The sequence below is a fragment of the Corynebacterium endometrii genome (genome assembly GCF_004795735.1).
Lineage (GTDB): Bacteria > Actinomycetota > Actinomycetes > Mycobacteriales > Mycobacteriaceae > Corynebacterium > Corynebacterium endometrii.
The window spans coordinates 1494148-1551818 of the sequence record NZ_CP039247.1; the positions used below are offsets into that span (position 1 = coordinate 1494148).

Here is a 57671-nt window from a genome sequence, read left to right on the forward strand (position 1 = left end):
CCCGGCCCTGATTGCGCAGATGGTCATCGCCTTGAAGGATTCCGCGCTGGGCTACCAGATTGGCTACGTCGAGTTGGTCCGCAACGGAACCAACATTGCATCCGTCAACCGCAACTACCTGGCATCCCTCATCGTGGTGGCAATTATCATGATCCTCATCAACTGGGGACTGACCCTCTTGGCCGAGCGAATCGAACGCCAACTGCGCGCTGGCCGCGCCCGCAAGAACATAGTCGCGGCGGTACCTCACGAAAAGGACCAGGGCTTGGACACCAAGGACAACGTCAACGTTGACTGGCATGCTGAGGGGTACACAGAAATCAAGAATCCCGCCCAATAACAGCGACAATGCTCCCGTAGTCTTCGCTTAAGTATTTGGCTAACTGGCCTCCCCGGTGAAGCATTCTGCATCCACCTTCCAGCCCCTTTCACCCACCGCACCGCGGTTCGGTGAGAGGGGCCTTTGCTTGCCCCCTGCCTGCTTTTCCACGCGCGAAGCATCGCCGGCCTACCCGGCCCTAATCCGTAAAAATCACCATGCGGCGCCGTGTCCGGTGCCCTCCCGTATATTTCTCCGGGGCTGAAAAATATGCCGAAGAGTACTTCTAACGCCACTAATTCAAGGAGGCCGGGTTTCCCGCTGCTTAAGGTCAACGGGGGAATTGACTCAGTAATAAACCGTCTCCTTCTACTTAGTCATTGAACTAAGGCAAAAAGCGGAGCCGGCCGCGGGCAAGCCATTGACGTCCATGAACCCGAAAACCTTTGTGGGGTTCAACCCCACCGCAGCACCACGCCGCCGACGAGAGCTATTAAGCGCAGTTGCGGCAACGAGGTGTTAAGCACCGGTAAGTATTCGCCTCAGATTCAAGCGTCCCCTTGCCCACCGCGCTTGATGCACAAAATCTTCCGCCTAGAACCAATCCGAGCCGCTAGTCGCTAGGGAGATGCCCCGTGCGAAATGGGGGTTGTTGGAACCGGTAGTCTGCGTTGTTGGTACCACTGTTGGGCGTAGTTGGTACTGAGGGGGTTCGTTTTGAAGATTGGAATCGGCGTCGCCGTAATCCTGCGGTGGCGTGTCTGGTTCTTTTCTTTGAAAAGGAGGCCGTGATGGCTGACCTTTATCGGATTGCGTCGATGCTGCTAGAGCGCAAGACGTATTCCGCAATCACAACCGCGGTGAGGTGTTCTCGTCGTGATGTCGCCCAAGTCAAAAAGCTCCTTGATGACCATGGCGTCACGCAACGTGGGGGCATTCCTCCTGGGTTGTTTGATGACCTTGTCCAGGACCACCGGGGTAATCGGAGTTTGGACTTCGACCAGCCGGACTACAAAGCCATTGCCGATAAGTTGGCGCGCGATTCGAATCAATCCAGGTATGCGCTGTGGTTGGACTACCAGGCTACTGGTGGTGCACCGGATTTGAAGAAGTATGAGTACTCCCAGTTCTGCCGAGGTTTGGCCGCATACGTCAAGGCATCAGGGCTTTCTGGGGTCATTGAGCATGATCCCGGGGCTGAGATGTATGTCGATTGGGCCGGCGACAAAATCCCTATCGTGGATCAAGCCACTGGCGAAATTGGATTCAACGCCAGCGTCTTTGTCGCGATCTTGCCGTATTCATCGTTGCTGTTTGTCAAGGCGTTTCGCGATCAGAAGATGGAACCATGGCTGCAAGCCCATGTCGATGCCCTGGAGTATTTCGGTGGGGTGCCTCAGATGGTCGTGCCAGATAACGCGTCCACGGCGACGTATCGGCCGACGAAGAGATCATCCAAGAGGGTCATTCACCCGCGCTATCAACAGCTCGGCGATTTCTATGACCTGATGATCGTGCCTGCTAGACCCCGCAAACCCAAGGATAAAGCTGGTGTCGAGCGTGCAGTGCAGGTTGCCTATAAGCGGATCTTCTCTTACTTCGCTGGCGAGACGTTCTATCACCTTGATGGCCTCAACGAGGCCATCGCTGAACGGTTAGCCGATATCAACATGGTGATGCGCCGGCCGGATGGGACCACGCGCACCGAACGGTTTGAAACCGATGAGGCACCCACGCTTCGACCACTACCAGCTGATTCATTCATGCAGGTGACATGGAAGAAAGTCAAGGTCGACCGGCACTGGCACATCATGTGCGACTACCAGTATTACTCGGTACCGTTTGGCCTGATTGGCCAGCAGCTGACAGTACGGATGACACCGAGGTTGGTCAGTATCTATAACGGTGAGCAGCTAGTAGCCGAGCATGACCGGATCCATGGCCTGCGCTATCGCTACAGCACAGATCCTGCCCATTCCCCTGATGGAGAGTGTCAGATGGTTTGTGTGTGGGAATCTATCCCGCATAAGGAGATGAGCCAGAATGACAACTATGGCACGACGAGATCCGGCTGATAAGGCCAAGATTGACGCGATTGAGAAAAAGCTTTTAGCCAACCCCGAGATCGCCAAGCTTATTGATCAGCTTGGAACCTCCACTACGGATGCCAATGACCTAGTCAGAGGCATGTTGCAAGCTTCTATCACGCGGGGGTTGGAAGCCGAGATGGACGCTCACCTGGGATACCAGGCTGGTGACCGGGATGGTAAAGCCGCTGCTGGTACGGACAATTACCGCAACGGCTCGTATCCAAAGACTGTTGATTCTAACTACGGGCCGGTCACCGTAGATATCCCCAGGGACAGGGCCGGGACCTATATCCCAACCATGGTCCCTAAAGGATCCAGGCGTTTAACAGACGTCGATGACATGATCGTTAGCCTGTATGCCGGCGGAATGACCATCCGCGATATCCAGCATCACCTGGCCACTGCGATGCGAGTCGATATTTCTCATGAAACCATCTCCGCAATCACCGACGCTGTGCTTGACGAGGTCATGATCTGGCAAAACCGCCAGCTTGACGAGTTCTACCCCGTCATCTTCCTCGATGCGCTACGCATTAAAGTCCGTGACGGCGGCCGAGTGGTCAACAAATCCGCCTACATGGCCATCGGGGTGGACATCGACGGTGTTAAGCATATTCTGGGCTTGTGGATTGCCAAAGAAGAAGGCGCATCGTTGTGGGCGCAGGTATGCTCCAACCTTGCTAACCGCGGCGTACGTGATGTGTTTATCGTCTGCTGTGACGGGCTTAAAGGCCTGCCTGAGGCTATTGAGGCAACCTGGCCAGGCTCAATGGTTCAAACCTGTGTAGTGCATCTGATTCGGGCTGCTAACCGCTGGGTGTCCTACGGTGACCGCAAAGCAGTATCAGCCGCGCTCAAAAAGGTCTACACTGCCCCAGATGAATCCAGTGCTGCTGCAGCCTTGGCAGATTTTGAGGCCTCTGAGCTTGGCGAGAAATACCCAAGGTCAGTCAAGGTCTGGCAGGACGCGTGGGAGCGGTTTGTGCCGTTTTTGCAGTTCCCGCCGGCAGCCAGGAAAGTCATCTATACGACTAATTCCATCGAATCGTTGAACAACGAGTTGCGTAAAGCCACCCGTAACAGGGTGCAGTTTACTAACGATGAATCAGCGCTGAAGACGCTGTGGTTGATGATCTGCAACATTGAAGACAAACGCGCTGCTCGTCGCGATAAAGAAGGAAAACGCGCCTCAGCAACCGCCGGCAGGCTCGTTGAAGGCGCACGAGTTGCTGGCTGGAAACAAGCCATCAACCAAATGGCTGTAGCCTACCCCGAGCGCTTCGACCTATATCTATAAGAAATCAACCCCACACACAAACAACTTGACACGCTCCCCTGATGGCTCCCATGACACCAAGGCGTTAAGCGTCGATGAGGTCGTCAATTGGGCTGGGTCTTTTGGCCCAGCCACCGTCACGGTCATCCGACAGATCATTGAGCTTAATGCTGCCTCACCCGCGCGAGGACTCATTCAGGCACGTAATGTGCTTGCGGCCTTAGGGCGCAAGCACAAATCCGCCACGTTAGAGCCTGCCTGCCAACTCGTCCTTGACCGGGGACTGCGCCCAAACATCAGCGTGCTCAAGCGACTGCAAACCCACGTGCACACCATTGGTGCAACACCACCCGTAGCACAGCCGGCAACAGCCTCGCACGGTGCTGGTGGCAATCACGCACCGGCAGCGATCAGTGAATCCGCAGCTGATACAGATGGGATGCTCATTCGCCCAGCAACCCACTATGAGAACTAGCCCCTTCGAAGAGAAAGGAAGACTTTCATGACCATCACTATTCCTGAAGACATCAGTGCTGACCTGCGGATGTTGCGTATGACCGGGTTTGCGGCGCATTTCTACAACGAAATTAACGCCGACACCGAAGCCCTGGCCACCCCAGAAGAACTCTTCTACAACGCGGTCAAAGCAGCCACCGCAGAACGTAAAGCCAATCGGGTGGCCAAAGCCATCAAAAATGCTGGCTTTCCATACCCCCAAGCCACCATCACGGATCTGATCGATGTCGAAGAGCGCAAACTCAACGTCAACAAGCTTCGCCGACTCACCCGTCAGAACTGGCGCCAAGACTCAGCCAACGTGCAACTTCGTGCCGTGTCCGGAACCGGAAAGACCTACCTTGCCTGCCTGATCGGAGTCGCAGCCTGCCAAAACGGACATAGCGTCACCTATGCCCGCTTCGACAAGCTGCTTGCACAACTGGCCCAACATGACGTCACAAGCCTCGAATACCAAACGATGATGTCAGAACTAGTCAATGTAGATTTGCTGATCCTTGATGATTTCATGACCACGCCGATCGATGCACGAGGTCAGTCGGACCTGTCCACGATTGTATTTGATCGCCACGAACGCCTACCGATGATCATCATCAGCCAATCCACCGCCTCATTCTGGCGCAAACGCATGCCTGATGCCGTCAACGGCGACTCCATCGTCAACCGCCTGGCAACTGGTTACACCGTCCAACTCAACGACTATGACGTTCGAAAGAAGGTCTCACAAGATGCCCTAGATGACGAGTTAGCCAACGGCTAAATCACCAAGCACAAGTCATCAATCATGACGCTGGCCCTGACTCCCCGCCACAGGATCAGGGCCAGCACCACCAGTACCAACAACGTAGAACACTCCAGTACCGACTACAACCAAAGTCAGTACCAACTACGCGGCTTCAACACCCCGGACTTACCCACCCATGGCACGGGGAGACAGCCCACGGCTGCCGTTTGAAATTTCAATACGTAAACGGACCGCGTATTCGGGGGAGCAGCCTGTTCCCCACCAAACGCCCCGTGACTAGGATTCCACGCTGGGGCCTAGTCCCTAAGCTCTTCAATCCTGTTATCCAAGGATTCAATGGCAATCCGCATTGACATGCCCTGATTGAAACCCCTACGGGCCAGCACTCCTACTATGCGCCGCAACGCCTTATCCCGCTCTTTACGGTCCTCGGGCACCTCTTTGACAGTTCGTGCCTTCTTCTCCGCGAGCTTGCGGGCCACCGATTCCTCATCAGCCTCGTCTATCTGGTCAAGCGCAGCCGCGCGATCGGCGGCCGAAACTCCCTTGCGCTTGAGCTCTTGGTCTAATACTCGTGAGGACTTCCCCCTGCGCTCATGACGCTGCCTAACCCACTCTCTGGCAAAGAACTCATCGTTGATGAGCCCCACTGAAGCCAGATCATCTAAGACCAGGTCAATGACTTCTTCATCGAACTCAGCATCAATCAACCGTTCGCGCAATTCATGCCTGGAACGCGCCCGCTGATCTAGAAGTCCCAGGGCGCGCTTGCGCACTTTGGATTTGGCTTGTTCCGCCTCGCGGTCAAACAACCCGCCCCCAGCTTCGCCGGATTCGTAAGCTTCTAGCGCTTGGCGAAGCTGCTCCAGTTTCTCAGGGGCGGGTTGCTGTGACACTTAGTTTCTAATCCTCATCATCGAAGTCAACGTTTGGCACCAAGTCCACGGACTCATCGGTTAGCGGATCATCGGAGCCCGGGACATCCATCGCTACGTCCTCATCGGTGGCTGCCTTCGGTCCAACTCCCAGCTTGGAGAAGATCTTCTTCTCAATCTCATCGGCAAGATCTGGATTATTCTTCAAGAAATTGCGGGCTTTCTCCTTGCCCTGTCCCAGCTGGTCGCCTTCGTAGGTAAACCAGGAGCCGGACTTCTTAATGAAACCATTTTCAACGCCGAGGTCGATGATGGAGGATTCGCGGGAAATGCCCTCCCCGTACATGATGTCAAATTCGGCAATCTTGAATGGAGGGGAAACCTTATTCTTTACAACCTTCAGTTTGGTGCGGTTGCCAATCGCGTCCTGACCATCCTTCAACGTTTGGATACGGCGGATATCGCAGCGCACGGATGCATAGAACTTCAGCGCCTTACCGCCGGTGGTGGTCTCTGGCGATCCGAACATCACGCCGATCTTTTCGCGGAGCTGGTTAATGAAGATCGCAGTGGTGCCCGAGTTGTACAGCGCGCCGGTCATTTTACGCAGCGCCTGAGACATAAGACGGGCCTGCAAACCAACGTGGCTATCGCCCATCTCACCCTCAATTTCAGCCTTCGGGGTAAGTGCCGCCACGGAGTCAATGACAATAATATCGATGGCGCCAGAACGGACGAGCATATCCGCGATTTCCAGTGCTTGCTCGCCGGTATCCGGCTGAGAGACTAGAAGGTTATCCGTGTCCACCCCCAGCAGGCGGGCATACTCTGGATCCAACGCGTGCTCAGCATCGATGAATGCGGCGATACCGCCGGCCTTCTGGGCCGAGGCAATAGCATGAAGCGCTACCGTGGTCTTACCGGATGATTCGGGTCCATAGATTTCAACAATGCGACCGCGCGGGAACCCGCCAATGCCCAAAGCGATGTCAATTGCGGTGTTGCCGGAGGAGATTGCCTGAATAGGCGGGCGTTCGTCATCCCCCAAGCGCATGATGGACCCCTTGCCGAAGTCCTTCTCGATCATTGCCATCGCGGCGTCGAGGGCCTTCTTCCGGTCATCGCCCGCATTAGCCTGGACGGCTTTCTTCTTAGCAGCCATTTGTTCTAATCCTTGATTCGTTGTGATTGTAATTCTGATAGACAGTAAGCGTTCGACCGAGTGAACGGCAGCGCCTTACTTACTTAGACTCCCCAAGCGTACGAAAAGATCCGAAAGCCTGGACAATTCTCCGAGCACGGCTAATACCTGCTCGAAAATCTGGACTCTACCCTAACTAGCATCTCTGACATCCCAGACTAGCCTACACGCACAGTTGTTCGAAATTCCACTCCGGCACGCCAGGGCCTCCGAGGCGAGACATATCAAATACCGCGGGCTGGGTTATCAACCGCAATTTACCGCGCTGACATATCAATCGTTGCACAGGCTTGTTATCTGGACGGCTTGTCGACACCCAACCTGCGCTCCAGCGGCACATCAAAATCCTCACACAACGCTTCCCACACTATGCGCGGATCGACCCCACGTTCGATGAGAGCATCACCGGTATCTCCTAGCATGGCCAGCACATGGGAATGGGAAATCCACTTTCCTTCACTGTCACCAAATTCGTTGGAGATCAGCTCGTGATACTCAGTCAGTCGCATGAGGCAATACTACCGATTCCCCACTCCCCCTTGCAGATGTCCCCCGCCATCACCCGCCATGCCTGCCAGAGGCGGCTTAATCGGCATGACTCAATGCAGAATCATTCCACGACTAGCCACAAAGTTTTTAATACGCGGTACCAAAGAGGGTTTGAAGGGCCTAAGTCAGAGGCTTTGCGTAGCAATCTTGATGGATTCTCGCTTATAAACTCCCCTTCGCCACGGGCGTTTAGATACGCTGCACGCCTAGATGGTGATACGGTACCGGTCATGACAAAGACCTCTGATAGGGCTCGAAGTTCACTTTCACGAACTACAGACGTGGCCTACATCGCCGTCTTTACAGCTGTTGTCATCATTTTAGGATTCGTAGCTATCCCAGTGGGCACCGCTGGAGTACCTATCGTGCTCCAGAATGCGGCAATCATCCTTGCCGGGCTAGTCCTTGGCGCCCGCCGTGGGCTTTTTGTCTCCATCCTGTTTTTACTTTTAGGCCTGATTGGTCTACCCGTGCTATCGGGCGGCCGCTCAGCCCTAGCGGCACTCGCGGGTCCTACCGCAGGTTATCTAGTGGGCTACGTCCTATCCTCTTGGATCGCGGGTCTCATTGCTTATCGTTCCCCGCGCGGCAAGGCCGGGATGACCGCAACGCTGACCCTAGCCGGGTTAGTGGCTACCATTGTCCAACTCATCTTTGGCGCTCTAGGACTCATGCTCCGTTCGGGACTCGACGCGGGGGCAGCCGCAGCAGCCCAGGTTCCATTCCTGCTTCCGGGGGCAGCCAAACTGTTTATCATCGTGGCGATTGCAGTGGCGGTCCATGCCGCTTTCCCGGAGCTCAAGGGGCGCCGTGCCGCACGTTAAATTTGAAAGCGTTTCCGTATGCTTCGATGAGACCACGGTGCTCAAGGACATCAATCTCGAATTAGCAGAGCACCGCATCGGAATTATCGGCGCGAATGGCAGTGGAAAATCCACGCTAACTCGGCTCATCAATGGGCTTAATTTCCCCACTTCGGGAGACGTCCTGGTCGACGGTCTAAACGTGGAACACCATGCGAGGGACATCCGCCGCCAGGTTGGGTTCATCTTCTCCGATGCTGAGAATCAGATAGTTATGCCGACGGTCCGCGAGGATGTAGCATTTTCGCTCCGCCGATTTGCCCTAAGCAAGCGGGAGATCCGCAGCCGCGTTGATGAGATGCTTCACCGCTTTGGCCTGGAGGAGTTCGCTGACACCTCCCCACATGTGCTCTCCGGCGGCCAGAAGCAGCTGCTAGCCCTAAGTTCCGTGCTCATCATGGAACCTTCGCTCATCATTGCCGATGAACCCACCACCCTGTTGGACCTGCGAAACAGGGACCGCTTGGCGCGGGAATTCGCAGCGCTGAAGCAACAACTGATTGTAGTGACGCATGATCTGGACTTCGTGCGAGATTTTGACCGGGTCATCGTAATAGACCGGGGACGCATCGTGGCCGACTCTGACGCCAGGGATGCAATCCAGTTTTATCTGCAGCTCATGCATGATTCTCCGGGGGATAGACTATGAACAATGTCCCGCTCGGCGTCTACGTACCAGGAAACAGCATCATTCACCGCTGCCCTCCGGTGATAAAGCTAGTGGTTTTGCTGATTTTTGTGCTGAGTACGGCCTCATTCATTCGGGATACCATACCGGCGTCTCTATCCTTGTCCATACCGTTGATCGGCATGGCCATAGCCCGTATACCTCCCAGGCTGCTCTTTGGTCAGGTGGGGCCGCCGCTACTCATCTTGATTCCGATCGCTCTGTTTCAATGGTGGGCAGCTGACGGCCAAGCCGCGGCCGTCATGCTCCTGACCGTGCTCGCCGCGATCGCCGCGGCGGTCCTGGTCACGCTTACTACCCGTGTTGAGGCGATGATGGACGCCTTCACCCAGATGCTTGGGCCATTGTCACGAATCGGGTTACCGGTCAACACTATCGTCTTGGCCATGACCCTAACCATCCGCCTGCTCCCGCTCATGATGTCTACTGTCCAAGAGGTACTCGAGGCCCGCAAAGCTCGCGGTGCCAGCTTCTCCTTAACAGCGTTTGGAACACCGGTTGTAATCCGTTCAATCCGCCGCGCCCAGGCCATTGGCGAGGCACTCGCAGCCCGTGGCGTGGGCGACTAACAACAGCAGCAAAAAGCCCGGTGACTAAACGGTAGTCACCAGGCTTCTTCGGTTTTAATTTCTAGGCGAATTAACGCTCGCCGCGCAGCTCACGCAGGCGGGCCTGCACAGCATCATCGGCAACGTAAGATTCATTGCCGGATTGTGGAGCCTCGATAGCCTCGGTCTTATTAGCCTCTACTGCCTTGTCAGAGTTCATCTCGGCACGAATCTGCTCGAGGCGGGAGTGACCAGCCATCTGAATACCCGCCTGCTCTACCTCGCGCATGCGTCCTTCGATGGAATTCTCTGCCAGCTCAGCCTGTCCCAGGGCATTCGCGTAGCGGCGCTCAATCTTGTCACGGACCGCATCAAGGGAAGGAGTTGAACCGCTAGACAGCTCGTTCATGGAGGACAAGGATTCAGATACCTTTTCCTGCATCTTGGCCTGCTCGAGCTGGGACAGCAGCTTGGAGCGCTCATTGACCTTCTGGCGAAGGTTAGCGGCGTTGCGTTCAACCGCCTGCTTAGCAGCGCCGGCCTGCTGCAGAGCCTGGTCGTGAAGCTTCTTGGTGTCTTCTACGGACTGTTCGGCGGTCACCAGCTGTGCCGCAAACGCCTCAGCCGCATTTTCATACTCAACGGCCTTACCCTCGTCACCCTTGGCACGAGCTTGGTCCGCAAGCTCCAAGGCCTGCTTGGTGTTGGCCTGCAGCTTCTCTACATCGCCAAGGCGCCGGTTAAGCTGCATTTCCAGCTGGCGCTGGTTGCCAATAACCGCGGCGGCCTGCTGGGACAGCTCTTGATGCTGACGCTGAGCTTCCTCAATAGCCTGTTCAATCTGGACCTTAGGGTCAGCGTTCTCTTCGATCTTAGAATCGAAGAGCGCCATCAGGTATTTCCATGCTTTGGTAAATGGATTAGCCATTGCTAGATAAGTCTCTTTCTGCTCAACACTGTAGTTAGTCGTTTTACGCCTTTTAATCCTAGTCAAAGTTACTTCGCCATGCCGTAACGCGGGGTTCACCCTCCGCCGTGAATGCAGGAGGTGGCACGTGGGCTAGTGACTAAAGACGACGGGCACCCGCACAGTACGCGGGTGCCCGTTTAAGTTCTAAGTTTTATGCCTCGGCCGCTGCTGGAGTAGTAGATGCCAGCTCCTCATCCACGCTAGGCATAGCCATGTACCCGGCGGCCTCGATGAGCACGTCCGAAACGCTGGCGCCGAGAGCGTGGCATACCGCCGCGAGCATCTCGGAGGAAACTTCCTTGCGGCCGCGCTCTAGCTCGGACAGGTAGCCCGGTGAGACATGCGCGGTGGCGGCGAGCTCACGCAAGGTCACACCCTTATCAGCACGAAAAGCACGTAGGGTAATTCCCAGGGCTTCGCGGAGCAAAGGCTCCATGCGACGCGAACGCGAAGCTGCCGCAGGGGGAGCCGAGACGGGCTTATCCAGAAGTACTGTTGTAGTGTTCATTACTCTTATCAACGGCGCTTGTCCCGATTTTGTTCCCATATTCGCAAAATATTTTTTCTGCGCGCTAGCAGGGCCCACGTTGCGTTTTATCCGTCTGTTGCCTGCGCTTCTTTGATGCTCAGTAGCAGCAGCCCAATAGCGTGGCTTACAGCTTGCTCCCTTATCTCATGCCTCGAGCCCTTGAGTCCCTCTTCCCCGCCGGCGCGTACGGCCCGAATCCCTTCGGGTCCTGCAAGACCGATGAACACAGTGCCAGCCGGATGCCCGTCTTGCGAATCGGGTCCAGCGACTCCGGATAAGGACAGCCCCCACGATGCGTCACAGCGCCTTTGAGCCCCACGCGCCATTTCCCGTACACACTGAGCGGAGACCACGCCATCGTCCTCCACCGTTGCTGTACTTACCCCAGCGAGTGACTCCTTTAGGTCCGTCGCGTAGGTGATGAATCCGCCGCGAAGGACCGCCGAGGCACCAGGAACGTCAGCAATCCGGGCCGCACACAATCCCGCGGTGAGAGACTCGCACACGGCGAGTGTTTCCCGCCGGGCGCTAAGGACGCTGACTAGTTCCCTGCAAAGCTCAAAGGTGCTTTTTTCGGCAATGCGGGCCGATTCATCCACTGTAGCCTCCTCTGTCTTTAGCTAAAGATTACTTTGACTTTAGTTAAAGATCAGTTGTGCTTCTTGGCGTCGAGGAGGTATTGGATGCCTGTAATGACGGTGACGGCAACAGCCAGCAGCATAATGGCCAGTTTGGGAATGTCCATCCAGCCGGGTAGTGGGAGCAGATATAGTGCAACGGCCAGCGTCTGCAAGACCGTCTTTAATTTGCCGCCCTTCGAAGCCGGCACCACTTTTCCGGCCCTGAGCATGAAGAAGCGCCAGATGGTAATGCCGAATTCGCGAACAAGGATGACCACCGTAATCCATACTGGGAGTTCGCCGATGATGTTTAAAGAAACGAATGCGGCGGTCATCAGGGCTTTATCGGCAATCGGATCCGCTATCTTGCCGAAATTGGTAATCAGGCCGCGCGCACGCGCGATATCACCGTCGAGCTTGTCGGTAATCATAAGCGCCGCGAATACCGCGAACGCCCACCACATTTTCTCATCGAGAACCAGCCACACAAATAGCGGGATAAAGAGGATTCTCAAGCTAGTGAGCACGTTGGGAAGATTCCAATTAGAAGGCGCGGTACTAGCCAAGGGTGTGGTGTGGTTCTCCGGTCGATTCACGGTAAACATACTACCTTCTTCGGGAAGCAACCGTGATTTCTTCATTCACCACGAAAGTCAGGGGGACAGCGAACTTAGGTTTTAAATCGACCGCCTGGTTCCACACCCTGTGCTTACAATGGTTAACCATGAAATACTTTGCAATCACTTACCAGTACGATCCGGAATCTGAGGCCATCGCGGAGTACCGTCCAGTGCACCGCGAATTTATTAGCAACCTGAATCAAGAGGGCAAAATCGTGGGTTCCGGGCCTCATCCTGACGCCGAGGGCGGTGCGCTCATAGTCATCAAGCTCGACGATGGTGCCACCATTGAAACCGCCGAGGAACTCATGGATGGCGACCCCTTCCATGCCAAGGGCGCACTACAGGCACGCGCAATTCGCGAGTGGAACCCAGTCATCAACTCGTTCTAGTTTTAGTCTCATCAAGACGCTCAAGGCGGTGTGATAACTACCTCTTAGTAGTCATCACACCGCCTTGAAATTCTTTAGCGCACCCAGCGAAACCCCATCCTTGGAGTGACAAGTGCGCCTCGGCTAGTTAGCCTTGTGGCCCTGTGAGCCGTAACCAGCGCCGCCGGCCTCATTGGCATGGAATTCATCCATGTCAACCTCGCTGGCCAATCCAACATAGTTGCCCTTGCGGTCAACGACAATCTTGTTTCCTTCATCGTCCCAGTCGAAGTGCTGGTCGGATACCCGGATGCCGCCCTGGGCCTCATCCCTCTTATTCTTCCAGATGGACGCGAGGACCGTGATAACCAAGGTGCCCACAATAACGCCCAAGGAAAGCAGGGTAGGAATCTCTGGGACGCTGACATCCTCGCCACCGTTAATGAAGCCCAAGTTGTTTTCGTGCAGGGCATGAAGCAGCAGCTTGACGCCAATGAAGAAGAGAATGAATCCAAGGCCGTATGGCAGATAAACCAGGCGGTCTAGCAGGCCATCAAGCAGGAAGTACATTTGGCGCAGACCCATCAGTGAGAATGCGTTCGTGGTGAACACCAGGTAAGGCTCTGCGGTGATGCCGTAGATGGCCGGGATGGAGTCAAACGCGAACATCACGTCGATAAGGCCAATAGCTACCAGCGCCACAAAAAGCGGGGTCAGGTGGCGGCGGCCCTTGTGCTTGCCCTCGGTCTCGCGGTGGGTCAGTTTATCGCCGTAATAGCGGGACGTAACGGGCACGAACTTGCGCAGGGCCTTGATGACGACCATATCGTTCGGATCGGTCTCCGGTGTGTCATTGGCCTCATCCCAGATGAGCTTGATCGCCGTCCACAGCAGGAAGATCGCGAAGATGTAGAAGATATCCGACCACGCGGCGATTACGGCCGCGCCAAGGAGGATAAACACGAAGCGGCACACCAGGGCGATAACGATGCCGATGAGCAAGACCTTCTGCTGGTACTTGCGCGGAATCTTGAAGGAGCCCATGATGAGCGCGAAGACAAACAGGTTATCAACGCTTAGCGCCTTTTCCGTCACGTAGCCCGTGTAGTACTGCGCCGCGTGCTCATGGTCCCATAGGAACCACACGAACACGCCGAAGATAAGCGCTAGCGCAACGTAGAAGGCGGTCCAGAAACCGGACTCCTTCATGGTTGGCTCGTGCGGGGTACGCACGTGGGAGTAGAAATCAAAAACAAAGAAGCCCAGGATGACGACTATCGTCACAACCCAGATCCAAATAGGAACGCTCATTTACCGCCTCCGGTCGAAAGTACAAGGAAATGACCGGAGGTCTCCCCCACCCGGATATGCCACAAACAGTGGATCTAGGCCGGCGCGACCGGGAAATATTGACCGAGTAATAACGTTTATCCACTCGGCACCATTTGCCGTGTTGACGATCTGCGCCGTAGGAACGGGGTACTCCCCTCCAAGTGCCTACCCACCATACACTACAAAAGCCCCAGACCGAACTTTTGCGTTCGGTCTGGGGCGATGGCCTTGGGGCCGGATCCGTGGTGCCGGGCGCTAGAAGGCCCCCGTGGAAGGGTTGTAGGTGGCCTGCACGGTCTTGGTTTCGCCGCCGCCGGCGGCGTCGGGCTGAGAGGGGGCTCCGGCCTGGCCCGTCGAGCCATCTGTGTCGGACGCGCTCATCTCGGCCTGCACCTCTTTCGGGGCCTCGGCCGGATCAGCGCCCTTGATCATCCAGATGATGGTCTCCAACTCCTCCGGTTTAACAAGAACCTCGCGGGCCTTGGAGCCCTCGGAAGGACCCACCACGCCTCGTGATTCCATGAGATCCATCAGGCGGCCGGCTTTAGCAAAACCAATGCGCAGCTTGCGCTGGAGCATGGAGGTTGAACCCAGCTGGGAGGTCACCACGAGCTCCACCGCCTCTAAGAGGTCATCCATGTCCTTTCCGATTTCCTCATCGATATCCTTCTTGGCGTCGGCGGCCTTATCTTCAGTCACACCCTCGGTGTAGTTAGGCGCACCTTGGTCCTTGGCCGCCTCAACCACGGCCTGGACCTCCTCATCCCCCACGAACGCGCCCTGCATGCGTACCGGCTTTCCGCCCTGCGGGATAAAGAGCGCATCACCCATGCCGATGAGCTTTTCGGCACCCGCCTGGTCCAGGATCACTCGGGAGTCGGTGAGCGAAGACGTGGCGAATGCAAGGCGTGATGGGACGTTAGTCTTGATCAGGCCGGTTACCACGTCCACGGATGGGCGCTGGGTGGCAAGCACTAGGTGAATGCCCGCCGCACGCGCCTTCTGGGTGATGCGCACAATGGAATCCTCGATTTCCTTTGGCGCGGTCATCATCAGGTCAGCGAGCTCGTCCACGACGCAGACGATGAATGGGTACGGACGCATCTCACGCTGAGATCCCGCCGGCGCCTGGATTTCTCCGGAACGGACCTTGGCGTTGAAGTCCTTGATATGGCGCACGCGCGCAGACTTCATATCCATGTAGCGCTGCTCCATCTCCTCGACCAACCACTGCAATGCCGCGGCAGCCTTCTTTGGTTGCGTAATGATTGGCGTGATGAGGTGAGGGATACCCTCATACGGCGTAAGTTCCACCATCTTCGGGTCCACCAGGATAAGGCGCACGTCCTCGGGGGTTGCACGCGTAAGCAGGGACACCAACATAGAGTTCACAAACGCCGACTTACCGGAACCGGTGGCGCCGGCAACGAGCAGGTGCGGCATCTTCTGGACCGAGGCGGAGATGAACTCACCCTCGATGTCTTTGCCCAAGCCGATAAGCATGGGGTCTTTATCCGCCCTGGTGCTTGGCGCGTCGAGCACGTCCCTCAAACGGACCATCTCGCGGTCCGGGTTGGGGACCTCGATGCCCACCGCGGACTTGCCGGGAATCGGGGTCAGAAGGCGCACGTTTTCCGTTGCCACCGCGTAGGCCAAGTTGGACTGAAGGTTGGTAATCTTGGACACCTTCACGCCCGGCCCCAACTCAATTTCATAGCGCGTTACTGTTGGCCCGCGGCTGAAACCGGTGACGTGCGCGTCGACCTTGAACTCCTCGAACACATCCGTAATTGCCTCAATGATCCGGTCATTGACCTCGGTGCGCGCCTTCGTAGGGGCGCCGGCAGTCAACAGCTCGGTGGAGGGCAGATCATAGTCGCTGTTTCTGGACGAGATGGGTCCCTGCTGCGCTGGGGCAGGCTCGGCCTCGGCGCGGGCCTGGCCATCGGCCGGCTTGCCCGAGGACGGATCCACGCCCGAGCGGGCGATGATTGCCTGGCGCATAGCCTCGCGGGAATCCTTGATCACGTCTCCGGTAGCACCAGGGGAACCCGCAGCCGCAGAGGCGCCCGCCTGGGAGGCCGCACCGGTGGTACCAGCCGCCGCTCCGGTTGTGCCCGCGCTGCGGCGGGCCTTAGCAGGTTTATTGGCAGGTCGTGGCGCCGGAATCACCTGGGTGTGTGCCGGATCCTCATCGGGGGCGGAATCATCGACTACCGGGAACTGATCCGTGTCATCGATCTCCCGGGCCAGCGCACGATTGCCCACCGCCGCCTGGCGGTCTTGGGTAGCGGCGCGTTCATCCTCAGCAACCTCATCGTCAATCGGGTACGCCTCGAGCGGCGTGCGCTGGCGACGAGGTTTAGGGGCACGCACAGCGCGTGCGGGTGCCGGGCGCTCACGCTCGCGCCGAGCGCGGCCTTCGGCGATATCATCGATGTCCGAATCTACGTGGTCATAAAGGTCATCACCCTCATCTTCGACCGTCCCATCTGCGGCCTCGGGCCGCAGCGCGTTTGAAATTACCGCTGTCAGGTACTCCCACGCCTCCCGGGTGGTAATACCCGTGACCTTCAGCGCACCGTAAACAATGACCAAAACTAGCAGGGGTACGGCAACGAACCCTGAAAATCCCTTAGCCAGCAGGCCGCCGGTCCACGCGCCCACAGCGCCGCCTGCGGTCATGCGACCGGCCCAGTCCGCAGGATCCCCCGCAAAGACGTGAATCAGGCCGAGCATGGACACGATTATCAGCACCGTGCCTAGCATCACCCGCGGTTTAATACCGCCCTCGGGGCCTGAGATGCCCAGCATGAGAACGAGGGCGAGGGCCACAAGCGCTACCGGCAGGACGAGTGCGCCGGCGCCGATAATTAGGTGTACTACCTGCGCAATTCCGGCACCCACCGGTCCGGCGACGTTGAGCCATACGGAAGCGCCAAGAACGGCCGCTAGCCCAAGGAGGACTAGGCCCACCGTGTCTGGGTTACCTATGGCAATACGCCCCTCGTCCCGTGCTGCCTCTGCTTCGCGGCGGTCCTGTTCTTCCATCTCCTCGGCCAACGGCGAGGGATTGGAACGTTTGCGGGTTGCGCCACCACTCCTCTTGCGAGTCGCACTGGCCTTCTTCTCAGAAATTTCTACCGGCTCCCTTGCATTATCGGTTTCGTCAGCGTGGTCATCTTCCAAGCCATCAAACAGGTCTGTCTCATCGTATAAATCCTCATCTCCCCGAACCGGGCGCAGGCTGCTCAGGCTCTCGCCCACGCCGCGGGTCAGACCGCCCAGCCCCCTGGCCGTGGCGCCGAACGCCGCACCCACACCGCGCCCGACGGCACGAAACGCACTTCCTGTGCGTTCATGCGACGTTTCCGCAGCGCGCTGAGTAGAACGCCGGGAGGATGTAGCCATCAAATCCCGTGATGTGGCCGAGGTGCTGCGCCCCATCGGCCGCGTGTTACGCGTGGTGGTACGTGCTCCACTTGAACGGCCTCCACGGGCCGCGGGCTTCTTCCTGGCACGGCCGTTTCCGCGCGACGGGGCGTTTTTGACAGACATGGCTGTAACTTTAACCGCTTAATTACCTTTAGTCACACATGCAACACGGGTTTACATGTGGATTTCTGCGCCACGTGCGCGGCCAAATCGGCTAATTCGCATTACCCAGAAACAGTGAAGGCCCCTAAACGGATGAAAATCCATTCAGGAGCCTTGACTATCAGGCCGGAGCCTTGAAGCCTATCCGAGAGTGCCTACACGCCGGAGCGCACCGCCTTGTCCGCGGGTCCCTCAATGGTCACGTGGACCTCGTCGCGCCCATAGACCCAAAGCAGCAGCTCCCCGACGCTGCCATGCACGCGCACCACGTCCTGGCCGTCTTCCGCTACGCCGTGTTTATCGGCACACACCACTCGGGACAGACCGCGGGGGAAAAGCACGACGGGACAACCGGACTTGCCCAGCATGCGTGGGGCCATCATCTTGAGCACGCCGTGGAGCTTCTTTTCAATCGCCGCGGAGAAGTCACGTTCATCCGTGCGTCCGTTAGCCCGGCGGACGTCCTCGTGGTGAATAAAGTTTTCCGCCAGGTTAGCCTGGGCCTCGATGAGGCGGATTGGGCTGAATTTGCCCGGTCCACTCCCCCACTCGCGAACCAGCTCCTCATATCCCTTGGTGGCGACTTTATCGGACACCTTATTGAGGTGTCCCTCCAGCGCCGGGATGAACATTCCGGCCGTAGCATCCGGGCGGTTTTCCCTGACCCAGAGGTGTACGGCCATATCCTTGGTAGTCCATCCCTCGCACAGGGTGGGAGCATCCGGGCCCAGTTCCTTAAGCAGAGCGGCAAGGCGTTCGCGTTCAGTTTGTGAAAAAGTCATGCTCCCCAGCATAGCGGCTCGCCACTAAACGTGCCGCCACGCTGAGGAGCATGAAAGGCCTTATAACACGGCCTTAGAGGGACTCGCGGGAGGCCCGAACCTCATCATCATCGATGTAGCTTCCGTCACCGGAGGTTGGAACGATGGTAGGCAGGATAACCGGCTCTCGCTTGTACTTGGAGCTCATCAGCTTGCCCACCTTGCGGCGCAGCTTCTGAACCATGCGGTAGGTGTCATTCTCACCCTCGGCGGCCAGGTCGTTCATAGTGTTTTCGACCAATTCGGCGATCTCTGGGACAACGTTGCGGTCATCCTCGGAGAAACCGGTGGTGGCCACGGTTGGGTGCTCCAGCAATCGGGCGGTCCGGTTATCAATCACGCAGGTGATAGATACCACGCCGCCGGCGCCGAGGTTGGTGCGGTCCGTCAGGGTGTCAGCATCAACATTGCCCATGGACACGCCGTCCACGTACAGGTTACCCACCTGGATCTGACCCACCACGTTCGCGCGGCCCTTTGCGAGATCCACGACCACGCCATTTTGGGCCAGGACCACGCGGTCGCGGTCAACGCCGGTGGAAATAGCCAGTTCCTTGTTGGCCCGCAGGTGGCGCCACTCGCCGTGAACAGGCATGGCATTCTTTGGACGAGCCGCGTTGTACAGGAAGAGCAGCTCGCCACCGTAGCCATGGCCCGAGGAGTGGACCTTAGCCTCCTTGTTGGTGATAACTTCCGCACCGATCTGGGACAGCATGTTCATCACGCCGAATACCGCTTCCTCGTTACCCGGAATCAGTGAGGAAGAGAAGACGATCAGGTCACCGTCGCGCACGGTGATTTGGCGATGCTCGCGCCGCGCCATGCGGGACAGCGCCGCCATCGGCTCACCCTGGGTGCCCGTGGTGATGAGCACCACCTTGTGTGGAGCCATCTTGGAGGCGTCATCGATGGAGACGATGGTGCCGCGAGGCACCTTCAAAAAGCCCATCTTCTCAGCGATCTCCATGTTGCGGATCATGGAGCGGCCGTTGAACGCAACCTTGCGGCCGGCGGCCACCGCGGCGTCAATAGCGGCCTGCACGCGGTAAACGTTGGAGGCGAAGGAAGCGATGATAACCCGCTGCTTGGCCCCTGCGACCAATCGCTTGAATGTAGCCGGAATGTCTCCTTCAGAGGCGGACACGCCCGGAATATTCGCATTGGTGGAATCACACAGCATCAGGTCCACGCCCTCATCGCCATACCGCGACAGGGCTGGAAGATCGGTTGGACGATTATCCAGTGGGGTCTGGTCTAGCTTGATGTCACCGGTGTGGACGACAGAGCCCGCCGGGGTGTTCAGCATGATGCCAAGCGCGTCCGGGACGGAGTGGTTTACGGCCCAGAAGCGGCAACGGAAAGGACCGTACTTCACATCGGACTTCTCGTTGACCTCGATGAACTTAGGGCGCTGACGGTGCTCCTTACACTTTGCCGCGATTAGAGCGATGGTGAAGCGGGATGCCACGATGGGGATGTCCGGGCGCAGCTTAAGCAGCCATGGGATAGCGCCGATGTGATCCTCGTGGGCGTGGGTAACCACCAGCGCCTCTACCTTGTCAATCTTGTTTTCGATCGGGCCGAAATCCGGGAGGATGAGGTCAACGCCAGGTTCGCCGGAAGACGGGAACAGAACACCACAGTCGATTATCAGCAGCTTGCCGTCATACTCGAAGACCGTCATGTTGCGGCCGATCTCCGAAATGCCGCCCAGCGCGTAAATGCGCAGGGAATCCTTGGCCTGCTTCGGTGGTTCCGGAAGGCGCTTGGTCAGATCCGCGCCCTGCATGGACTTCGGAACGTTGCGGCGGCCGCGGTTATTACCGTTGTTGCGGTTACCGCGGTTGTTGCCGCCGCCCTTTCCGTTCTGGCCGTTGCTCCCGTTGTTGTTGTTGCCGCCGCCGTTATTGTTGCGGCCGCCGCGGGAGCCGCGGGATCGATTGGAACGACGGTTTCCATTGCCAGATTTCTTGTCATTCTGGCCCGAGTTCTCATTGTTGTCATTGTTGGCGGCAGTTTTGCTGTTGCCGCCTTGACCGTTACCACCGGACGCAGAGGCGTCTGCGGTTGGAGCCTGGAAAACAGGCGAAGCCGCCTCGTTAGAGGCGGTATCGGTGGTCTCTGCCGGAGGGCCCGCCTTGCGGGTCACCTTCCGGGAGCGGTTACGGGTTTCAGTCATTCTTTAAGGACTCCAGCCTTTTCCATATCAATTCGGAGCGCGTCCATCTCATGTTCCTCAATTGGCACAATCGGCAGACGCGGCTTACCCACCTCAAACCCCTGCATCGCCAGTGCGGCCTTAGCCATAGTTGCACCGCCCAGGCGGGCCTGAGCATGGGTCAGCGGGGTGAGAACGTTAACGTTGATGTCCCTTGCACGCGCAAGGTCACCTTCTTCAAAAGAAGCATATAGATCAGCAAGGGCACGCGGAGCCGCATGGCCAACCACGGAGATGAAACCAGAAGCACCCAGGGATAGCCAGGGCAAGTTCAATGGATCATCACCGGAGTACCACGCCAAACCGGTTTCTTGCATGAGTAAAGCACCCTCGCCAAGGTTCCCCTTAGCGTCCTTGACAGCCTGGATAGTGGGCAGCTCGGCCAAACGGCGAAGGGTATCCGAGGTGATTGGAATACCCGAGCGGCCCGGAATGTCATAGACACAGATGGGAAGATCCGTAGCGTTGGCAATGGCCTCAAAGTGCGCATACACGCCAGCCTGGGATGGCTTTGAATAGTAAGGGGTCACCACGAGCAACGAATCAGCACCCGCTTCGGCGGACTGACGCGCCAACTCAACGGAGGCGGCGGTGTTGTTGGTGCCGGCACCAGCGCAAATCTTTGCGCGGTCCCCCACTTCAGCTTTGACGGCCTTGAGCAATTCCAGCTTTTCAGCAACAGTCGTGGTAGGTGATTCGCCCGTGGTACCTGCCAGGACGAGGTTATCAATACCGTTATCGACGAGGTGAACGGCCAGGCGCACACCGGTCTCAACGTCCAGCTCGCCATCGTGGTCAAACGGGGTAACCATGGCGACGCCAACGCGACCGAATGTCTCGACGCCTGTCTTAGCTGTCATACCTGTGCTCATGGGTCACAAGGTTACCCCGTTAGCCCCACTCAATGCACACTTATTGGTGCGTGGCGCGATTCATATGGGGCTCTTTTACCCCATCACGGTCTGCCAGTGGCATCGCGGCGCCACGCTCTACGGCCTTCCTCCGGGTTCGAAGGGTGCTGGGTTAGCTTTAGGCATAGGGGGAGGATGCCATCTCAGTGCCGTCGGCGAGGGTGGTGATGTGAAAATCGTCGAAAAGCACCGGTGCCTGAGCCCGCAGTAATTTAAGCGCCTCGATTGCGACGGTTCGGATTTCGCCGTCGGCGTGCTCGGACGCGCGAGACGCGATGAAGCCGCGCCACGCGCGGTAATTTCCGGTCACTACTATGCGTGACTCCGTGGCGTTCGGCAGGATTGAGCGCGCGGCCTGACGCGCCTGCTTGAGGCGCAGCAGCGCATTGGGCTCGCCAGCCAGCTGCTCCTCTAGGCCTTGGAGCAACGAATCATAGACAAAGCGCGTCTCATCCACCGCCTCCGTCATCAGGCGGCTCAAAGATTCATCCGCAGCGATGGCCTTGGGCATTACCATTTCCGGTTCTTCGGAATGCACGAAGCGTTGGGACAGCTCGGAAAAGGAAAAATGGCGATGGCGGACCAATTCATGGGTGGCCGAACGGGAGATACCGCGAATGTACAGCGTGGCCGTGGCATGCTCTAGCAACGCGTCATGCCCCACCTCCAAGATGTGGTGTAGATAAGCCTCATTCGAGGCGGTGCGCGGGTTGGGCTTGTGGAATGACTCATAACACGCCCTGCCGGCAAACTCGACCAGCGCCTGGGAATCAGGCGTGCCCGGATCCACCTGCCATTCCACGCCACGCGGCGGGGTAAATGCCGTGGCCGCGATGAGCTGGACGTCTAAATCTTTAGCGATTGCCATGTAAGTTGAACACCTCTGCTGTGGCGTATTTGTGGAAGTGCTGGAGACCGATTGCGGGAAATGTTTACAGCCCCATGTAGCTATCGAGGCCCACGACCAGCCCTGGGTGATTGGCGATCTGGCGAACGCCCACTAGGACTCCAGGTACGAAGGAGGTGCGGTCATATGAGTCCTGGCGGATGGTCAGTGACTGACCTTGCGCACCGAAGATGACCTCTTCATGCGCGACCATCCCGCGGGTACGCACCGCGTGGACAGGGACGCCATCCACGTTCGCCCCGCGCGCACCGTGCAGGGACTGCTCGGTGGCGTCCGGCATGTCCCCTAGGCCGGCCTCACTGCGCGCCGCGGCGATAGCCTGCGCGGTATGGATCGCGGTGCCCGATGGCGCGTCCAATTTGGTTGGGTGATGGTACTCAACGACCTCCGCAGTCTCGAAGTACCTCGCCGCCTGACGGGCCAGCACCATTGTCAGCACCGCGGAGATTGCGAAGTTAGGGGCGATGAGCACGTTTCCCGCACCCTCGGCCTTGGTCCACTCCTCAACCTGGGCCAGGCGCTCTTCGTCAAATCCGGTGGTGCCCACCACGCAGTGGATGCCCTTGGAGATGCAGTACTCAAGGTTGCCCATCACCACTCCGGGCTGGGTGAAATCCACTACAACCTCAGCCCCATTCATGGTCAGGAGATCCAGTGAGTCGCCGCGACCAACGGTGGCTACGAGTTCCAGATCTTCGGCGGCATTTACCCCCTCAACCACGGCCTGGCCTACCCGGCCTTTTGCACCCAGAACGCCTACCTTAATGGTCATGAAAGAACCCTTCCCTTCTAAATATGTGGGTACACAGCTGTCAACTATCTCCACCCAGTCTAACCACGTCCTAGAGCAAGGCGAACAGCAGCATCGGTAGTGTCACGATAGACAGCACCGTTTGCACGCCGGTGATGTTGGCCATCAGGCGCGCATTTCCGCCCATAATGGTCGCCAGGACGTAGGCAGACGGCGCGGTGGGTATGGCGGTGATCGTGACAACCGCGGCCAAGGCGGCGCCTTCCAAGCCAAGCGCTGCCCCCATCGCGGCCGTAGCAAGCGGGAGGAGCAGCAGCTTGATTATCGAGGCCGCGCTAATATGCACTATCTCCTTGCTAGTCACGGCGAACTTCAGCGCCGCGCCGGAGACCAACGTTCCTATCACCATGGCCGGCTCAGCAAATAGGGCAATAGGCTCTGCTACCACGCGCGGTAGGTCGAAAGGCGCCACATTAAGCGCAATCCCCGCCAAGGAGGCCAGGAGGAATGGATTTTTAGCCAAGCTAGCCACGACGGATGGCCTGCCGGCCCGCCCTCCTTGTGGGCTGGCCCCATAAATGCTCAGGCCGGTGACGGAAATCAGGTTAACCGTAGGTACCACCACCGCACAGGCAAGCGCGAACGCGGCCACCCCCTGGGACCCGCCGATAGCCTGGGAGATAATCAATCCCATGTAGGTGTTCATCCGGATACCACCCTGAATAAGGGAAGTGAGATCCGGCCCCGTGGCGCGCAGGGGACGCTTGAGCGCCGCAATAACCAAAGCGGTAAGGCTCAAAGGTACAACGAGCGTTATCAGCATGGAGCCGAAGGGCACCACCGTCAGATCCGCGGATGAGATGGAGCTAATGAAAAGCGCCGGGGTGAAGACAAAGTAGCTCAGTCTCTCAAGACCGTGCCACAGCCCCCTATTTGGCAAAAATCGCGTATTTAGAATGAATCCAGCGGCAAGGAGCGCCACCACGGGAATGATGGCGCCTGCCACTAGATCCACAAAGCTCATGGGTATAACTGTGCGCTACCGGATGACGGGCAGTCAACCCGTTGATGCCTTGGGTAGTCACATCCTCTAGGAACCGCGGCGGACCGGCCGCACCGGCGCTATGAAGTAGTAGGGGCTAAGAAGCCGGCGCAACCGCGGCGCGCTGGCGGGCGATGGCTAAAACGGCATCGCAGCAGCGCGAGTTAATCAACTCAGGGTCATCCCCACGCTCCACGGCGGTAAACCCCGCCACCACCACGCTGTTAACCATTTCTCCCGTAAAGAGAGCAGTTTCAGGGTCAAAGTGGCGTAGAACCGCGGTGATTTCCCGCATGAGCGTCACATATAATTCGGTTATCCTCTCCGGAAGCTTCCCGGTAAGCCCTTCTGCGAGTTCCATAAGCCAGACGTTCCTGCCATCGGCGGCGATGAGCAAGTTGGTCCTCACGTAGGCCTCGAGCGCAACTTCCGGATCCTCGGCCTCGCGCACGGCGCGAAGGATGGTCCCAAACATTTCAGGCACGTGGCGTTCCATCACCATGCCGCGCAGCTGATCGAGCGATTTCACGTAGCGGTAGAGGGAATTGCGGGCCAGCCCTACACGATCCGCCACGGCTCCAACCGTCAGCGCCTCGGCGCCGCCTACCTGCACAATTTCCTCCGCGGCGTCAACGATGGCGCGCATCGTTTTCTCGCGGTTTGCTTCTCGGCGGCTCATAACAATCATTAAATCACCAATAATTTATTTTTCCCACGCAATCCCCCATATGGAGTGATAGGTTTTCCTATCACTAAACCGTTACGCACCCTCCCAGCAAACCCAACCGCCAAGCGCGCACACAACACGCTCCCCCGCCTTGCATCCCGCCAGGCTTCGGCGGCGGCACCCAAACGGGCCAGCGCATGCTCGCGGACCGAGCCATCCTTATAGCTTAGAGCGCCCTTTCCGCTGGACCGCGGCTGCAGTTAAGGATTCATTCGCTAACTCTGGAGGCGCCTACGCATTTGCCATAGATCCACCGCACGCACATACCTTGCGGCTCGTGGGCCATGAGAAAAAGGGCGCTGCCTTAGCGAACACAGTCAGTAAGGCAGCGCCCTCATGCACCTGGATTAGGCGGCACGGTGATGCGAGGTTTAATCCTCTTCTACAGGAACCAAGGAGATCTTGCCGCGGTTATCAATATCCGCGATCTCAACCTGAACCTTGTCACCAACGTTGACCACATCTTCAACCTTCTCGATGCGCTCATCGCCACCGAGCTTGGAGATGTGGATCAGGCCGTCCTTGCCTGGGGTCAGGGAAACGAATGCGCCGAAGGCGACCGTCTTGACGACGGTACCCAGGAAGCGCTCGCCAACCTTTGGCAGCTGCGGATTAGCAATAGAGTTGATCTTCTCCAGCGCAGCGTCGGCAGCCTCACCGGTGGCAGCGGAGACGTAGACGGTGCCATCATCCTCGATGGAAACGTCAGCGCCGGTTTCCTCGGTGATGGAATTGATGGTCTTGCCCTTAGGACCAATCAGCTCGCCGATCTTGTTCATCGGAATCTTCACGGAGGTGATCTTTGGTGCCAAGGAATTCATCTCATCCGGACCGTCAATCACTTCAGCCATGGTGTCAAGGATGGTCTGGCGTGCATCGCGGGCCTGCTCAAGGGCTTCGGCCAGGACCTTGGATGGGATGCCATCCAGCTTGGTGTCCAGCTGCAGCGCAGTGATGAACTGGGAGGTACCAGCGACCTTGAAGTCCATGTCGCCGAATGCATCCTCAGCGCCGAGGATGTCAGTCAGGGCGACGAACTTTTCCTTGCCATCAACCTCGCCTGAGACCAAGCCCATCGCGATACCCGCGACTGGAGCCTTCAGCGGAACGCCAGCGTTGTACAGGGACAAGGTGGAAGCACACACGGAGCCCATGGAGGTAGAGCCGTTAGACCCCAGCGCCTCGGAAACCTGACGGATTGCATAGGGGAATTCCTCACGGGACGGGATCACCGGAATCAACGCGCGCTCCGCCAGCGCACCATGGCCAATCTCGCGGCGCTTGGGCGAACCGACGCGTCCGGTCTCACCGGTGGAGTATGGAGGGAAGTTGTAGTGATGCATGTAGCGCTTGTGATCCACTGGCCCCAGGGAATCAATCTGCTGCTCCATCTTGAGCATGTCCAGGGTGGTTACGCCCATGATCTGGGTCTCGCCGCGCTCGAACAGGGAAGAACCGTGCGCGCGTGGGATGAGTTCAACCTCGACGCCCAGATCACGAATATCGGTGACGCCACGGCCGTCGATGCGGAAGCCCTCGGTGAGGATCTTCTGGCGCACGATCTTCTTCATGACCGCGTTGTAAGCGTTGCGAATCTGCTTGGAAGCGTCCTCGGCGTCAAAGGTTTCTAGAAGCTCTTCCTCGACATCTTCCATGTATTCATTGGTTGCGTCGTCACGGTCCTGCTTGCCCGGAATGGTCAGCAGCTCAGACAGCTTCTTGGAGGCCTTCTTCTCAACCGCATCGAACACCTCGTCGGTGTACGGAGGGAACAGCGGGAACTCCTGGGTCTCCTTGGCGGCCCGCTCAGCCAGGCCAGCCTGCGCTTCGCACAGGGTCTTGATGAACGGCTTGGCAGCCTCAAGCCCCTCGGCAACGGTAGACTCCTGAGGCGCTGGTGCGCCATTCGCTACGCGCTCAGCAACGGTCTTACCTGCGCCGGCTTCGACCATCATGATCGCTACGTCTTCAACGGTCTTCTTGCCCTGCTTACGCTCGACAATGCGTCCGGCCACAACCATTTCAAACAGGGCGCGCTCATGCTGCTCGGCGTTAGGGAACGCAACCCATTGGCCCTTCGGGTGCTTGTCATCGGCGATCAGGGCAACGCGAACGCCGCCTACCGGCCCGGAAACTGGAAGACCGGACAGCTGGGTGGAAGCAGAAGCGCCGTTGATGGCGACTACGTCGTAGTATTCCTCTGGGTCCATGGACAAAACGGTGACTACTACCTGGACCTCATTGCGCAGGCCCTTAACAAAGGTAGGGCGCAGCGGGCGGTCAATCAGGCGGCAAGCCAGGATAGCCTCCGTGGACGGGCGGCCTTCGCGGCGGAAGAAGGAACCCGGAATCTTGCCCGCCGCATACATGCGCTCTTCCACATCCACGGTCAGCGGGAAGAAATCAAAGCCTTCGCGCGGCTGGTTGGACGCGGTGGTGGTTGACAACAGCATGGTGTCATCATCGAGATAAGTGGTAACGGAGCCGCCCGCCTGGCGGGCCAGCTGGCCGGTCTCGAAGCGGATGGTGCGGGTACCAAAATCGCCATTATCCAAGGTAGCGATTGCTTCAGTGATGCCGAATTCCTCATCGACAACGAATTCAACAGCGTTCTTAGCGCTCATAAAAGTATGAATCTCCTATTCATGTTCGGCGATCGTCGGTGCCGCCGAGTGTCAAGTGTGTTGACGAAAAAATTGCAACGAGAATGAATCCTACCAGCACCGTTGCCTTTTCGCTCACCGTGTGGCGCGAAACTCCCTCACCGTGGCTCCCCCACGCAGCCCCACAGGCCAGCCCGCTTCCCCACTGACATCACAACAACCCCGCCCCGCACGAGCTTTGCGCACGCACCAGTGCTCCATGCGCCATAGACCACATGCCTTGCGGTTTCTCATCGCTACCTTTCCCCAGCGCGCGGTTACCGCCCAGGGCGGCGCGTGGTTATATGGCCTAGCCTTTGACCCCACCAACAGCGAAACGCCACCCCCGCTGGCTATCAGCAGAGATGGCGTTCGTAACTCGAAAAGCGCTAAAGCCTCAGTATTAGCGACGCAGGCCCAGGCGGGAAATCAGGTCGCGGTAGCGGTCAACGTTGTTGGCCGCGAGGTACTTCAGCAGGCCACGGCGGCGACCTACGAGCAACAGCAGGCCACGACGGGAGTGGTGGTCATGCTTGTGGTACTTCAGGTGCTCAGTCAGAGTGTTGATGCGGGAGGTCAGCAGTGCAACCTGCGCCTCTGGGGAACCGGTATCGGTCTCGTGAAGGCCGTACTCCTTAAGGATTTCAGCCTTCTTCTCAGTGCTCAATGCCATGGATTTACTCCTCATATTTCAGTCCACACAAAATTTTTAAACATCTTTCCACGCGCGACGATCGCGGTGTAAAAGTGTTGCCGCAACTACTGTGGACCGCAGTCGCTAAGCCAAGCGGACATTCTACGGCATGGCCCGCTGCTTAATCAAGGCATTGGCCCCGCCCCAGCCCCGGGGGTCAGGCCAACGCCGTGGCCATCCTCTCCATCAGGCGGGCCACGAACCGCTCCGCATCCACCCCCACTGCGACTCTGGAGCGCCGCGAGGGCCCCATCTGAGTCTCATCGCCAATGGTGCGCCCGCGCGTAGGCCCCTCCACGTCGACCTTCATCGCGTGAGGCAGCCAGGTGATAATCGAATCGTCTTCGGCCGCGGCTACGGCCAGGGGATCGTGCAGACCACATCCGCCAAGGTACGGAGCCGTTACGGCATAGGCATCGATGTAATAATCAAGCATGTCAGCATAGGTGCGGCCCGCAGCCGTACCCAGGCCACGCCACGTGGCCGTATGCTCCGTGGTTAGCAGTGTCTGAAGCGTGACGTCCAGGCCCACCATCGAAATATCACGGCTTTGCCGCAGCATGTAATCGCTGGCCGGGGGATCCTGGTGCACGTTGGCCTCGGACCAGGGGGTGACATTGCCCGGCACGGTAAGGGCCCCGCCCATGAACACAATGCGGGCATTGTGGGCGAAATCCTCGGACTGCTTCATAGCCTGGGCCACCGTGGTTGACGGCCCCGTGGACACAATCACTAAGTCATCGCCATGGCTCGCCACGGCGCCTATCAGAAAGTCCACCGCCGAGCCTGCTTGCACCCCGCGGCTGCTGCGGGCAACGTCTACGTTGCCAATGCCATTGCCGCCATGGATGAAACGGGAAATCTCAAGAACCTCAAAGCCCTGCCTATCACTGGCATGCCCTGGCCCCGCATAGACCGGGATATCGGGCCGGGCAAGCAAGTCAAGCAGGGACAAGGTATTGGCCACGCCCTGTTCAACGGTGACGTTACCGTAGGTGCCCGTTACCGCCAGTAGTTCAAGGTCCGGGGACCCCAAGGCATAGGCAAGGGCCAGCGCATCATCAATACCAGTATCTAGATCCAGGATGATTTTGCGAGCCATGGCTACACCTCCTCCGGTTTAATTGTCACCTTTAAGCAAGAAAAACTTCGATGCCGGCCATCCATGGTCTTTGGCATCTTGCGCCAAGACATCGCGGGCATGGGCTACATCCCGAGCCATGGCTTCGAGAAGCTCACCTATGGAGCTGAATTTGACCATATCGCGCAAGTGATCCACGAACAACACCGTTGCCTCATGGCCGTAAAGATCGGCCTGCCGGTCAAGCACGAAGGATTCGACCGAGCGCTGTTCGTCGCCGAAAGTGGGATTGGTGCCAACGGATATGGCCGCGGCATAGGCCATACCCGGGCGCATATTGCCGTCAATCGGCACTGACTGGTCATGCACTATGAACCACCCGGCGTAGACGCCATCGGCCGGAATTGCGTAATGGTCCTGAAAGTATTGGTTAGCGGTTGGGAACCCCAGCTCCTTGCCGCCACGGCCCGCGCCGCGGACTACGGGGCCGGTGATGGAGAAATGCCGGCCCAGCGCCCAGTTCGCGGTGCGGATATCCCCGGCGTTGAGCCGGTCGCGGATGAGGGTTGAACAAATCTTTACCCCGTCATCATGCAGCAGCTCAACCACATCCACGGCAAACCCATGCGCGAGGCCTAACTCTTTCATCTTTGCGGCCGTTCCGGCGCGGCCTGCGCCGAAGGTGAAGTTCTCCCCCACCACGACGCGTTCGGCGTGAAGGGTGTCCACCAGCAATGACTGCGCATAATCCTCCGGGCTCAGGCCGGAGAGTTCTTTGGTGAAATCGATGACCAGAACGCCCTCAATTCCCAGTTTTTCGGCCTCGATGATGCGCTTTTCGGTGGACGCTACGGCTAATGGCGCACGTTCGGGCAGGAATACGGAGACCGGGTGCGGATCAAAGGTCACCATCACGGGCGTTGCACCAGTCTCCTTGGCCGCCTTGACGGCCGCGGTAATGAGTTCCTGATGCCCCCTGTGCACACCGTCGAAGACCCCAATGGTGGCCACGGTGGGTCCAAGGTCGCGTGGGAAGTTATCCATTCCGTACCAGATATTCACCCCACCAACTTTAGAGCATTTGCTCCGTCACCTAGACTCCATGGCATGACTGATCCCCTGAAGAACTCCGGCTTGGTGGTCGTGGACAAGCCCGCGGGCATGACCTCCCATGACGTTGTAGGCCGCCTGCGCAGGATCTTTGGCACCCGCAAGGTGGGCCACGCAGGCACATTGGACCCGATGGCCACCGGTGTATTGGTTGCGGGAATCGAACGCGGCACCAAGTTCCTGGCCCACATGGTGGCCTCCACCAAGGCCTATGACGCGACTATCCGGCTGGGGGCCGCTACGACTACCGACGACGCCGAGGGCGAGTTTCTCACCCATTCCTCCCCCGAGGCGCTATCCCTCATCACCGAAGCCGCAATTTCCGACGCCGTATCGGCGCTAACCGGCGAGATCATGCAGAAGCCCGCCGCCGTGTCCGCCATCAAGATTGGTGGAAAACGCGCCCACCAATTGGTCCGCGAGGGCGAAGAGGTGGACATTCCGGCGCGCCCGGTGACCATCATGCGGTTCGATGTGCAGAGCATTCGCCGCGTCGAAGACGGTGGCAACCCGTACATCGATATTGAGGCCTCCGTGGCTTGTTCCTCCGGAACCTACATCCGGTCCCTGGCCCGGGACATGGGCAACGCCTTGGGCGTGGGAGGCCATCTCATCTCTCTCCGCCGCACTGAGGTGGGCCCCTTCACTTTGGCTGACGCCCGGGGCTTGGACGAGCTTGCTGATTCCCCGGTCCTTTCCCTCAGCCTGGATGAGGCGCTCGCCCGTTCCTATCCGGTGCTGAAAATCACGGAGGACGAAGCCGCAGCCCTCGCTATGGGTAAGTGGCTCGAGCCCCGTGGTCTCAAGGGCGTCCACGCCGCGGTTGCTCCTAACGGCCAGGCCATTGCGCTTGTCAAGGAGTCCGGGAAGCGCCTTTCTACGGTATTCGTGGCCCGCCCGTCCACGCTGTAGCACTGCGGATTCCCCCCTGTATTAAATGAATCGGGCCCGCTCCGCTACCCCATTGGGGTGCCCTGGGGCGGTTTACTCCACCAGGGTGGAAACAATCGCATACCCATCGCGTATTACCCAACGCCCGGTGATAAACGGCACGGGGGTGGGCCTGACCAACAGGTAGGAGATGAGCGTCCCGTCAGCGCGCAGATCGATTTCCGCCTCGCCGAAATCCAAGAACCTATGGGTCAAGGGAAACCAGGCCTTATAGGTGGCTTCCTTGGCGCAAAAGAGTATGCGGTCGGCGCAATCGATCCCCTCTTCACGCAGGCGTTCCAATTGTGGGCGCTCGCTGTTTCGCGCCACCATATCCAGGACCCCGTCCGGCAAGGGCCTCGCCGGCTCCGCATCGAGTCCCATCGATTTGATAGGACCGCTCGGCGCGGCCACCGCGGCCCGGAAGCCCTCCGTGTGTGTCATTGAACCCACGTACCCGCGCGGCCACAGGGGCATCCCCCTGTCACCTTTCAAAATGGGTTCGGAGCCCGTGTATCCCAACTCCGCCAGAGCTTGGTGTGCGCACCACCGCGCGTCACCGAACTCGGATTTGCGCAGTTCAACGCTGCGGGCCACGAGGGACTGCTCCAGTGGATGCAGGTGACTGTAATTGATAATGTCCGCTTCATCGGTATGGGTACGGACGTAGCAAAAACGAGCAGCATCAGGAAAAAGCTGATGATCAAGCATGCCAGGTCCTCCCGCCGACTGTGCGTTGTGGCGATTCCGCAGTCAAAACCGGGTACGGCCATGCCCGCTCTTCATCGCGCTCCTGCCACTCGGACGGATAGCCCAGGGAAGCCTCGATATGCGGCACCCCGTCCACAACCTCCACAGCGGGTATGTGAAGGTGGCCGTACACTACGGATTGCGCCTGGTAGCGTGTGGGCCACCCGCGCGTGTGACGCGTGCCGCACCATAATGAGATCTCCGGGTACCGCAGGCGCATGGTGGGCTCTTGGATTAAGGGCCAGTGATTAATGAGGACGGTAGGTCCGCTAATTCGCGACAGCCGCTTAATGGAATACGCCAGGCGGTCCCAGCACCAGGCGCGGATATCCACGAATGGGGCAATGGCGGCCTCATCGGTCATCATGATGGAGTTTTCCTCCGCCATGGAAAGGGCCTGCTCTACCGTGGTACCCGGCGGGCGGAAACTGTAGTCATACAGCGTAAAAAGCGGCACAACGGTCACGCCCGCGAATACCGGATACGGGTCTTCCGGGGTGATGATGCCCAGTTCTCGGCAGCCGGCAACCAGGGCATCGTACTTCTCCCGGCCGCGGTGGCGATCCTGCGAGCGGGAGAACAATTCATGGTTGCCGGGAACCCAAATAACCTGTGCGAAGCGTGCGTTTAGCTCCGCCAGCACTTCCAGGATCAGCTCCGTGCGCTCAGCCACGTCCCCTGCCACGATCAGCCAATCGGATGCGTCCTCAGGCTGGATCTCGTCTATCTTGGCCCGATTTTTCTTAGCCGCCGCATGCAAATCGGATACTGCCCATAGCGTGGTGGTCATGATTGGTCCTGCCTTCCGCGCGCGGGTGGCTCCTTCCCCGTAGCCTCACTTGCTTCCACGGGTTTGTCCACCACTGCCCACTTCATCGAGAGGAATCGGTAAATTACGGCTATCGTACGCAGGAAAATAAACGCCGCAAGGCCCATCCAGATGCCCGGCAGGCCGGCGCCCACGGCGTAGGCGATCCACACGCCCGGCACGAAACCAACGATGACAGAACCCACGGTAATGGTGCGCAGGAACGCCGCATCGCCGGCTCCCAAAAGCACGCCGTCTAGGGCAAAGAGCACGCCTCCAGCCACGACCATGACAACCATGATCCACCACGGCCAGGCCATGGCCTCTAGTACCGCCTCATCCGAAGTGAACAAGCGCGGGATGATACCGTTGCCCAGCACGAAGACCGACGCGAGACCGCCCGCGAAGACGGTGGAATACCACACGATCCGGTTGCCCACCGCGCGAGCATGACGCGCTGAACCCGCCCCCAGCGCGGAGCCGATGAGCGTCTGTGCCGCAATAGCCAGGGAATCCAATATCAAGGATAGGAAATTCCACAGCTGCAGCAGGACTTGGTGGGCCGCCAGCGAGGCGGTACCAAAGCGCGCGGCGACCGTTGCCGCGGATAGGAAAGCCACCTGGAAGCTTAGGGACCTGATGATGAGGTCACGGCCCATAACCAGCTGCTTTTTGATAACAGCCGGCTGGATCTTCCACGAGCCTTCATGCTCGCGGTACAGCTCCCACAGGAACAGCGAAGCGATGATCCCCATGCCCAGGACGTTGGCCCACGCCGATCCCGGCAGGCCCCACCAGTGCACAAAGAACGGCACAGCGATGGCGCCGGGGATTAGCCCCGCCAGCGTGAAAACGAGGGGCCTGCGCGTGTTTTGCACGCCGCGCATCCAGCCATTACCGGCCATTTCGATGAGCGTGAGTGGAATCGCTAACGCGGCAATGTTGAGCCACTGGGCGGCCATTGCACCCGTGCGCTCATCGCCGGCGAGCGCAACGGCAATAGTGTCGCTCAACAGCCACATCGCCAGTGCCAAAACGGTGCCCACAATGACGGCAACCCACGTTGCCTGCACGCCTTCGGCAACCGCTTCCCTTCGCTGGCCCGCTCCGTAAAGCCGCGCGGAGCGCGCGGTGGTTCCATAAGACAGGAAGGTCAGCTGTGTGGTTACTACAGACTGGATGGCCGCGGCGGCCCCCAATGAAGCTAACGCGGCGCCTCCCAACCGCCCCACCACTGCCGTATCCAGAAGCAGGTAGAGCGGCATTGCCGCAAGCACCCCCAAGGCCGGAATGGCCAGGGAGAAAATGGACCGCGCGTCAACCTCTTCGGCGCGGATCGAGCCGGATTGTTCCGCCTCATCGGGCGCGGACGGGAAAGACCTATTGCGCTGAGCCATTACAGCTGCGCTACCGCTTCCGTGATCTCATCAAGGATTTCCTCCGCCGTTCCGGACGTGGAGTATCCGGCCGCCGGGATATGTCCACCGCCACCCAGACTAATAGCTAGGTCCGCGCAGTTGAGTGTCGAAGAGCGCAGGGATACGGCCCAGTGGCCTGGGCTTTGTTCCTTGAAAACCACACCCATGTCGGTGCCCCGTAGCGCTCGCACGAAATCCACTAGGGATTCCACGGCGGATTCAGAGTGACCCCCAATATCGGTGAAGTGGCCGGTAAGCACCGCCATCGTGTATTTGCCGGCGGAAACCAGCTGCAAGCCGGCCAACACACGGCCGGTCATCTGCAGGTCATCGGCCGTCGTGGAATCCATCAGGTCCACAGCAATTTGCTTGGTATCGATGCCATACTGCATCAATCGGCCGGCAAACTCATGCATCTCCGGCCGGCCCCAGCGGAAACTACCCGTATCGGTGACAAGTCCCGCGTAAAGACAGTGGGCCAACTGCTTATCAACCTGGACATTCATCAGGTTGAATAGCTTCGCCAAGACTGAGGTGGTGGATTCGCAGCGGGCGTCCACCAGGTTGATGGTTCCAAAGCCTTCATTCGACGCGTGATGGTCGATGCAAATGACCTTTCCCTTGGCCACCTTGCGCTCAAGCTGTTGGGCGACGGACCCAGTGCGTGCCAGTGAGCCGCAATCAACGGTGACGTAGAGGTCGTAATCGGTCGGCAGCGAGTCGGCAAGGCGCACGTTGCCCGCGCGCGGGATAGTCAGCAAATTGTCCGACAAGGCCCGGTGCTGGCCCACGATTGACCGCACCTCCTTGCCCAGTTGGCGCATGCCAATGCATAGGGCTGTGGCGGAGCCAATGGCATCCGCATCAGGGCGAAGGTGCGTAACCACGCAAATCCGCTCCGCACCCAGCAGCGCGTCAGCTACAGCTTGATAATTATCCTGACTCACCGTTTCTACTCGCTCTCGGGGGCCGTCTTATAAGGGTTAGCGTCACCGGCGGGCTTCGCGCCCTCGCGTGCCTTCGCCAATTCCTCATCGCGCTTACGCGCCCGCTCCAGCAACTGCTCCATATGCGCGGAGGCCTCCGGGACGGTGTCTACCTCGAAAGATAGGGTTGGGGTAAAACGCACGGACAGCTGATCCCCCACTATCTTGCGCAGCTGGCCACGGGCGCGGTGAAGCGCCTCGGCCGCCTGGTCAAAATCGGGCTCATCGTTAATGTCATTGCCACGGACGGTGTAGTAGACCTTGGCATCGTGCAGGTCTCCAGTGACGCGGCAATCGGTAATGGTTACCAGCTCAAGGCGTCGGTCCTTGATCTCGCGTTCAATGGCCGCGGCAACGATTTCCTGAATGCGCTTGGCCATTCGGGCCGCGCGTGCATGATCAACCATGATTACCACCTTAAGTTGGTTTTAAGTAACAAGGCACCAGTCTATCCCAGAGAAAACGCCTAGGTAAAACCTAAGGCGCGGGATGCAAGAACGCTTTTGCGCTTGCATCCCGCGCCCGCGAGACTAAGAAAAGCCTTTTCCGGACCGGTTAGCCCGGTTTAGTCGCGAGGTACCTCTACCTCTTCGTAGACCTGGATGATGTCACCGATCTGAATGTCTGGGTAAGACAGGGTCATACCGCACTCGTAACCGGCAGCCATCTCGTTAACGTCATCCTTTTCGTGACGCAGGGATTCAATCTTCGCGTCGGAGGTGATGACGTTGCCGTCACGAACCAGGCGTGCCTTAGCGTTGCGCTTGACCTTGCCATCGGTAACCATGCAGCCCGCGATGGTACCAACGGCGGAGGACTTGAACAGCGCGCGGATTTCGGCGGCACCGGTATCGCGCTCCTCGAAGATTGGCTTGAGCATGCCCTTAAGAGCGGCCTCAACCTCTTCGATTGCACGGTAAATAACGGTGTAGTAGCGGATATCCACGCCCTCGGCGTTAGCCTCCTCAGTCGCCTTGCCCTCAGCGCGAACGTTGAAGGCGATGATGATGGCGTCGGAAGCGGCCGCCAGGGAGACGTTGGTCTGGGTTACGGCACCAACACCGCGGTCGATGATGTTGAGCTGAACCTCATCGTCGATCTCGATGTCCAGCAACGCGTCCTCGAGGGCCTCAACGGAACCGGCGTTGTCACCCTTAAGGATGAGGTTGAGGGTCGAGGTCTCCTTAAGGACCGCATCCAGATCCTCAAGGGAGACGCGCTTGCGTGCCTTGGCCTGAAGCGCGGAACGCTTGCGCGCGTCGCGCTGTGCCGCGATCTGGCGAGCCACTCGGTCGTCCTCGACAACGAGCAGGTTGTCGCCCGCGCCAGGTACGCCATTGAGGCCTTGAACCTGGACTGGGCGGGACGGACCGGCCTCTTCGACGTCCTGACCAAACTCATCAGTCATGCGGCGGACGCGGCCGTGCGCGTCGCCGACGACAATGGAATCGCCGACACGCAGGGTGCCGCGCTGGACAATAACGGTGGCCACAGGGCCACGGCCGCGGTCCAGGTGGGCCTCGATAGCCACGCCCTGGGCATCCATCTCCGGGTTGGCGGTCAGCTCGAGCGCCGCGTCGGCGGTCAGGATGACCGCCTCCAACAGGCCGTCGATGTTAATGCCCTGCTTAGCGGAGATGTCCACGAACATGGTCTCACCGCCGTACTCCTCAGGAACCAGGCCGTACTCGGTGAGCTGGCCACGGATCTTGTCTGGGGAAGCGCCAGGCTTATCGATCTTGTTCACAGCGACCACGACCGGGATGTCCGCAGCCTTGGCGTGGTTGATTGCCTCAACGGTCTGAGGCATCACGCCATCATCGGCGGCAACAACCAAGATCGCCAGGTCAGTGGACTTTGCACCACGGGCACGCATTGCGGTAAACGCCTCGTGACCTGGGGTATCCAGGAACGTGATGGTGCGCTCATCGCCACCAACCTCGACATCGACCTGGTATGCGCCGATGCCCTGGGTGATGCCACCGGCCTCGCCACTACCAACGTTGGTCTTACGGATGGTATCGAGCAGGCGGGTCTTACCGTGGTCGACGTGACCCATGACGGTAACGACCGGAGGACGGGACTCGAGGTTTTCTTCCCCGCCTTCATCCTCGCCGAACTGTAGGTCGAAGGACTCGAGCAGCTCGCGGTCCTCATCCTCTGGGGAGACAACCTCAACTTCGTAGTTGATTTCGGCGCCCAGAAGCTGCAGCGTTTCCTCGGAAACGGACGCGGTAGCGGTCACCATCTCACCAAGGTTGAACAGTGCCTGTACCAATGCCGCCGGATCCGCGCCGATCTTCTCAGCGAAGTCAGACAGGGACGCGCCGCGGCGCAGACGCACCTTGGAGCCGCCGCCGTCAGGCAGGCGTACGCCACCAATGACGTTAGGTGCCTGCATTGCCTCGTACTCATGGCGCTTCTGCCGCTTGGACTTCTTGCCCTTGCGTGGAGCGCCACCCGGACGGCCGAACGCGCCGGCGGTACCACCGCGGCGTCCGCCACGGCCACCGCCGCCTCCGCGGAAACCACCGCCGCCCGGGCCGCCCTGGCCTGGGCCGCCTGGGCGTCCGCCACGGCCGCGACCGCCGCCGCCCTGGTTTGCAGACTTGGAAGGCATTGCAGCCGGGTTTGGATGGGATGGCATCATTGCGGGGCTTGGGCGGCGTGCGCCGCCCTGACCGCCGTCGCCACGACCCTGGCCGCGGTTCTGACCACCCTGGCCACCGCGACCGCCCTGGCCACCGCGACCCTCGCCAGGCTTGCCGCCCGGTTTTCCGCCCTGTCGTGGGCCCTTGGAGCCGCCTGGGCGAGGTCCGGGACGGTCGCCCGCACCGGTAGAAAATGGGTTATTAGCAACGCGGCGGGTGCCGCCTGGCTTCGGCATGGAGCGTGGGGTTGGGGCCGGCTTGCCCTCCCCCTGGTTTGCCGGCTTCTCAGCGTTTTTATCCGCTGCCTTGCCTGGGCCCGGCTTAGGAGCACCTGGCTTCGGAGCCCCAGGCTTTGGCGCGCCCGGTTTAGGCGCGTCGTTAGCGGGCTTAGCTGCCTTCGCCGCCGCGGCATCCGCAGGCGATGGGGTTGCCGGCTGGGCCGGCTTTGGCTTGGCCGCACCAGGCTTCGGCGCCCCGGGTTTTGCCGCTTGCGGCTGAGCGGCAGACTTAGCGGCCTGTGGTTTGGCGGCCTTGCCTGACTTTTGATTATTGGCAGCCTGAGGCGCTTCCCCAGCCTGCGAAGCGGCATCCGCGCCGCCGTTCTTTTCCTCGTAGTAGGAACGCATCTTCTTCACCACCGGTGGTTCGATGGTGGAAGAAGCGGTCTTCACAAACTCGCCCTGTTCCTTCAGGGTTGCGAGTAGTTCCTTGCTGGTTACGCCGAGCTGCTTAGCCAGCTCGTGAACACGTAGCTTTCCGGGCACTTGTCTCCTTGTAGTTGGTCTAGGAGCCAGCGGCGCTCGAATAAGCTTCCGCTGCTCCTAGTGATTGATAGTGACTTTCATCGCTGATGCTTCATCGTTGTGCGCTCATCAGTGTTCGGTCTTCCTTTTATCTCTAGGCTCGAGGGAGTGATAACCCTCACCCGCGTTCCCGGTTGGCCAGGGTCTTACCGGCCTCCAGAAACTCACGAACATGACCTGTGTCCAACGGGGTGGACACGCGGAGCGCGCGCGCAAATGCACGACGCTTCTCCGCCAGCTCGTATGCAGCAAGGTCCGGGTAAATCCAGGCTCCCCGCCCAGGGAGCCGGCGGTCCGGATCGGCCACGACGGTTCGGCGCTCCGGGTCATCAGGACTGATAACCACGCGGAGCAACTCATCATCGGGGCGCTTGGAACGCGTCGCGATACAGGTACGGTAGCGAATGTTGGTCATAACCATTCAACTCCTTACCCGCGGCGCAGCACACATGTAGTGCACGTTAACGCCACCGTCTTGAATGAGACATCAAGCCTTACAACGCGGTCCCATCTGCATATGGGCCACCGATCAGTGTACGTCAAAAAAGGCTGATTGTGTATTCCAGCCCGGTTGCACACAGTTCCGTGGCCGGTTTGCTTCAAAGCCTCCTCCCGGTCCCCTCCTCCCCGGCGGCAAGCCAAAGGCCCAGCACTCGGGACTGGCCTTCCCCCGCCAAGGGGACGGCGGGCCGAGTCCTCCGAATAGCGCTGGGCCTTCGCCCCCAGACAAGAGGGGCAGAATAGGACTGAGTTTAGGACAGCTCCCGCGGCAGTTCGTCAGCGTCAGAATGGATATCGATCTTCCATCCCGTCAAGCGGGCGGCGAGACGCGCATTCTGACCCTCCTTGCCGATGGCCAGCGACAATTGGTAATCGGGCACGGTCACGCGCGCAACCTGCGCGTCCTGGTCAATGATGTCAACGCGGACAACCTTGGAGGGCGCCAACGCGTTGCCTACGTACACGGCCGGATCCTCATTGAAATCGATGATGTCAATCTTTTCCCCGCCTAGCGCGGACATAATGTTATTTACGCGCTGGCCGCGAGGACCGATGCATGCGCCCTTGGCATTAAGCCCCTTGGCGTGGCCAATGACCGAGACCTTGGAACGGTGGCCGGCCTCACGGGCGATGGAAACCAGCTCAACAGAGCCTTCCTCAACCTCAGGGATTTCCAGCTCGAACAGCCCCCGCACCAGTTCAGGGTGGGTGCGGGAGAGGTTGATCTGAAGCTTCGCGCCGTTGCGGGTAACCCCAACCACGTACGCCTTCACGCGGTCGCCGTGCTTAAGCTTTTCGCCTGGAATCTGTTCCGCGGGAAGGATGATTCCATCCTGGGAATCGTGCTCAGTACCCAGCTGGACCACGACTATGCCACGCTCATTCGCGTACACGTCGCGCTGAACGATGCCGGAGACTACCTTGCCCTGCAACTCCGCATACTCGCCGAAGGCCTTCTCCGCCTCGGCCTCACGCAGGCGCTTGACAATCGCATCACGCACAGCTTGGCCGCCGATACGCGAAAAGTTCTCTGGGGTGTCATCAAACTCGTCGATGACTTCACCGGTTTCTGGGTCTATCTCAGAAACAATGACATTGACCTGACCAGTTTTATCGTCAATATCCACACGGGACTTAGAGCTCTCCGACGGGGCGGAGTCACGGTAATCCAGGTAGGAAAAGAGCAGAGCTCCCGCGATGGCCTTGAGCAATTCCGCAACTGGCACCTCGCGCTCGGCCTCAATATTGCGCAGTGCTGCAAGATCAATATTCACTTGTTTAATCCTCTCGACGAGCCAAGTATTCCTTGGCCACTAGGTTGAAGTCTTGTGCTGCCACCTCAGCCTCGGCGGCCGGGGGTTGGGAGAACTCAATTTCTACCACCGCGCGGGCGATATTTTCCAATCGGCTCTGCCGAACAATAATATCCCTCTTCTCGCTGCGGATGAGGGTAACTGATTGCTCATCATCACTCAGGGCTCCAATGCGCCACAAGGTGGGCTTATTCTCTTCGCCAACGTGTTCCACCGCAACGGCCCGGCCGCGATTCCTACGCCAGTGACGTGGAGCGGTCAGTGGCAGATCCACGCCCGGAGTTGAGACCTCTAACGTGTAGCCCGCGCCAAAGTTCAACTCGCCGGCCGCCTCCTTCGCGTCGAAGAAAGCCCCAATTTCACCGCTTAGGCGTTCGAGGTCATCCGACGATGGGCGTGATTCAGAATCCAGCCGGATGATGACTTGTGATTTCTTGCCGGCTTTGGTGGTTTTGACGTCTTCCACGTCAATTCCTTGCGGGGACAGTAGCCCCTCCAGCAGTTGATGGAGTTGTTGTGATTCTGGGAATGCCATGCGCCTAACAATAGTGCCTAACTAAACAACGCGATCAAGCAACGCGGTACAGTCTGATCCGTGAATCGCAGCAAGAACATTTTTACCCTGTCCGCCTGTGTGGCACTCATCCCGGCCCTAACCGGTTGCGGCGTTGCCGATTTTGCGGCAGAGGCCCTAGGTCCAAAGCCGGACCAGGCGTTAGTCAATCTTGCTTACTACGCCGAGGATAACGCCGCCGGGAAGTGGCCCAAGGAGGTCACCTCTCTTTTGGCTAAGCACTCGGGCGAACTCTTTGCCGAAATCGAGCGCGTGTGCGGCGTGCGCGAGGATGGCACACCCCTGCCATCATGCGCCAGTGACAAGATGGAACCGGAACCAACCACTGGATTACCGCTAGACGTGCTTATAGATAACGCGCAGGATGCGCCCGAGGAATCCCGCCCACTCCTAGCCACCCAGGCAGCGGATCTAGCCCATGCGCAGCCGTCCGAGCTCGCCGGGGTTAACGCACCGGTGCTCGAGGGCGACTCGCCGCTCATCGAACAGGCCTCGAAGCTACTGGAATGGGAGTACGCCCATGTCTACGGCTTGGATTTTGCCCGCGCTTTCGTGCCAACCGAGCAGATTCCCGCGCTCGATGAGGCGATCGCCTCCGCGGAGGGGCGCATCGGTCAATTGCAGGCCGCGTTGGCGAACGCAGAATCCGCCCCCGCGGAACTTCCGGCCTACACGTCTCAGGGTCGCGACATGCCTATAGATTCCGCCTCCGCGGCCGCTTTCGTTAACGAGTCCCTATCCGCCGAAGCAACATTCTGGCGTGAGCAACTTGCCCTGGCGATGGGGAGTTCCAACACTTCAAGCCGTATAGACACGGTGTCTCAATTCAACCCCGAATGGGTTAAGTGGGTTGCCAAAGTAGCTGGCATGACAACTGTCCACTAGGGTCCAAGGAATGACCGCTCAAAAAATGCGCGTGAATCGTTGGATTGCGCTTATTATCCTTCTTTTGGGTTGCGCCGCCATGGCACTGCCCGGAGTTGAAAAACCAGACACCACTACCGCTACGTTGCCGAGCGACGCCGAATCCACCGTTACGGCCAACCTCCAGGCACAAATTTCTGAGGAAAACTCTGACGGCGGAAAATCGGCCCAACCAGCCATAGTCTTGTTCGAGCTGGAAGAGGACGGTGCCACGCTTGGACGTGAGCAGCTCGGCGAGTTGCAGGGGATCGCCGAAGAACTCGGCGGGCCGCTCATCCCTAATGAGGAGCTCAATGCGGCCATGGTGCCGGTCCAGATCGAGTCCACCGGCTATAACGAGAATAAGAACAAGGTCATGGACCTTCGCGATTCCGCCACGGAACAGGCCCCCGAGGGCATGAGGGCGCAGGTCACCGGCCCGGCCGCCATCCAGGCCGATTTGTCAAACGTGTTCTCCGGCGCCAACTTCATCTTGCTGGGCGTGACCGCGGCAATCGTTGCCGTACTGCTGATTATCACCTACCGCTCCCCCGTCCTGTGGCTCATCCCGCTCATTGTCATCGCGGTAGCAGACCGCGCGGCGGCAATCCTGTTTACCTACGTGCTGGATGCCGCGGGCATCCCATGGGACGATTCCACCGCGGGCATCCTGTCCGTTCTGGTCTTTGGCGCAGGCACCAACTATGCGCTGCTGCTCATCTCCCGTTACCGCGATGAGCTTACGGGCACCGATGACCGCTTCGAGGCAATGTCCCGCGCGTGGCTTCCAACCTTGAAGACCGTCACCGCATCGGCCGCCACCGTAATCATCGGCGTGCTGTGCTTGCTCGCGTCCTCCGTGGGAACCACCAAGGGTCTCGGCCTGGCTTCGGCGGCCGGCATCGTGGTGGCTTGGGTATTCGCCCTATTCTGCCTCCCGGGCATCCTTGTCCTGTTCGACCGCTGGATCTTCTGGCCCAAGAAGCCCGTCGCCGGCGAAGAACCGGACCACAAGCTATGGGACAAGGTGGGTGGCTTTGTGCGCCGCAAGCCTTTGCCAATCGCGATTGTTTCCCTGGTCATTCTTGGCCTGTCCTCTATCGGTTACTTCCAGTCCTCAACCGGCCTAAACCAGGCGGATCAGTTCCTGGATACCCCTGAGTCCATCACCGCCGCAGAGGACCTTGGTAACCGTTTCCCAGAACAATCCGCAACCCCAGCACTGGTGGCAACCACTGATCCTGAATCCACCACCGCCGCCATCGAGGCGATGGGCGGCACCCCGCAGCCGCAGGGCGAAACAGAGTACGCCCCTGCAGATCAGGACCCCGCGCAGTGGACCCTGCTCCAGGTCAATGGCCTCAATTTCCAGGAGCTTCGCTCCGAATTCGCCGGTGAGAATGTGTTCATCGGTGGCCAGGACGCCCAGCTCTTCGATGCTGAGGAAGCCGCCGCCGATGACCGCCAGGTCATCTTCCCACTGGTGCTTGGCCTAGTCTTCATCGCCTTGCTGGTCTTGCTCCGCGCGTTCGTGGCACCGGTCATCATGGTTGCTTCCGTCCTGCTGACCAACGTCGCGGCCCTGGGCCTGAGCTGGTGGATTTCCACCTCCCTCCTGGGTTTCGAGCGCTTCGATTCGCTGACCCCCCTCTATGCCTTCGTGTTCTTGGTGGCGCTGGGTATTGACTACACCATCTTCCTGGTCACCCGCGCCCGCGAAGAAGCTGGGAAGCAGGGCACCAAGGAGGGAATCCTTACCGCGCTGTCTGCAACCGGCGGTGTGATCACCTCCGCGGGTATCCTGCTGGCGGCCGTATTCGCCGCCCTGGGCGTCCTGCCTTTGGTGGTCATGGCGCAGCTGGGCATCACCGTATTCATCGGTGTGCTGCTGGATACGCTCATCGTCCGCACCATCTTAGTGCCTTCGCTCGTCCAGCTTTTGGGCGAGAAGTTCTGGTGGCCGGCAAAGCCAGCCAAGGACACCCCGGCCGATGCCGCCGCGGCGGGCCGCGGTGAGTACGTGAACGCGGCTGGGGTTCGGGTGAGCAAGTAACCCTCACTAAAGTATCCAAGCGCTTCTTGGATTAGGAACGCTGCTAAACGCCGGCGCCATTGCGGCCGCCGGCGTTTTGTGTTTTAGTCCGCTTCCTCCACAGGCCTTACCCCGCGCCACACCTCTGAGCCCTAAGCGGCATTGTTTAAGCCCGGCCTCCGGCCACCGCGGCGGTACCGACCTTATTCGTCCGCGTGGCCCCAACGTCCCTATCGAGGCGCCCAATGAAACGTCCCCGCCCTAACTAGAAACACCTAACTAGAGGCAACCGGGGGCTATGGCGCCGCAACATCAAGTCATGGTGCGGGCAAGGGCCCAGCAACGGGCCTAACCCCAGCACGCCGAACCAAAAAGCCACCCTGGGCCCCGCAAATAATTGATGCGGGGCCCAGGGTGGCTGTCAGCCGCGCGGATTAATCGCGCAGGAGCTCGAGGAGCTTGTCTACGATCTGCTCGGCGGGAACCTCGAGGGTCTCCCCGCCGCGGATGCGCAGCTCAATGATCCCATCCGCGAAGGAGCGGCCCAAGATGGCCACAAAAGGCATGCCCAAAAGCTCAGCATCCTTGAACTTAACGCCGGGGCTCATCTTCGGGCGGTCATCGAAGAGGACCTCCACGCCAGCGGCATCGAGGTCAGCGACCAGCTTGTCACCGGCCTCAATTGCGGCGGCATCCTTATTGGCCACGACAACGTGTACCTGGTAGGGCGCAACTGCAACCGGCCAGTTCAGGCCCTTGTCATCATGGCGCTGTTCCGCCAGAACGGCCATCATGCGGGAAATACCGATGCCGTAGGAGCCCATGGTTGGAACCGCGCGCTTGCCGTTTTCATCAAGGATCTGAACGTCCATAGCCTCGGTGTACTTGCGGCCCAGCTGGAAGATGTGGCCAAGCTCAATGCCGCGAGCCAGGCTTAAGGTGCCGTGCCCCTCGGGAGCCTCATCGCCTTCTAGAATCTCCGCCGCCTCGACGTAACCATCGACGGTGAAGTCACGGCCGGCAACGCAGCCCACCACGTGGCGGTTCTTAGCGTCGGCGCCGGTAATCCAGGAGGAACCATTGACCACGCGTGGGTCCGCGTACACGCGCACTCCGTTGGCGTTGAGCGCGCGAGGGCCAACGTAACCCTTGATCAGGAAGTCGGAGGAGGCAAAGTCCTCCTCGGACGCAAGCTCAAACGTGGCGGGTTCCAGGGAAGCCTCCAGGCGCTTTTCATCCAGGGCACGATCGCCCGGAATGAGCACGGCGGCTAGGGCGGTCTGCTCGATCGGCTCCTTCTCCCCTTCCGGTACTACCTGCTCCGTCACCTTGATCATCATGCACTTCAGGGTGTCGGAGCCTTCAACCGGACGGCCATCGATGGTGATGCCCTTAGACCGCGCCCATTCGACCAAGGCCTCGATGGTTTCTGAATCGGGGGTTTCATATTCTTGCGCCTCAGGCAGGCCCGTGGCGTCGATCTCGGCGGGAACCGGGGTCTTGACGGCCTCAACGTTGGCCGCGTACTCGCCGTCGGAGGAAACGACGAAGGTATCTTCTCCGTTTTCGGAATGAGCCAAGAATTCCTCGGACGCGGAGCCTCCCATTGCGCCGGAGGTTGCCTGGCAGATGGAGTACTTGATGCCCAACCGGTCAAAGATCGCCTGGTATGCCTTGCGGTGGCGCGCATAGGACTCATCGAGGCCCTCGTCAGACATATCGAAGGAGTAGGAATCCTTCATGACAAACTCGCGGCCGCGCAGGATGCCAGCGCGCGGGCGTGCCTCGTCGCGGTACTTGGTCTGGATTTGGTACAGGGTTACCGGGAAATCCTTATAGGAGTTGTACAGGTCTTTAACGGCCTGGGTGAACATCTCCTCGTGCGTCGGGCCAAGCAGGTAATCGGCGCCCTTGCGGTCGTTGAGGCGGAAGAGTTCCTGGCCGTACTCATTCCAGCGGTTGGTAAGTTCATACGGCTCACGCGGAAGCAGCGCGGGGAACAGCAGTTCCTGCCCACCAATCGCATTCATCTCTTCACGCACTACGCCTTCAAGCTTGCGCAGCGTGCGCAGGCCCAGAGGCAACCACGAGTAAATGCCGGGCGCCGCGCGGCGCACGTAGCCGGCCCGAACCAGCAGCTTGTGGCTAGGAACTTCAGCATCGGCAGGGTCCTCACGCAGGGTGCGCAGGAATAGCTCAGAAAGACGTGTAATCATGGTGTAAAAATATACCCCCTACAGCCGTGCCGGTTACTCTTGGGGGATGCTCATTATTCTTCCCCCGTCGGAAACCAAGGCCCATGGCGGCGATGGCGCACCGCTTGACTACACCACACTGTCATTCACGGAGCTCACGGACATCCGCAAGGATATCGCCGCTGACCTGCAGGCACTGGATGTGGATGAAGCGTTGGCAGCTTTAAAACTCTCAGAGAAACTGCGCCCGGAGGCGGAAAGCAACCAGTCCCTCGAGGCATCCCCCACCATGCCCGCAATCTACCGGTACACGGGCGTGTTGTATGACGCCCTGGACGCCCCGTCCTTGCCGCGCGAAGCGCTTGAACGGCTCGCGGTAGGTTCCGCGCTCTTTGGTGTAGTCCGCGCCACGGATCCCATTCCGCATTACCGCCTGTCCGGTGGTTCCAAGTTGCCCGCGCGCGACGGTTCGCCCACCCCCACCATGAAGAAGCGCTGGGGTACGGCAATTACCGATGCATTGACCAACGTTTGCGACGGAGAAGGCGAACTCATTATTGACTTGCGTTCCGGCACGTACCAGACCCTCGGCAAGGTCAAGGACGCCGTGACGGTGCGCGTGGAGGCCATTCAGCCCGACGGCTCCCGCAAAGTAGTCTCACACTTTAACAAGCACTACAAAGGTGAGCTTGCCCGCGTGCTGGCCTTATCCGGCGAGGACGCGCACAGCATTGAGGACGTCGAGGCCATTGCTACTTCCGCAGGCATGACGGTGGAAGGCCCCAAGGCGGGCTCCCTGGAGCTGACTTTGGTGGTAACCCCTTAGAAAACGCCAGCCTTAATTTCAGGGATACTCTGGACGTACTGACACAAATTTTCATCTATCCTTAAGGGCATGCCAAAGAAACTTGCAATTGGTTGCGCAGGGTTCACACTCATCGCCGCCATCATCGCCGTAGCGGCCGTGTATTTCTACGGCCCCATCTATGGCCCCAACGTCGTGGGAAAGCCTGTCTTCCTGACCAAGCCATCCCCCACTACGTACGTGGAGTCCGTACTTCGCGTAGCGGACCAGAAGGCAATTCACCGCAACTCACCGGACTATGCCCCGGCGCGCCGGGCCGCGCTCGACGCGGCAGAAAACGCCCAATCTTATGAGGATATTTACGGCCCGCTTGACGCGGCATTGAAGGCCGCGGGCGGCAAGCATTCTGGCATTTCCTCCCCACACCAATTGGCTGAGTCGGAGGAGAAAAGCCCGGCACAGTCTCCATCAGTCAACGCTCAGAACTCTATTGTGACGGTTACCGTGCCCGCACTTGATGGTTTTTCCAGTGATGGCCCTGCCTACGCGGAAACGCTAGCCCGCGGGCTTGACGATGAGCTGCACGCCGGGGCGTGCGGTGTAATTGTGGATCTGCGCGGCAATACCGGTGGCGATATGGGGCCAATGCTGGCCGGGCTTTCGCCCATCCTTGCCGACGGCACCGCCATGGAGTTCTACGGCGGCGAAGGCAACATCAGCCAGGTAACTGTATCTGGAGGTTCGGTGACCGGCGGCGGTTCCCCGACCGAAGTAACAGGTATTTCTAAGCACAACGTACCCGTAGCGCTACTGACCGATAATCTGACCGCAAGTTCCGCCGAAGCGGTACTAGTATCTTTCGCCGGGCTGGATAACGCCCAGTCCTTTGGCACCCCTACCGCCGGTTATGCCTCCGCGAACCAAGCCTTCGAGATGCCGGATGGTGCCGTAGTCCGCATCACCACGCTCCAATATCGGGACCGCACCGGTCACGTGTACGAGGAAGCGCCCATCACCCCTGACGTAGAGACCACCGAAGCAGAAAAAGAAGCCCGTGCTTGGCTCAACGGCCAGTGCACGAGCTAAATATCAAGCCCGCGCAAGACTTACTCATTGCCTTCATACACCGCGATAAAACGGCCCACTACGCCGCCCTGATGCGGCTTGTCAATCGCATCTGGGATTTCAGCGTGGTTGATGGCATTCGCTGTCCTTAGAGAAGGAAGCATTTACTTCCCACCGTACGGAAAAGTGGGACCCCGCGACTGCCCGTCCTTCACCATTGGCCTAGGTGCCCTATCCCAGGACAGGGTTATACAGCAGCGAGTTGCGCTCGAGGCGGCACTCCGTAGCCACGCGTATTCCGCTAGCTACACTGCCTTCATCTCGCAGCATGTACAGCTTGTCCACGATGCGGTCACGCAGGTCCCAAGGGGAAATGGTGTTGATGTAGATCTTGGTTCCGCCCTCGAAACCGGCCAGCGTTGAGATGCGCAGCTTAATCATTACCCGCCAAGGCTGGGACACGTCCACCACTGGCGCCTTGTGGTGCCATTCCTCATTGCATGGAACATCTGGCCCAACCGCGGCGTGTGCAGCATGGACTAAGTCAGAAACGCCCCGGATTTCTTCCGGGCTCTGCAGCCATGGTTCGCACTGGGCGGATTTAGAGAAGACTTCTAGTGTTGGATATCGGTGTCCAAACCCGGCGAAGAGCACCGCGTGCTCGTTTTCGGCGATAACTAGGTTCCGGGATGCGGCGTAGTCCACTCCCCACTCGTTGTACATATTGGGGTTATGCCGCAGCATTTGCACCTCGCGAGTAGAGGCCATGCCACGGTCATCAACGGCCACGAGCTGCTTGTGCAGGTGCTCAAAGGATGCTCCGGCCGGCTTGAGCCAGTTTTGGAACGCCGCAACGTACGAGGCATAGCGGTTGCGCTCATACAAGTCCCGAATGGAATCCACCGTAAAGCCGATGAGCAGCGCATGCTCATCCGGGCTAAGGGTGCCGGAGGATGCAAGCTGGGAAGAGTTAGTTGCCCCTTCTACAAAGTGACGGGAGCTAATGATGATGTCATGGCCACCGCCAAAGAAGTTATCCGCCTGTTCAAGCAGCTGCTCTTCGGACACCTCCGGATCAAGTTGTGCCGCCTTGCGCTTGAATTTCACGGTGTCTAGCACGTGTTTGCGCCCCTGCGGATCGGCCATGTACCCCTCCATGCGCAAACGGGACGGTTCATCCATATCGTAGCCGTAGTTCGCGTGCCAATACTCGTAGGACAGGATTTCAAAAAGGTTGGGAACCCGCCTAAATAATGGCGTCGTGGCATGGAGCTGACCTACCTGAACCCCGCGCAGGATGGTTCCATCCTCTAGAATCCGGGATTTCTCCGGCGGGGTTTCCATGAGGCGCTCACTGCAAAATGCGCAGGTGTGCTTATTAGCGTCGGCGTCAAGCTCTTGCGGGGCTTCCCCTGGCTGGGACAGTGGACGGTTGCCTCTGCCCGGAACGGTCCATACCTCCGTGCCGGAGAATGGATTGACCTGTTTTACTGTGCCATCGGCCATGGTTTGGATTGGCTCAATACGGCTAAACAGCTGTTCACTCATAGTCCCCGATCCTATCCCTTTGCCCTCATGCGGGCATATTCACCCGCCCCTAAACTGCCCGCCCCCGTATCCACTTCGCTCCTCCCAAACGGTCTTCAAGAAGCACCAACTGGCAAGCGGCGCTTCGGTTCAGCCCCACTCGCTGAAGGAGACAAGGCGCCCTCACATTTTTGAGCTGGTGGCTATTTTCCATTCGGTCAGCACACTAAACCCATCCCCTGCTCGGCCACATCGAAACAGCCTAGGTGCTCAACTCCCAGTCGGTGCCCAAAGCGCAACCCGGGGCCATGGGATTTTAAGTACCCTGGGTTGGTATGAACCTGCCATTCGACCTGCTCGATGATTACGCTTCATCCCTGCCGTTCATGGTCCGGACCACCGCACCTGAGCCACAGCCGGAGCCTAGCGTGGCCATAATCAACGAGCCTCTAGCCCAGGAACTGGGCCTGTCCCCTGAATGGTTGCGCAGCGAGGAGGGAACCTCTTTCCTACTGGGACACGGCAATCCCAGCGATCAACCGCCACAAGCCATGGCCTACTCCGGACACCAATTCGGCCAGTTCAATCCGTATATGGGCGATGGCCGTGCGGCACTCCTGGGCGAGATACACACGCCACGCGGACTCATCGACATACATACAAAGGGCTCTGGCCTCACGCCATGGTCCCGGCCCGGTTCGGATGGACGCGGCACCTTAAGTTCAATGCTCCGGGAATACCTCATCTCTGAAGCGCTTTATGGCCTAGGCATCCCCACGACCCGCTCCCTTGCCGTCATCACTACTGGACGGCGAATTCAGCGAACCCGTGTTGAACCCAGCGCCGTGCTTGTGCGCACCGCTGCCTCCCATATCAGAGTGGGCACATTCCAATACGCCGCGCTCACCGGCGGGGAAACCGCCACCAAGGCGCTGGCGGATTATGCCATTGCCCGCCACTACCCCGAGCTGGAAGGGTTAACCGGACCGGAGAAGTACCGCGAATTCTTCCTAGCGGTGATGAAACGGCAGTGCCACACCGTGGCCCTGTGGCAGTCCAAAGGGTTTATACATGGGGTCATGAACACGGATAACACCTCAATCTCCGGTGAAAGCATTGACTTCGGCCCGTGCGCGTTTATGGAGCAGTACTCACCATCTACGGTCTTTTCTTCCATTGATACCGGTGGGCGTTACGCCTACGGCAATCAACCCGGAATCCTGGGCTGGAACTTGACCCGCCTGCTTGAAACCCTGCTTCCGCTGCTACACTCCGCCCCGGACAAAGCCCTCGACACTGCACAGGAAATAATTGCTATTTTCCCCGCCCACTATGAGCAGGCTTTTACCGCTGTGACCGCGCGGGGATTTGGCATTTCCCCGCAGCACCCGGAGGCGCAATCCCTTACTCGCGCTTATACCGAGGCCCTCGAAGAACACGCTCCTGACATCACAATCACAAACCGCGCCCTGGTAGATGCAGCCCAGGGTGACTACTCCCGGCTTAAACGCTTGCTTCCCGGCTCCGCTTTCCCATCCGCGCTCAAGGCTGCGAAACCTTCCCCCGAAGGCCTCGACAGATTCCACCCGCTGACCATTCCGCGGAACAAGCCGCTAGATTTTGCTCTGTCTAACGCTAGCGATGGATTCACCGACGCATTCGATGACATCCTAACCAGCGTACAATCCCCTTTCGCTCCGCCACTCATACAGGAGCTTGCAACCCCTGATCCCGATGGTCTGGCGGGCTTCCGGACTTTCTGCGGAACCTAGCACGATTGGAAACATAGGGACGCATAAAAGGTCCTGGCACTGATTTCTCAGCGCCAGGACCTTTTAAGGAGCGGGCTACCCCGCGCGGTGAGAGGTCTTACTTCTCCTCAAGTTTCAGAGTCTTCTGGGTGAAGTCCCACATCTCATTGAAGAGCTTCTCATTCTTGGACAGCTTCTCGCCGTAAGAAGGAATCATTTCGTAGATCTTCTCAGACCAGCGGATCATGTGCTCGCCGAAGCAACGCTCCAGCAATTCGAGCATCACTGCTGGGGCGATGGAAGCGCCTGGGGATGCGCCGAGCAGACCAGCAATGTTGCCCTCTTGGTTGTTAACCACGGCCGTACCAAACTCCAGGGAACCGAAGTGAGGAGGCGTGTCAGGCTTGATGATTTGAACGCGCTGACCTGCAACGACGGTCTCCCAGTCCTCATTCTTCGCGTTAGGAACATACTCACGCAGTGTCTCCATGCGCGCGTCGAAGTCCTTCATGACCTCAGAAATCAGGTACTTGGTCAGGCCAAACTCCTGGACGGCTACACCAAGGTAGGAAGGGATGTTAGATGGGCGAATGGACTTAAAGAGGTCCAGGTAGGATCCCTTCTTCAGGAACTTCGGAGTCCAACCACCGTAAGGACCAAACAGCAGGCCCTTTTCACCGTCAATAACACGGGTGTCTAGGTGGGGAACGGACATTGGTGGAGCGCCAACCGCTGCCTTGCCGTACACCTTAGCCTGGTGCTGCTCGATGAGCTCAGGATTCTTGGCGCGCAGCCACAGGCCAGAAATTGGGAAGCCCGCGTAGCCGTTGACCTCACGCACGCCAGCCTTGCGCAGCAGATCCAGGGCGTAGCCGCCCGCACCAACGAATACGAACTTGGCCTTAACTACGGACACGTCACCGGTGTGAACGTTCTTGGAAGTGATCTTCCACGACGCGCCATCACGCTTGATGTTAGTTACTTCGTTGCCGTAGCGAACCTCGGTGCCTGCAGCCTTAGCCGCGGTGATGAACTGCTTAGTCAGCGCACCAAAGTTAACGTCAGTACCAGCCTCGGACCAGGAGATAGCAACCTTCTGCGCATCGAAATCGCGGCCGTCAGCCATCAGGGGCAGCTTTTCGGAAAATACCGCATCGTCATCGGAAAACTGCATGTCCGGGAACATGTGGTTGTTAGACAAAGCCTCAAAGCGGCGCTTGAGGTACGTGGCCTGGGTAGCCCCCTGGGCGAAGGAGACGTGAGGAACCGAGTTAATGAATTCCTTTGGGTCGGTCAGGATGCCGTTATTGAGCTGATGGGACCAGAACTGACGAGCAATCTGGAACTTCTCATTAATTCCCACGGCCTTAGAAACGTCAATCACGCCATTTTTCTCTGGAGTGTAGTTGAGCTCGCACAGTGCGGAGTGGCCCGTGCCTGCGTTGTTCCATGGTGAGGAGGACTCCAGCGCCGGGCCATCCAGGCGCTCGAAAATCATCTGGGTCCAGCTCGGCTCGAGCTCGCGGATCATTGCGCCCAACGTGGCGCTCATGATACCTGCGCCAACGAGGGCTACATCTACTTCGTCTACGGCCTGCGTTGCATTCTTTGCGGGGGACACTATGCCTTACCTCTTTAGTGTTTCGGTTCTTTCATCACTAACGAACGAAAAGCCACGTCCTGCCCTAAGCGGGCATTCCGTGATTTTGTCGAATTCGTGCAGCAGCCCACAACCATTTTCCCGAGCCTAAAACAATAAAGCTGGTTTTAGAACAATTTCCAAAGGCGTAGCTACGCATTACCTGTCTACTTTACGCCCCCTGCCAAGAATTTGCCCCTACCTCCACCGTAATAATTTCCATTTCGCTCTATTAACCCGCGATTTACACTGTTAACCGCACTATTTAACGCCCAATTAAACTCAAGTTCTGGTTTGCATCCGCTCGGATTACGGGGCTGCCCTGCTAGAACCTCGCGTTGAAATTCTCAGTCAACCCCCACACGGCCCGCCGCCTCCTGAACCTAGAGACGGCAAGCCAAACATTTTTTATCTAGAGTCAGTTCTATGACTAATGCAGGATTAACGTCCCTTGAGCAACAAACTTGGAAGCCAGACATCCTCGGGGAAGGCTTCGAGGCCTTAACACTGCCGCTTGGCCCCGATCCCGACGGAGAGTCAGACGTGTACGCCACCCTCGTCCGCTACACCCCTACCCGCGCCGAATCGCCTCAGACCGAGTTTTCGAAACCCGCAGTCCTATGGGTCCATGGCGCAACTGACTACTTCTTCCAGAAGGAGACCGCTTATCGGTTGAGCGAGGCGGGTTACGCGTTCTACGCGCTCGATCTCCGCAAGTGCGGCCGTTCTCGGGCCGAAGGACAGACGTGGCACTACGCCTCTGACTTGAGCGTCTACCACCAAGAGCTCACCCTTGCCCTCGATGTCATCTGTCAGAATCACGAGCGTTTGGTCCCTATTGGTCACTCCACCGCAGGGTGCACCATCCCCCACTGGATGGACGAGCTTCGCCGAACGGATTCCGATCGCCACGCGCACTTCGCCGGACTCATCTTGGACAGTCCCTGGCTCGATGTGCAAGGCGTTCCGTCCACAGTCGCCGCTGCCGTTAAACCGTTGCTTCGCCTCGCCTCAAAAATCGATCCGATGATTCCATTCCCGGGTGGAGGATTAAAGACATTCGGCCAGTCACTTCACGAATCAGAGTACGGCGAACACGATTATGACCTCGAACTCAAACCACTCGGCGGCCACCCCAAGTACGTCGGCTGGGTCGATGCAGTCTTCAGGAACCAAGAACTAGTCCACGCCGGAAAGATTAACGTGGGCGTGCCCGTACTTACGCTGTGCTCCACTAAATCCCTCTTGGGCAAGGAGTTTTCCGAAGAGTCATTGCGCACGGACGTCATCCTCGACGTTAACCATATGAAAAAATGGGCGCCCAAACTCAGCAATAATGTAGTTATCCATCCGCTTCAAGACGCTATCCACGAGGTTTATCTTTCCAAAAAGCCCGTACGCGACGAGGCCTTCAGGATCACCTGCGACTGGCTAGATACCCTCTAGCCTAAATACCCTCTAGCTAGTAGTCCCTTTAGCGATAAGACTCGAAGTCAAACTGCAGTACTTCCGTCTAGGATCATCACTTATACACATATGTTCAAGGAGAAATACTCTTAATGTCTTTAACCGTTGATGCTCACTACGATCTGATTATCATTGGCGCCGGTTCCGGTAATTCCATCCCAACCCCAGAACATGACGACAAGTCAATCGCCATCGTTGAGAAGGGCAAATTCGGCGGAACATGCATGAACGTGGGCTGCATCCCCACCAAAATGTACGTTTACGCCGCAGAAGTAGCCCTTGCGGCCCGAGAGGGAACAAAGCTTGGCATCCATCACGAGCTCACCAACGTGGACTGGCCAGCGATTGTTGACCGGGTGTTTACCAACCGCATCGATCTCATCGCCGAGGGCGGCGAGAACTACCGCCGTGGGGATGAAACCCCAAATATCACCGTCTACGACCAGCACGCAGAGTTCGTCGCTCCAAAGACCATCAAGACCGGTCAAGGTGCGGAGGAGAAGATCATCTCCGGCGATGAGATCATCATCGCCACTGGTTCCCGCCCGATGATTCCTGAGGTGTACGCCAACTCCGGTGCGCGTTACTACACGAATGAAGACATCATGCGCATGGATTCTCAGCCCGAATCCCTCATCATCGTCGGCGGCGGCTTCATCGCTATGGAGTTTGCCCACGTCTTCGATGGCCTCGGGACCAAGGTCACCATCGTCAATCGCTCCGAAACCCTACTGCGATTCCTCGATGAAGACATCTCCTCACGCTTTAATGCCCAGGCCCGCGAGCGCTTCGACGTTCGCACCGGCGTTACCGCTGAGAAGCTTGAGGACACCGATGGCGGCGTGAAGCTCACTTTGTCCGATGGTTCCTGCCTCGAGGCTTCCGCCATCCTCGTGGCCACAGGCCGCGTACCTAACGGCGATCAGATGAACCTGGATTCGGCCGGCATTGAGATGCGGGAGGACGGCCGCATCAAGGTGGATGAATTCGGCCGCACCACCGCAGAAGGCGTGTGGGCCCTTGGAGACGTGTCTTCCCCTTACATGCTCAAGCACGTAGCCAACGCCGAGACCAGGGCGGTACGGCACAACATGCTGCACCCTGATGACATGAAGCCGATGCCACATAAGCATGTGCCATCCGCCATCTTCACTCACCCTCAAATCGCCACTGTGGGCCTGACCGAGGCTCAGGCTCGCGAGGAGGGCTACAACATCACCGTGAAGGTTCAGGATTACGGTGACGTGGCTTATGGTTGGGCGATGGAGGAAAAGGACGGCATCTGTAAGCTCATTGCCGACAAGGACACCGGCAAGCTCCTAGGCGCTCATTACTACGGCCCTCAGGCATCCACTCTGATTCAGCAGCTCATCACGGTGATGGCCTACGACATCGACGTCCGTGACTTCGCCCAGAATCAGTACTGGATTCACCCGGCCCTCCCCGAGCTCACCGAGAATGCTTTGCTGGGCCTCGAGTTTTAGCCGGCCTTTGGGGCGGCCCCACGGCGACGAGGATTGGTGCCTAAAGCAACAGCCCGCTGGACGCCGGGAAAGACTGTAGGCCTTGCACTTACCGCATGCGGCGGTAAGTGCAAGGCCTTGTTCGTGTCTTCCCTGAGGTCCTGACGGTTAGTCCTCGTCAGGGATGGTCAAGATCTCGTTGCCATCCTCGGTGATGACGATGGTGTGCTCGAACTGGGCGGTGAACTTGCCGTCGGTATTCTGCACGGTCCAGTCGTCGGACCAGATTTCATAATCCAGGGATCCCAGGTTGATCATCGGCTCGATGGTCAGGGTCATGCCTGGCTCGAGGATGTTGCGATACGCGGTGGAATCATAGTGCAGCACTACCAGGCCGTTGTGGAAGGTAGGGCCCACACCGTGGCCAGTAAAATCGCGAACTACGTTATATCCAAAGCGATTGGCGTAAGACTCGATCACGCGGCCAATGACGTTGATTTCGCGGCCCGGCTTTGCCGCCTTGATGCCGCGCATGGTGGCTTCCTTAGTCCTCTCCACCAGCAAACGATGTTCCTCGGAAACCTCGCCCGCCAGGAAGGTGGCATTGGTATCCCCGTGAACCCCGTTCTTGTAGGCGGTGACATCAATGTTCACGATGTCGCCATCCTGAATCACGGTGGAATCAGGAATACCGTGGCAGATAATCTCATTGAGGGAGACGCAGCAGGACTTTGGGAAGCTCAGGTATCCCAAGGTCGAGGGGTAAGCGCCGTGATCGCACATGTACTCATGGGCGATACGGTCAATCTCATCAGTCGTGACGCCAGGGGCCACCGCAGCTCCAGCAACTTTAAGGGCATTAGCGGCAATTTTTGACGCCTCACGCATTGCCTCAATGGTTTCGGGAGTCTGGATGAATGGCTCACCCATGTTCTCTTGAACGCTGTCTTTCCATACATACTCAGGACGCTCGATGCTCTCCGGTACGGTGCGCACAGGGGTTGGCTTGCCGGGGGTTAGCTTTCCACGATTACTCATGCGGATAATCGTAGTCCCCTCCTCGCGGCCGGGTGTGGTTGGGGCCGGGTTCCTAGCCCTCGGGAGGCGGTACTGGGGCCTCTGAGCCCTCCGAACGGAAACGATCCAAGTTCTGGAAGAACGCGTCAGTAATGGATACCGATGTCTCTGATCCCCCGCCCAGGACCACGAGCGTGGCGAAGGCTATATCATCATCGCGATAGCCGGTAAACCAGGCGTGGGAGCCCTCATTGATTTCAGCCTCGCCGGTCTTGCCGTATATTTCGCCGTTGGCCTGCATCCCCGCCGCGGTACCGGATGTGACCACCTGGCGCATCATAGAGCGAACGTTATCTAAAGTGGCCTGTTCCAGCGGCGCGGCCTCTTCGCTGGCTTTAGTCTCATGGGAGTCGACGAGGGTTGGGGTTGGGGTCCTACCGGCGGCCACAGTCGCCGAGAC

Annotated in this window: 52 protein-coding genes (2 of these 52 only partly in view); 17 read left to right on the forward strand and 35 right to left on the reverse strand. The window is 58.8% G+C overall.

Translation table 11 applies throughout. From position 1 onward, the window contains the following. From CENDO_RS06740 to CENDO_RS06760, 5 genes are all read left to right on the forward strand, one after another. A protein-coding gene (locus CENDO_RS06740) for an amino acid ABC transporter permease (RefSeq protein WP_136141351.1) crosses the window boundary here: on the forward strand, positions 1–340 show its end. It extends 599 nt beyond the left edge of the window; the window shows 340 of its 939 coding nt (coding positions 600–939); its start codon lies off the left edge, out of view; its stop codon occupies positions 338–340. 770 nt (positions 341–1110) lie between these two features. Next, positions 1111–2394 carry an IS21 family transposase gene (istA, locus tag CENDO_RS06745; protein WP_136141352.1) on the forward strand — a complete coding sequence of 428 codons (1284 nt, stop codon included), beginning with the start codon at positions 1111–1113 and terminating at the stop codon, positions 2392–2394. Continuing rightward, positions 2372–3706, forward strand: coding sequence for an IS256 family transposase (locus CENDO_RS06750; RefSeq protein WP_210726520.1), 1335 nt, complete (start codon positions 2372–2374; stop codon positions 3704–3706). The genes istA and CENDO_RS06750 overlap by 23 nt, the downstream gene beginning before the upstream one ends. A 25-nt stretch (positions 3707–3731) precedes the next feature. Beyond that, positions 3732–4160, forward strand: coding sequence for a hypothetical protein (locus CENDO_RS06755; protein WP_136141353.1), 429 nt, complete (start codon positions 3732–3734; stop codon positions 4158–4160). 27 nt (positions 4161–4187) lie between these two features. Beyond that, positions 4188–4961, forward strand: a complete 774-nt coding sequence (locus tag CENDO_RS06760; protein WP_136141354.1) for an ATP-binding protein — start codon at positions 4188–4190, stop codon at positions 4959–4961. 281 nt (positions 4962–5242) lie between these two features. On the opposite strand, the gene recX is transcribed toward CENDO_RS06760, so the two are convergent. The 3 genes from recX to CENDO_RS06775 all read right to left on the reverse strand — a co-directional run bounded on the left by recX (position 5243) and on the right by CENDO_RS06775 (position 7531). After that, positions 5243–5842: a recombination regulator RecX gene (gene recX / locus CENDO_RS06765; protein WP_136141355.1), complete on the reverse strand. Its 600-nt coding sequence runs from the start codon at positions 5840–5842 to the stop codon at positions 5243–5245. A gap of 7 nt (positions 5843–5849) precedes the next feature. Next, complete coding sequence (gene recA, locus CENDO_RS06770; protein ID WP_136141356.1) at positions 5850–6983, reverse strand: recombinase RecA; 1134 nt, start codon at positions 6981–6983, stop codon at positions 5850–5852. Positions 6984–7315: 332 nt separating this feature from the next. After that, positions 7316–7531 (reverse strand): DUF3046 domain-containing protein, encoded by a 216-nt coding sequence (locus CENDO_RS06775; protein ID WP_136141357.1) that lies wholly within the window; start codon positions 7529–7531, stop codon positions 7316–7318. Between the two features lie 270 nt (positions 7532–7801). On the opposite strand from CENDO_RS06775, the gene CENDO_RS06780 reads away from it, so the two are divergent. Genes CENDO_RS06780 through CENDO_RS06790 form a run of 3 tightly spaced genes read left to right on the forward strand, consistent with a single transcriptional unit; the run spans position 7802 to position 9691 of the window. Then, a complete protein-coding gene (locus tag CENDO_RS06780) occupies positions 7802–8395 on the forward strand; it encodes a biotin transporter BioY (protein ID WP_136141358.1) in 594 nt (197 codons plus the stop codon). After that, entirely contained in the window at positions 8382–9083 is a 702-nt protein-coding gene (locus CENDO_RS06785) for an energy-coupling factor ABC transporter ATP-binding protein (RefSeq protein ID WP_136141359.1), read from the forward strand. The genes CENDO_RS06780 and CENDO_RS06785 overlap by 14 nt, the downstream gene beginning before the upstream one ends. Further along, positions 9080–9691 (forward strand): energy-coupling factor transporter transmembrane component T family protein, encoded by a 612-nt coding sequence (locus tag CENDO_RS06790; RefSeq protein ID WP_136141360.1) that lies wholly within the window; start codon positions 9080–9082, stop codon positions 9689–9691. Before CENDO_RS06785 ends, CENDO_RS06790 begins: the two co-directional genes overlap by 4 nt. Positions 9692–9761: 70 nt before the next feature. Here CENDO_RS06790 and CENDO_RS06795 read toward each other — a convergent pair whose 3' ends face one another. From CENDO_RS06795 to pgsA, 4 genes are all read right to left on the reverse strand, one after another. After that, entirely contained in the window at positions 9762–10598 is an 837-nt protein-coding gene (locus tag CENDO_RS06795) for a PspA/IM30 family protein (RefSeq protein ID WP_136141361.1), read from the reverse strand. A 193-nt stretch (positions 10599–10791) separates the two neighbouring features. Then, positions 10792–11148 carry a helix-turn-helix domain-containing protein gene (locus tag CENDO_RS06800; protein ID WP_136141362.1) on the reverse strand — a complete coding sequence of 119 codons (357 nt, stop codon included), beginning with the start codon at positions 11146–11148 and terminating at the stop codon, positions 10792–10794. Positions 11149–11234: 86 nt separating this feature from the next. Next, positions 11235–11768, reverse strand: coding sequence for a CinA family protein (locus tag CENDO_RS06805; protein WP_425456157.1), 534 nt, complete (start codon positions 11766–11768; stop codon positions 11235–11237). 50 nt (positions 11769–11818) lie between these two features. After that, the gene (pgsA, locus tag CENDO_RS06810; protein ID WP_136141363.1) at positions 11819–12394 is read right to left on the reverse strand and encodes a CDP-diacylglycerol--glycerol-3-phosphate 3-phosphatidyltransferase; all 576 of its coding nucleotides are present in this window, start codon (positions 12392–12394) and stop codon (positions 11819–11821) included. 119 nt (positions 12395–12513) lie between these two features. Between pgsA and CENDO_RS06815 the strand changes: the two genes are divergently transcribed. Beyond that, complete coding sequence (locus CENDO_RS06815; protein WP_136141364.1) at positions 12514–12801, forward strand: YciI family protein; 288 nt, start codon at positions 12514–12516, stop codon at positions 12799–12801. A gap of 123 nt (positions 12802–12924) precedes the next feature. Here the strand turns inward: CENDO_RS06815 and CENDO_RS06820 are convergent, their stop codons facing one another. The 13 genes from CENDO_RS06820 to CENDO_RS06880 form a co-directional block, all read right to left on the reverse strand. Then, positions 12925–14091 (reverse strand): TerC family protein, encoded by a 1167-nt coding sequence (locus CENDO_RS06820; RefSeq protein WP_136141365.1) that lies wholly within the window; start codon positions 14089–14091, stop codon positions 12925–12927. Between the two features lie 276 nt (positions 14092–14367). Next, on the reverse strand, positions 14368–17523 hold the full coding sequence (locus tag CENDO_RS06825) for a DNA translocase FtsK 4TM domain-containing protein (RefSeq protein ID WP_246014199.1): 3156 nt from the start codon (positions 17521–17523) through the stop codon (positions 14368–14370). Positions 17524–17864: 341 nt separating this feature from the next. Then, positions 17865–18491, reverse strand: coding sequence for a TIGR03085 family metal-binding protein (locus CENDO_RS06830; protein ID WP_246014200.1), 627 nt, complete (start codon positions 18489–18491; stop codon positions 17865–17867). Between the two features lie 73 nt (positions 18492–18564). Continuing rightward, a complete protein-coding gene (locus CENDO_RS06835) occupies positions 18565–20709 on the reverse strand; it encodes a ribonuclease J (protein WP_168707181.1) in 2145 nt (714 codons plus the stop codon). Next, positions 20706–21620 carry a 4-hydroxy-tetrahydrodipicolinate synthase gene (gene dapA, locus CENDO_RS06840; RefSeq protein ID WP_168707182.1) on the reverse strand — a complete coding sequence of 305 codons (915 nt, stop codon included), beginning with the start codon at positions 21618–21620 and terminating at the stop codon, positions 20706–20708. The genes CENDO_RS06835 and dapA overlap by 4 nt, the downstream gene beginning before the upstream one ends. Before the next feature lie 157 nt (positions 21621–21777). Beyond that, positions 21778–22527 carry an FAD-dependent thymidylate synthase gene (gene thyX / locus CENDO_RS06845; protein WP_136141368.1) on the reverse strand — a complete coding sequence of 250 codons (750 nt, stop codon included), beginning with the start codon at positions 22525–22527 and terminating at the stop codon, positions 21778–21780. 64 nt (positions 22528–22591) lie between these two features. Next, the gene (gene dapB, locus CENDO_RS06850; RefSeq protein WP_136141369.1) at positions 22592–23338 is read right to left on the reverse strand and encodes a 4-hydroxy-tetrahydrodipicolinate reductase; all 747 of its coding nucleotides are present in this window, start codon (positions 23336–23338) and stop codon (positions 22592–22594) included. 70 nt (positions 23339–23408) lie between these two features. Beyond that, entirely contained in the window at positions 23409–24341 is a 933-nt protein-coding gene (locus CENDO_RS06855) for an AEC family transporter (protein ID WP_246014201.1), read from the reverse strand. Positions 24342–24456: 115 nt separating this feature from the next. After that, positions 24457–25038: a TetR/AcrR family transcriptional regulator gene (locus tag CENDO_RS06860; protein ID WP_168707183.1), complete on the reverse strand. Its 582-nt coding sequence runs from the start codon at positions 25036–25038 to the stop codon at positions 24457–24459. Between the two features lie 419 nt (positions 25039–25457). Continuing rightward, positions 25458–27710: a polyribonucleotide nucleotidyltransferase gene (locus CENDO_RS06865; protein WP_136141371.1), complete on the reverse strand. Its 2253-nt coding sequence runs from the start codon at positions 27708–27710 to the stop codon at positions 25458–25460. A 421-nt stretch (positions 27711–28131) separates the two neighbouring features. Then, positions 28132–28401: a 30S ribosomal protein S15 gene (gene rpsO / locus CENDO_RS06870; protein WP_136141372.1), complete on the reverse strand. Its 270-nt coding sequence runs from the start codon at positions 28399–28401 to the stop codon at positions 28132–28134. A gap of 178 nt (positions 28402–28579) precedes the next feature. Beyond that, positions 28580–29524, reverse strand: coding sequence for a nucleoside hydrolase (locus tag CENDO_RS06875; RefSeq protein WP_136141373.1), 945 nt, complete (start codon positions 29522–29524; stop codon positions 28580–28582). A gap of 18 nt (positions 29525–29542) precedes the next feature. Further along, the gene (locus tag CENDO_RS06880) at positions 29543–30565 is read right to left on the reverse strand and encodes a bifunctional riboflavin kinase/FAD synthetase (protein WP_246014202.1); all 1023 of its coding nucleotides are present in this window, start codon (positions 30563–30565) and stop codon (positions 29543–29545) included. 45 nt (positions 30566–30610) lie between these two features. On the opposite strand from CENDO_RS06880, the gene truB reads away from it, so the two are divergent. Continuing rightward, positions 30611–31525, forward strand: coding sequence for a tRNA pseudouridine(55) synthase TruB (gene truB / locus CENDO_RS06885; RefSeq protein WP_136141374.1), 915 nt, complete (start codon positions 30611–30613; stop codon positions 31523–31525). Positions 31526–31597: 72 nt separating this feature from the next. Here the strand turns inward: truB and CENDO_RS06890 are convergent, their stop codons facing one another. The 9 genes from CENDO_RS06890 to rimP form a co-directional block, all read right to left on the reverse strand. Beyond that, positions 31598–32254, reverse strand: a complete 657-nt coding sequence (locus CENDO_RS06890) for a 4'-phosphopantetheinyl transferase family protein (protein ID WP_136141375.1) — start codon at positions 32252–32254, stop codon at positions 31598–31600. Beyond that, entirely contained in the window at positions 32247–33083 is an 837-nt protein-coding gene (locus CENDO_RS06895; RefSeq protein ID WP_136141376.1) for a metallophosphoesterase family protein, read from the reverse strand. The genes CENDO_RS06890 and CENDO_RS06895 overlap by 8 nt, the downstream gene beginning before the upstream one ends. Next, on the reverse strand, positions 33080–34366 hold the full coding sequence (locus tag CENDO_RS06900; RefSeq protein WP_246014443.1) for an MATE family efflux transporter: 1287 nt from the start codon (positions 34364–34366) through the stop codon (positions 33080–33082). The genes CENDO_RS06895 and CENDO_RS06900 overlap by 4 nt, the downstream gene beginning before the upstream one ends. A gap of 131 nt (positions 34367–34497) precedes the next feature. Continuing rightward, positions 34498–35466 (reverse strand): DHH family phosphoesterase, encoded by a 969-nt coding sequence (locus CENDO_RS06905; RefSeq protein WP_136141378.1) that lies wholly within the window; start codon positions 35464–35466, stop codon positions 34498–34500. A gap of 5 nt (positions 35467–35471) precedes the next feature. Then, the gene (gene rbfA, locus CENDO_RS06910) at positions 35472–35912 is read right to left on the reverse strand and encodes a 30S ribosome-binding factor RbfA (RefSeq protein ID WP_136141379.1); all 441 of its coding nucleotides are present in this window, start codon (positions 35910–35912) and stop codon (positions 35472–35474) included. Positions 35913–36070: 158 nt separating this feature from the next. Continuing rightward, on the reverse strand, positions 36071–38920 hold the full coding sequence (gene infB / locus CENDO_RS06915) for a translation initiation factor IF-2 (RefSeq protein ID WP_136141380.1): 2850 nt from the start codon (positions 38918–38920) through the stop codon (positions 36071–36073). Between the two features lie 157 nt (positions 38921–39077). After that, on the reverse strand, positions 39078–39374 hold the full coding sequence (locus CENDO_RS06920; protein WP_136141381.1) for a YlxR family protein: 297 nt from the start codon (positions 39372–39374) through the stop codon (positions 39078–39080). 337 nt (positions 39375–39711) lie between these two features. After that, on the reverse strand, positions 39712–40734 hold the full coding sequence (nusA, locus tag CENDO_RS06925; RefSeq protein ID WP_136141382.1) for a transcription termination factor NusA: 1023 nt from the start codon (positions 40732–40734) through the stop codon (positions 39712–39714). Between the two features lie 4 nt (positions 40735–40738). Next, positions 40739–41308, reverse strand: coding sequence for a ribosome maturation factor RimP (gene rimP / locus CENDO_RS06930; protein WP_136141383.1), 570 nt, complete (start codon positions 41306–41308; stop codon positions 40739–40741). Positions 41309–41368: 60 nt separating this feature from the next. On the opposite strand from rimP, the gene CENDO_RS06935 reads away from it, so the two are divergent. Together CENDO_RS06935 and CENDO_RS06940 are read left to right on the forward strand one after the other, a co-directional pair. Next, positions 41369–42232 carry a hypothetical protein gene (locus CENDO_RS06935; protein WP_136141384.1) on the forward strand — a complete coding sequence of 288 codons (864 nt, stop codon included), beginning with the start codon at positions 41369–41371 and terminating at the stop codon, positions 42230–42232. A gap of 25 nt (positions 42233–42257) precedes the next feature. Then, a complete protein-coding gene (locus CENDO_RS06940; RefSeq protein WP_246014204.1) occupies positions 42258–44303 on the forward strand; it encodes an MMPL family transporter in 2046 nt (681 codons plus the stop codon). Between the two features lie 413 nt (positions 44304–44716). Here the strand turns inward: CENDO_RS06940 and CENDO_RS06945 are convergent, their stop codons facing one another. Next, positions 44717–46498: a proline--tRNA ligase gene (locus CENDO_RS06945; RefSeq protein ID WP_136141386.1), complete on the reverse strand. Its 1782-nt coding sequence runs from the start codon at positions 46496–46498 to the stop codon at positions 44717–44719. Positions 46499–46544: 46 nt separating this feature from the next. Here CENDO_RS06945 and yaaA point away from each other — a divergent pair, with 46 nt between their 5' ends. Both yaaA and CENDO_RS06955 read left to right on the forward strand, forming a co-directional pair. Then, on the forward strand, positions 46545–47303 hold the full coding sequence (gene yaaA, locus CENDO_RS06950; RefSeq protein WP_136141387.1) for a peroxide stress protein YaaA: 759 nt from the start codon (positions 46545–46547) through the stop codon (positions 47301–47303). Between the two features lie 69 nt (positions 47304–47372). Further along, the gene (locus CENDO_RS06955) at positions 47373–48368 is read left to right on the forward strand and encodes a S41 family peptidase (RefSeq protein WP_136141388.1); all 996 of its coding nucleotides are present in this window, start codon (positions 47373–47375) and stop codon (positions 48366–48368) included. A 20-nt stretch (positions 48369–48388) separates the two neighbouring features. On the opposite strand, the gene CENDO_RS11345 is transcribed toward CENDO_RS06955, so the two are convergent. Both CENDO_RS11345 and CENDO_RS06965 read right to left on the reverse strand, forming a co-directional pair. Beyond that, positions 48389–48511: a hypothetical protein gene (locus tag CENDO_RS11345; RefSeq protein WP_281276119.1), complete on the reverse strand. Its 123-nt coding sequence runs from the start codon at positions 48509–48511 to the stop codon at positions 48389–48391. Positions 48512–48578: 67 nt separating this feature from the next. Further along, entirely contained in the window at positions 48579–49895 is a 1317-nt protein-coding gene (locus CENDO_RS06965; RefSeq protein ID WP_210726521.1) for a DUF4921 family protein, read from the reverse strand. 314 nt (positions 49896–50209) lie between these two features. On the opposite strand from CENDO_RS06965, the gene CENDO_RS06970 reads away from it, so the two are divergent. Then, the gene (locus CENDO_RS06970; RefSeq protein WP_136141389.1) at positions 50210–51646 is read left to right on the forward strand and encodes a protein adenylyltransferase SelO family protein; all 1437 of its coding nucleotides are present in this window, start codon (positions 50210–50212) and stop codon (positions 51644–51646) included. A gap of 97 nt (positions 51647–51743) precedes the next feature. On the opposite strand, the gene mqo is transcribed toward CENDO_RS06970, so the two are convergent. Beyond that, positions 51744–53246 carry a malate dehydrogenase (quinone) gene (gene mqo / locus CENDO_RS06975; RefSeq protein ID WP_136141390.1) on the reverse strand — a complete coding sequence of 501 codons (1503 nt, stop codon included), beginning with the start codon at positions 53244–53246 and terminating at the stop codon, positions 51744–51746. A gap of 444 nt (positions 53247–53690) precedes the next feature. Here mqo and CENDO_RS06980 point away from each other — a divergent pair, with 444 nt between their 5' ends. Continuing rightward, positions 53691–54710 (forward strand): alpha/beta hydrolase, encoded by a 1020-nt coding sequence (locus CENDO_RS06980; protein WP_136141391.1) that lies wholly within the window; start codon positions 53691–53693, stop codon positions 54708–54710. Positions 54711–54823: 113 nt separating this feature from the next. Further along, positions 54824–56215 carry a mycothione reductase gene (gene mtr, locus CENDO_RS06985; protein ID WP_136141392.1) on the forward strand — a complete coding sequence of 464 codons (1392 nt, stop codon included), beginning with the start codon at positions 54824–54826 and terminating at the stop codon, positions 56213–56215. Positions 56216–56362: 147 nt separating this feature from the next. Here mtr and map read toward each other — a convergent pair whose 3' ends face one another. Then, on the reverse strand, positions 56363–57232 hold the full coding sequence (map, locus tag CENDO_RS06990) for a type I methionyl aminopeptidase (RefSeq protein WP_136141393.1): 870 nt from the start codon (positions 57230–57232) through the stop codon (positions 56363–56365). Between the two features lie 52 nt (positions 57233–57284). Further along, positions 57285–57671, reverse strand: partial view of a penicillin-binding transpeptidase domain-containing protein gene (locus CENDO_RS06995; protein WP_136141394.1) — the final stretch only. It continues 1464 nt past the right edge of the window; the window shows 387 of its 1851 coding nt (coding positions 1465–1851); the start codon falls outside the window, past its right edge; its stop codon occupies positions 57285–57287.

Coding starts and splice junctions, on each gene's coding strand:
- mtr (WP_136141392.1), top strand. CDS start 54,824: ATGTCTTTAACCGTTGATGCTCACTACGATCTGATTATCATTGGCGCC.
- CENDO_RS06800 (WP_136141362.1), bottom strand. CDS start 11,148: ATGAACACTACAACAGTACTTCTGGATAAGCCCGTCTCGGCTCCCCCT.
- dapB (WP_136141369.1), bottom strand. CDS start 23,338: ATGACCATTAAGGTAGGCGTTCTGGGTGCAAAAGGCCGGGTAGGCCAG.
- CENDO_RS06945 (WP_136141386.1), bottom strand. CDS start 46,498: ATGATTACACGTCTTTCTGAGCTATTCCTGCGCACCCTGCGTGAGGAC.
- CENDO_RS06955 (WP_136141388.1), top strand. CDS start 47,373: ATGCCAAAGAAACTTGCAATTGGTTGCGCAGGGTTCACACTCATCGCC.
- recA (WP_136141356.1), bottom strand. CDS start 6,983: ATGGCTGCTAAGAAGAAAGCCGTCCAGGCTAATGCGGGCGATGACCGG.
- CENDO_RS06890 (WP_136141375.1), bottom strand. CDS start 32,254: ATGCTTGATCATCAGCTTTTTCCTGATGCTGCTCGTTTTTGCTACGTC.
- CENDO_RS06790 (WP_136141360.1), top strand. CDS start 9,080: ATGAACAATGTCCCGCTCGGCGTCTACGTACCAGGAAACAGCATCATT.
- dapA (WP_168707182.1), bottom strand. CDS start 21,620: ATGAGCACAGGTATGACAGCTAAGACAGGCGTCGAGACATTCGGTCGC.
- map (WP_136141393.1), bottom strand. CDS start 57,232: ATGAGTAATCGTGGAAAGCTAACCCCCGGCAAGCCAACCCCTGTGCGC.
- CENDO_RS06775 (WP_136141357.1), bottom strand. CDS start 7,531: ATGCGACTGACTGAGTATCACGAGCTGATCTCCAACGAATTTGGTGAC.
- CENDO_RS06940 (WP_246014204.1), top strand. CDS start 42,258: ATGCGCGTGAATCGTTGGATTGCGCTTATTATCCTTCTTTTGGGTTGC.
- yaaA (WP_136141387.1), top strand. CDS start 46,545: ATGCTCATTATTCTTCCCCCGTCGGAAACCAAGGCCCATGGCGGCGAT.
- CENDO_RS06855 (WP_246014201.1), bottom strand. CDS start 24,341: ATGAGCTTTGTGGATCTAGTGGCAGGCGCCATCATTCCCGTGGTGGCG.
- CENDO_RS06895 (WP_136141376.1), bottom strand. CDS start 33,083: ATGACCACCACGCTATGGGCAGTATCCGATTTGCATGCGGCGGCTAAG.
- rpsO (WP_136141372.1), bottom strand. CDS start 28,401: ATGGCATTGAGCACTGAGAAGAAGGCTGAAATCCTTAAGGAGTACGGC.
- CENDO_RS06900 (WP_246014443.1), bottom strand. CDS start 34,366: ATGCCGCTCTACCTGCTTCTGGATACGGCAGTGGTGGGGCGGTTGGGA.
- CENDO_RS06780 (WP_136141358.1), top strand. CDS start 7,802: ATGACAAAGACCTCTGATAGGGCTCGAAGTTCACTTTCACGAACTACA.
- istA (WP_136141352.1), top strand. CDS start 1,111: ATGGCTGACCTTTATCGGATTGCGTCGATGCTGCTAGAGCGCAAGACG.
- CENDO_RS06760 (WP_136141354.1), top strand. CDS start 4,188: ATGACCATCACTATTCCTGAAGACATCAGTGCTGACCTGCGGATGTTG.
- CENDO_RS06815 (WP_136141364.1), top strand. CDS start 12,514: ATGAAATACTTTGCAATCACTTACCAGTACGATCCGGAATCTGAGGCC.
- CENDO_RS06830 (WP_246014200.1), bottom strand. CDS start 18,491: ATGACTTTTTCACAAACTGAACGCGAACGCCTTGCCGCTCTGCTTAAG.
- CENDO_RS06980 (WP_136141391.1), top strand. CDS start 53,691: ATGACTAATGCAGGATTAACGTCCCTTGAGCAACAAACTTGGAAGCCA.
- truB (WP_136141374.1), top strand. CDS start 30,611: ATGACTGATCCCCTGAAGAACTCCGGCTTGGTGGTCGTGGACAAGCCC.
- pgsA (WP_136141363.1), bottom strand. CDS start 12,394: ATGTTTACCGTGAATCGACCGGAGAACCACACCACACCCTTGGCTAGT.
- rbfA (WP_136141379.1), bottom strand. CDS start 35,912: ATGGTTGATCATGCACGCGCGGCCCGAATGGCCAAGCGCATTCAGGAA.
- CENDO_RS06865 (WP_136141371.1), bottom strand. CDS start 27,710: ATGAGCGCTAAGAACGCTGTTGAATTCGTTGTCGATGAGGAATTCGGC.
- CENDO_RS06835 (WP_168707181.1), bottom strand. CDS start 20,709: ATGACTGAAACCCGTAACCGCTCCCGGAAGGTGACCCGCAAGGCGGGC.
- CENDO_RS06750 (WP_210726520.1), top strand. CDS start 2,372: ATGGCACGACGAGATCCGGCTGATAAGGCCAAGATTGACGCGATTGAG.
- CENDO_RS06825 (WP_246014199.1), bottom strand. CDS start 17,523: ATGGCTACATCCTCCCGGCGTTCTACTCAGCGCGCTGCGGAAACGTCG.
- rimP (WP_136141383.1), bottom strand. CDS start 41,308: ATGGCATTCCCAGAATCACAACAACTCCATCAACTGCTGGAGGGGCTA.
- CENDO_RS06795 (WP_136141361.1), bottom strand. CDS start 10,598: ATGGCTAATCCATTTACCAAAGCATGGAAATACCTGATGGCGCTCTTC.
- thyX (WP_136141368.1), bottom strand. CDS start 22,527: ATGGCAATCGCTAAAGATTTAGACGTCCAGCTCATCGCGGCCACGGCA.
- CENDO_RS06875 (WP_136141373.1), bottom strand. CDS start 29,524: ATGGCTCGCAAAATCATCCTGGATCTAGATACTGGTATTGATGATGCG.
- CENDO_RS06965 (WP_210726521.1), bottom strand. CDS start 49,895: ATGAGTGAACAGCTGTTTAGCCGTATTGAGCCAATCCAAACCATGGCC.
- CENDO_RS11345 (WP_281276119.1), bottom strand. CDS start 48,511: ATGCTTCCTTCTCTAAGGACAGCGAATGCCATCAACCACGCTGAAATC.
- CENDO_RS06860 (WP_168707183.1), bottom strand. CDS start 25,038: ATGAGCCGCCGAGAAGCAAACCGCGAGAAAACGATGCGCGCCATCGTT.
- CENDO_RS06920 (WP_136141381.1), bottom strand. CDS start 39,374: ATGACCAACATTCGCTACCGTACCTGTATCGCGACGCGTTCCAAGCGC.
- CENDO_RS06970 (WP_136141389.1), top strand. CDS start 50,210: ATGAACCTGCCATTCGACCTGCTCGATGATTACGCTTCATCCCTGCCG.
- CENDO_RS06820 (WP_136141365.1), bottom strand. CDS start 14,091: ATGAGCGTTCCTATTTGGATCTGGGTTGTGACGATAGTCGTCATCCTG.